Below are 57,671 nucleotides of genomic sequence, written 5' to 3'. Positions count from 1 at the left end.
ACCATGGGAACCATCCGCCGCCCCGCTCGGACGGCCGCGGTGACCAGCCGCCGACTCGACGGGAACGGCCGCGACGTGACGCCGCGCTCCCGCGTCAGAACCGCTGGTCCGGAGTGAGGACCAGCACCGGCGCCGCCTCGTCGGCGGGGACGCGCGGGTACCGCTGCCGGTAGGCGTCGAGAGCAGCCCTGCGCTCGGCGCTGCCCGGTTCGAGGAGCCGGGCCCGGCAGCTGCGGCGCCGGCCGGCCACGGTCACGGTCACCGGCCGGGCGGCGCCCGCGAAGTTGCGCCACCACGTCTTCGTCCCCGCGTGCCCGGCGATGACGACGTAGCGGTCGCCCAGCCGGGCGAACATCACCGGCAGTTCCCGGCGCACGCCCGTCCGGCGTCCGGTGTACGCCAGCAGGAGCACCGACCCGGAGAGCATCCGGTGCGCCGGCGTCCGGAGGAGGCCCCGGACGACCGGGTTCACGAGGCGGGCACGGAGCGTCGCGGGGAGCGTCCGTGGCGTCGGTCGGCCGCCGCCGGTGGCGCCGGCCGGCGGTCGGGCGCTGATGTCGCGGACCTGCACGGCTGCCTCCTCGCGGCACGGGGTCACCCGGGCTCCCGGGCCTGCTCCGACGCTAGGGGGATCATCGGCCGCGTCCCAGGGTCGGGGGATGCCGCGGACAGGGACCTCGGGCCCTGACCGCCGGCTCAGCTCGTCGCCGAGGTCGCGGCACCGCCGGTCGGCGGGCCTCCGGATACGGAGAGGGACCGCGCACGTACCGTCGGGCGCGTGCCCGACCTCTTCACGCCCCTGACGCTGGCCCACGGCCCCGCCGCCCCCAACCGCGTGTGGCTGGCCCCGTTGACCAACACCCAGAGCCACCCCGACGGCCGGCTCTCCGACGAGGAGCTCACCTGGCTGGCGCTGCGGGCCCGCGGCGGGCACGGCCTGACCATGACCGCGGCCGCGCACGTGCAGGTTGGCGGCCAGGGCTTCCCCGGCCAGCTCGGCGTCTTCTCCGACGACCACCTGCCCGGCCTCACCCGGCTCGCCGCCGCCCTCAAGGACCACGGATCGCTGGCCTCCCTGCAGCTGCACCACGCCGGCAACCGGTCTCCGCGCGAGCTGGTCGGTCAGCCGGTCGGGCCCTCGGACGACGACGAGACCGGCGCCCGGGCCATGACCGCCGACGAGATCGGGCAGCTGGTCGAGGACTTCGCGGCCGGAGCCCTCCGTGCCCAGCGCGCCGGCTTCGACGGCATCGAGGTGCACGGCGCGCACGGTTACGTGCTCGCCCAGTTCCTCTCCCCGGAGGTGAACCGGCGCACCGACGGCTACGGCGGCTCGCTGGAGAACCGCGCCCGCCTGCTGTTCGACGTCGTCGCCGCCGTGCGGGACCGCTGCGGTGCGGAGTTCCAGGTCGGCGTCCGCATCTCCCCGGAGCGCTTCGGGCTGCGGCTGGGTGAGGTGCGCGAGGTCGCGGCCGACCTGCTGCTCTCCGACGCCGTCGACTACCTGGACCTCTCGCTGTGGGACGTCGCCAAGCAGCCCGTCGAGGAGGAGTTCCAGGCCCGGCCGCTGATGGACTGGTTCACCGACCTCGACCGCGGCACCACCCGGCTCGGCGTCGCGGGCAAGGTGCGTACCGGCCGGCAGGCGGCCGAGACCCTCGAGCGGGGCGCCGACTTCGTGATGGTCGGGCGGGCGTCGATCCTGCACCACGACTTCCCGGAGAACGTCCGCCGCGACAGCGCCTTCGAGCCGGTGCCGACCCCGGTCAGCCCCGACCACCTCACCGCCGAGGGCCTGTCCCCGGTGTTCGTCGAGTACATGCGCAACTGGCGCGGTTTCGTGGCCGACGCCTCGTGATCTGCCGGGGCTGAGCGCAGCCCCGGGTCGGTGCTGGTGCACCCTGCTGCGACGACGGAGAGAGACGTGAGGGTGCGGTGAGCGACGGCGGCAGCCCGGCGGGTGAACAGCCGGACCCGCGGAGACGTCGGTGGATCCTGGTGGCCTGCCTGGCCGGGATGTTCGCCACCACCTTCCCGGCGACGATCCTCACCATCGCCGTCCAGCCGATCGCGCTGGACCTGGACTCGACGCCCTCGACCGTCCTGTGGGTGACGACGGCGCCGCTCCTGGCCGCTGCCGTCAGCACGCCGGTGCTGGGCCGCCTCGGCGACCTGCGCGGGCACCGCAAGCTGTTCCTCATCGGCATGGTCGTCGCCGCGCTGTTCGCGATCGCGACCGCACTGGCCTGGAACGCCGGCAGCCTGATCACCGCGCGCACCATCTCCCAGCTCGGCTCGGCCGCGACGATCCCGAGCTCGTTCGCCATGCTCTTCCGCGCGCACCCGCCCCAGCAGCGGGTGCGCGTCTCCTCGCTCGCCTCGGCCGTGCTGGCCGGGGCGGCCGTCGTGGGCGTCGTCATCGGCGGCCCGCTGGTGGACCTGGTCGGCTGGCGGATCATCTTCGCCGTCCAGGCGGCCGTCTGCCTCGCGGCGCTGGCGGCGGCCGTGCCGGTGCTCCCGGCCGATCCGCGCGGGCAGGCCCGGGTGCCGCTGGACCTACCCGGCGCCCTCGCGCTGGCGCTGGCCACCCTGGCGCTGACGTTCGGGGTCAACCGGCTCGGCGTGTGGGGGTTGTCTCCGGTGCCGATCGGCTGCCTCGCCGTCGTGCCGTTCGCCGTGTGGGCGCTGGTGCGCATCGAGCGCCGGGCCACCCACCCGCTGCTGCCGCTCCGGGTGCTCTCGACCCGCAACACCCGCGTCGTGACCGCCGCGAGCTTCTTCCTCGGAGCCGGCTGGATGGGCAACTTCGTGCTCACCCCGCTGCTCATGCAGTCGGTGATGGGCCTGTCGGCGGGCCTGACCTCGCTGTTGAGCGTGCCTCGGGCGGTCTTCATCGTGGGTGCCGCGCCGACCGCCTCGCGCTGGGGTCAGCGTTTCGGGGAGCGGCGGATGGTCGTGGTCGCCGCCGCCGCGCTGGGCCTGGTGATGGCGTCGATGACGATCGGGGCGCTCACCACCTCGGTGGTCGCCATCGCGATCGCGCTGCCCCTGTCCGGCTGGGCGTTCGGGCACGCGCAGCCCGGGCTGGTCTCCGCCATGGGGCACGCCGTCGACGAGCAGGACTTCGGACTGGCGACGTCGCTGCAGCAGACCTCGAACCAGATCGGCGCCGTCGTCGGCATCGGCCTGTTCACCGCCCTCGCCGGCGACGCCACGACCGCGGGACCGTTCGCCGTGGTCTACCTGCTGACCGCCACGTGCGCCTTCATCGCCGTTCCCTTCGCCCTGCTGATCCGCGACCGGCACTCCGCGGCGTGAGCGAGGCGAGCAGCGCCGCGCCGCACACCACCAGCGCCACGTAGGTCCCCGGCCCTCCGGGCGGGGGGCCGGTGGTCTCCAGCGGCTTGAGCTGCCCGACGAGCACCCGGAGCAGTGCCTCGCCGACCACGCCGGCCAGCATCAGCGGTATCAGTCCGCGGTAGCGGGCGAGCACCACCCAGACCAGCAGCGCCATCAGCAGCTGGGCGCCGCCCCACTGGCCGAGCAGCGCGACGACGTTGCGCCCGCCCTCGACGTCGACGTCGAGGGTCGCGATCGATCCGGCGCCGCTGTCGGGGGCGAGCACGTGCACCAGGCTGCGCCCGGTGGCCACGACGGCGTAGACCACGAGGACGACGAGCGCCCACCGCGCGCCCCGGTACTCCTCGACGTGCCGGGGCAGCAGCAGTCGCGGGTCGGGGCGCACGGCGGCGGCCGCTACTTCTTGCGGCGGTTGAGCAGCTGCATGTCCGTGAAGCCCTTGTAGCCCCACGGGCCGTTCTCCACCCCGACGCCGCTCCACTTCAGCCCGCCGAACGGCAGGTTCGGCGCCAGCGCCGCGTGCGTGTTCACCCACGCCGAGCCGGCGTCGAGCTGGCGGGCGACGGCCTCGCCGCGCTCGGTGTCGGTGGCCCACACCGAGGCGCCGAGGCCGAAGGTGGTGGCGTTGGCGCGCTCGATGGCGTCGTCCAGGTCGCGGTAGGCGATGACCGGCAGCGCCGGGCCGAACTGCTCCTCGTCGACGATCTCGGTGCCGTCGGAGGCGTCGGTGAGGATCGTCGGGGCGAAGAAGTAGCCCGGCCGGTCGAGGGCCGCGCCGCCGGCCGCGGCCCGAGCTCCGGAGGAGAGCGCGCCGTCGACCAGGCGGGTGACCCGGTCGAACTGGGGCCGGTTCTGGATGGGGCCGAGCTTCGTCGCCTCGTCCATCCCGTCGCCGACGACGACGCTGTTCGCCTCCGCGACGAGCGCCTCGACGACGGCGTCGTGCAGGCTCTCCGGCACGTACACGCGCTTGACCGCGACGCAGGTCTGGCCGTTGTTGGTGAACGCCGCGTCGAACAGCTGCTTGCCGACGACGGCGGGATCGGCGTCGTCCAGCACGATCGCCGGGTCGTTGCCGCCGAGCTCGAGGGTGACCCGCTTCAGGTCCGCCGCCGACGCGATCGCGACCTTCTTGCCGGCGCTGATCGAGCCGGTGAAGCTGACCTTGCGCGGCGTGGGGTGGGCGGTCATCGCCGCGCCCAGGGCGTCCCCGCCGGTGACGATGTTGAGCACGCCCGGCGGAAGCGCCTGGTTGAGCACCTCGACCATCGCCAGCGACGACAGCGGCGTGTAGGGCGAGGGCTTGAGGACGACGGTGTTGCCGGCGCGCAGCGCCGGGGCGATCTTCCAGGACGACAGCAGCAGCGGGAAGTTCCAGGGCGCGATCGCGGCGACGACGCCGATCGGCCGGCGCACCACCTCGACGAAGGCGGCGTCGTCGTCCTGGAGGATCTCGCGCTCCACCTCGAGGTCGGCGTAGTACTGCAGCCACATGCCGACGCCCATCACCTCGAACATGGCCTCGTTCAGCGGCTTGCCCTGCTCCTGGGTGAGCAGGGTGGCGATCTGCGGCACGGACTCGTTGACCGCCTTCGCGGCCAGCCGCAGGGCCTCGCGGCGGGCGTCGTCGTCGCGCTTCCAGGAGCGGAACGCCTGCGCGGCCCCGGCCATGGCGTCGTCCAACTGCGCGGCGGTGGCCTCCGGTGCGCGCGCGAACGGCTCGCCGGTCGACGGGTTGATCACGGCGAAGGAGTCGGGGGAGGACTGCTGCTCCCCGTTGATGGTCATCAGGTGCTCGGTCACGTGGGGGTTCTCCTCGGGAGCGGGGGTGGGGGAGGGGATCAGGACAGGACGTCGGCGGCGTCGAGGTCGAGCGCGTGCCGGGCGTGCCGGTCGGCCATCGCCAGGAACATCTCGTCGCCGCGGTCGGTGCGCTTCACGCTCATGGACGCCAGCACCGCCATCGAGAGGCCGGCCCAGGTGCCGCGCCGGTAGTCCAGCCAGCAGTCGTCCCGGTCGTAGCCGGTCACGCCGGCCGCGACCAGGCCGTCGTGGTAGCCGCGGACGAGCAGGTCCTCGGCCTCCCGCCGGAGCTCGGGCGCCAGGCCCGCCCCGAGGAAGTAGGCGAGGTCGCTGGGCCCGACCCCGGTGCCGCAGGTCTGCCAGTCGACGACGGTGACCTCGCCGGCGGGGCCGATCAACAGGTTGTCCAGCCGGAAGTCGACGTGCGTGATCGTCTGCGGGGTGGAGCCGGCGGGCCGGACGTCCAGCCGGCCGAAGTAGACGTCGCCCGCCTGCTTCACGTGCGGCTGGAGCGAGGCGGCGTACCGCTCCTGGAAGCCCGACCAGAGCAGCGGCAGGACCTCCTTGAGCAGCGCGCCCCGCCCGTCCGGGTCGCCGTGCAGCCAGTCGAGCTCCGCGAGCGACGGGTCGCCCCACAGGGGAGCGTGCAGCTTGACCAGCTCCGCGACGGCCGCGGCGGCGACCTCGGTGCTGCAGCCGAGCAGCTGGTCGCCGGGCTGCGCGGGCGCGAGATCCTCCAGGAGCAGCACGAAGGACGCCGTCGGCACGTCGATGGCGGCGTGGTGCACGCGCGGCGTCCGGACCGGAAGCCGCTGCGCCAGTTCCTGGTAGAAGCGGACCTCCTTCTCGTAGGAGCGGAACGCGATCGCGGTGGCCCGGCTGCCCTCGTCGGCGGCGGGCAGCTTGGCGACCAGGGACGCCGGCCCGGCGTCCGGCGCGTCGTAGGTCAGCCGGATGCGCACGCTGTCGCACATCTGACCCGTGCCGAGCGGCCGCACCTCCGCGGCGACCACGCGCGCCCCGGCGAGGGAACCGGACGCGGTCAGGGCGCCGGTGAGCCACTCCGGCGTCAGGGCTTCGGCCGTGTCGGCGATGGTCAGCACGGCAGGATCCCGTCGACCTCGGTGTCGGGGAAGAAGCGGTGGTGGCGGGCGCCGGTCACCTCGTAGACGGCGGTGCCGCTCCGGCCGTCCCCGGTGCGCACCCGGACGACGTTGAGCCCGCCGCGGTGGAACGGCTCGTAGGGCCGGACGAAGTCCCCCTCGGCCTCGACGTCGATCGTCCGGCCGTCGGCGAGCACGAACCGGCAGCCGCCCGCGATCCCGGCCACCTGCTCGCCGTTCTTCCCGTAGGCCACGACGGCGCCGTCGGCGCCCCGCCAGTCGACGTCGTAGCTGAAGCCGACCACCGGGACCGGGTCGCTGCCGTCGGCGGCGGCCCAGCAGCCGTCGGTGTAGATCGTCGCGCCGTTGGCCAGCTCCCAGTGCCAGACGCCGAGCATCCCGTCCTCGAGCTGGATCTGGAACCAGATCCACAGCGGGCAGCGGCCGTGGTCGCGGACGCCCCAGGAGTGGTCCCGCTGGCCGACCCACCCGTCGATGCTGCGCTCGACGCCGTCGACGGTGTAGGTGCCCGACCAGGTGCCGGACTGCAGGATGTGGCTCTGGTCCCAGACGATGCCGTCGGGAGCGCGCATCGTGCCGCGGCGCAGGCCGTAGGCCTGGGTGCGGGCGGTGAAGACGGCGTCGACCCCGATCGGGCTCACCTCGGGGTCGGCCCAGATCCGGACCTCCCGCCACGGCTTCACGATCTCGACGCGCGCGCCGGGCACCTCGGGGGTCTGCGGGTCGTCGCCCAGCGGCCGCGCGCTGCCGTGCAGCACCTGCTGACCGCCGATCCGGCCCATCTGCAGGCTGTCCATCTTGTCCTGCGCGGGCCGCACGGCCATGGTGAAGAAGACGGCGTCGCCGGCCCCGGAGGGGTGGTGGATGTCGAAGAAGTGGCTCTCCCGCCAGTGCGGATGCGGGGTCGCCACCGCCGGCAGGAGCTCGGGCAGCTGGTGGACCAGCTGCTCGTCGGCGGGGGTGGGTCGGGCCACGGTGCCTCCAAGGGGGTGTGACCCGGAACACTAGCGAGCAATGCTCGCAACCGTCAGCCCCTCTCGAGGCCGTCCAGGAACGTGGTCAGCCCGAAGGCGAAGACGTCGTCGCTGCGGGGTCTCCGGTCGTGCGTGGCGCCCGGGGATTCGGCGGCGGCATCGAAGGCGACGGACCCCAGCACGTAGTCGAGCAGCGCGAGGTAGGCGGCGCGCGCCCGCTCCGGGGGATGCCCGGCGGCGAGCAGGTTGTCCAGCCCGCAGGCCGAGGCCCGCATGGCGTTGGGGCCGAGGATCGGCGAGCCGCTGAGCGCGGGCACGACGTGCGGATGGCTGCGCAGCACCCGGCGGAGCTCGGTGGAGAGCTGCTCGACCCGCTCCCGGCCCGGCAGCTCCGGATCGGGCAGCCGGACCTCGCCGAGCACCGCGTCCACGAGCAGCACCAGCAGCTCGTCCCGGCTGGCGACGTGCCGGTAGAGCGTGGAGCTGCCCGTGCCCAGCCGGGTGGCCAGCGCCCGCACGGTGAGCGCGTCCATCCCCTCGGCGTCGACCAGCGCCAGCGCCTCGGTCAGCACGACCTCCAGCGTCAGGCCGTCGGTGTGCGGCCGGCGGCGGGCGAGGCGTTCCTCGTGCCCGCGCCACCAGGCGGCACTTCCGGGAACGGACGCAGCGGACATCCGCGGAAGGCTACGGCCGGACGGCCCAGGCTGCCCGGCTCAGCCGGCGGGAACCTCCTGGTCGATGCACACGATGTTGCCTTCGCTGTCCTTGAACCAGGCGGCACGGCCCAGGCCCTCGAGGGAGGCGATGTCGCCGTCCCACCGGACGCCGGGCATGTCGTAGACCTCGAACGTCACGCCCTTGGCCTTGAGGTCGCGCACCTCGGCCTCTATGTCGTCCACGTGCCACTGGGCGATGGTGTGCCCCGCCTGCCCGGCGAAGGCCGTCTCGTAGACGTTGAAGGCGGTCCCGCCCTCCGTCTCGTAGGTGAGGGCGACGCCGCCCATCTCGTTGCTCGGCGTCAGGCCGAGCTTGTCGGGGTAGAAGGCCCTCGCCCGGCCGAGGTCCGAGGCCGGGATGTTGGCTTCGACCCTGCTCGTGCTCAGCATGGCTGGCTCCCCATCGGGATCTGCCCCCGTGCGGATGAGACGCCGTCGAGCGTGGCCCTGCACCGCGGGCGCGGCAAGGGGCATACGGCCTTGCGGAAGTCCCAGCTCACCAGCTTTCCGGCACGATCCGCACCCGGGCGTGCCGGCCGTCCGACGGCACGGAGCCACCGGACGAGGCGTCGAGGGTCGTGCTCACGGGACCTCCGGGTGCGGGTGGCGGGTGCCTGGCCCCGGCAGCCCAGACGCGCCGGTCACCTCCGCCGTGAGGTGCGCCACTCGCACCGCACGATCTCCGGGGATGTCACGGTCAGTTCACCGAAATCTCCTGGGGTCGGGCGCCTGCGCTCGCTACTGTCCGGCGGGCCCCCGGCTCCCGGGAGCCGTCGCCCTCCACCACGCGGACGAGCCGGCCGGGCCCCGACGCCGTGCGCCCCGTTGACGCTCCACCGACTCCGCCGAACCAGGAGAACCGCCTGTGACCACCCCCGCCCCGCCGATCGCGCAGGCCTATCCCGAGAAGATCGACGGGGCCGTGCTCAGGATCGCCGGCGTCGTCGTCCTCGGGGCGATCATGTCGATCCTCGACATCACCGTCGTCAGCGTCGCGCTGCCGACCTTCCAGGAGGTCTTCGGCGCGACCTACGCGACGGTCGCCTGGACGATGACGGCGTACACGCTGGCCCTGGCCACCGTCATCCCGCTCACCGGCTGGGCCGCCGACCGCTTCGGGACCAAGCGGCTCTACCTCGCGGCGCTGTTCCTCTTCACCGCCGGCTCCGTGCTCTGCGCGATGGCGACCTCCATCGAGATGCTGATCGCCTTCCGGGTCCTGCAGGGCCTCGGCGGCGGCATGCTGATGCCGCTGGGCATGACGATCCTGACCCGCGCCGCGGGCCCGGACCGCATCGGCCGGCTCATGGCCGTGCTCGGCATCCCGATGCTGCTCGGACCGATCTCGGGCCCGATCCTCGGTGGCTGGCTGATCGACATCGCCTCCTGGCACTGGATCTTCCTGATCAACCTGCCGATCGGCCTCGTCGCGCTGGCGTACTCGTCCCGGGTGCTGCCCAAGGACGAGCCGAGCCCGACCGAGCGGTTCGACTTCCTCGGCATGCTGCTGCTCTCGCCGGGCCTCGCGCTGTTCCTGTTCGGCGTCTCCTCGATCGCCGAGGGCGGCGAGGGTGCCTCCTTCGGCCCGCGGGTGTGGGTGTCGGCCACCATCGGCGTGCTGCTGATCCTGAGCTTCGTGCTGCACGCGCTGCGGACGGAGAAGCCGCTGATCGACCTGCGGCTGTTCCGCAACCGCCGGCTGACGATCGCCACCGTGGCGATGTTCGTCTTCGTCATCGCGTTCATGGGGGCGGGCCTGCTGTTCCCGTCCTACTTCCTGCAGGTGCGCGGTGAGACGACGCTGATGGCCGGTCTGCTGATCGCCCCGCAGGGCCTGGGTGCCATGGTCACGATGCCGATCGCCGGCGTCCTCGCCGACAAGGTGCCGATCGGGCGCACCGTGCCGGTCGCCCTGCTGGTGATGGCGAGCGGGTTCTTCGTCTTCACGCAGGTCGGCGCCGACACCTCCTACTGGGTGCTGTGCGGGGCGCTGTTCGTGATGGGCCTCGGCATGGGCGGCACGATGATGCCGATCATGACCTCGGCGCTGAAGTCGCTGACCAACTCCGAGGTCGCCCGCGGCTCGACGCTGGTCAACATCGTCCAGCAGATCGGTGGCTCCATCGGCACCGCCGTGCTGTCGGTCGTCCTGACCAACCAGCTCACCGCGGCGATGCCCGAGGGCGTCGCGCCGCTGGAGTTCATGGCCGACGGCTTCGGGACGACGTTCACCGTCGCGTTCGTCCTCATCCTGCTGGCCCTGGTCCCGGTCTCGTTCCTGCCGCGGAAGAAGGAGACCTCGCATCTCCTCGACGACGAGGACGGCGCGGTGCCGGCCCCGGTGCTCATGCACTGAGCCCTCCCGCTCGACCCACGGCGACGGCCCTCCCGGAACTCTCGGGAGGGCCGTCGCCGCGTCCGGGACCCCCGGTCAGGGCAGGATCCGTCGCGGGGCGCGACCGCGCCCCACGACGGAGGAGGGTCCGCGATGGCTCAGGTGATCGACGACGTGATCGCCCGCTGGCACCGGTACATGACCGGCGAGCTCCCCGGCGGCCTGGACGGGCTGCTCGCCGACGACGTCGTCTTCTACTCGCCGGTGGTCTACACGCCCCAGCGCGGGAAGGCCGTCACGACGCAGTACCTGCAGGCGGCGGCCGGGACGCTGGCCGGCGGGGACGGCGGCACCTTCCGCTACACGAAGGAGGTGCGCGCCGGCGACACCGCGGTGCTCGAGTTCGAGACCAGCGTGGACGGCAAGTACGTCAACGGCGTCGACATCATCCGGTGCGACGACACCGGCCGGATCGTCGAGTTCCGCGTGATGCTGCGGCCGCTGCAGGCGATCAACGCCGTCCACGAGCAGATGGGCCGCAGCCTGGCCGCGGGCGGCTGACCTGCCGGGCCGGGATCGACCGGAGCGCGGCGGAGAACTGATCGGCCCGAACCGCCCCCACCGGCCGCGCGGACCGGTACAAAGAGCCGTGCAGGTGTGACCGTCGTCATAGTCCGAGGGGGACCGCATGGCCGAGGAAGCAGGGCGGAACGCGCGCCAGGAGCCGCAGGTGGACGTCGTCGTCGTGGGGGCCGGCTTCGCGGGGCTGATGCTGCTGCACCGGCTGCGCGAGGCGGGCTTCTCCGCGCGCGGGTTCGAGCAGGCGAGCGACGTCGGCGGGACCTGGTACTGGAACCGCTATCCGGGCGCCCGGTGCGACATCCCCACGACCGACTACACCTTCGGTTTCGACCCCGAGCTCGAGCGGGAGTGGACCTGGTCGGAGAAGTACGCCACCCAGCCGGAGATCCTCCGCTACCTGCAGTTCGTGGCCGACCGCTACGACCTCCGCCGCGACATCACCTTCGACACGCGGGTCGACCGGGCCGAGTGGGACGACGCCGCGCAGCTCTGGCGGGTGCACACCTCGGGCGGGGAGACCGTGACCTGCCGCTCCTACGTGATGGCGACGGGCTGCCTGTCCGTGCCGAAGGAGCCGGAGATCGAGGGGGCCGGCCGCTTCCGGGGAGACGTCCACCTGACCAGCCGCTGGCCGCACGAGGGCGTGGACTTCACCGGCAAGCGGGTCGCCGTCATCGGCACCGGCTCCTCGGGGATCCAGTCGATCCCGCTGATCGCCCAGCAGGCGGCGGAGCTGACCGTCTTCCAGCGGACGCCGAACTTCTCGATCCCGGCGCACAACGGACCGGCACCGGCGGCGCGGGTCGACCAGCTGCGCGCGGACCGCGACGCCTACCGGGAATCGGCGCGGTGGTCCCGGATGGGCGTCCCCGGCGAGGCCACCGAGCTGAAGGGGGTCACGACGCCGGAGGACGTGCGGCGGCAGCGGCTCGAGAGCGCGTGGGAGGCGGGAGAGCTGCAGGTGATCACGAGCGTCTTCGCCGACCAGGGCACCGATCCGGCGTCGAACGAGATCGTCGCCGAGTTCATCCGCGAGAAGATCCGCGCGGTCGTGACCGATCCGGAGACGGCCGAGGCGCTGTCCCCGCGGGACCACTACTTCGGCACCAAGCGGCCCTGCCTGGACACCGGGTACTTCGCGACGTTCAACCTCCCGCACGTCCGGCTGGTCGATCTGCGGAAGACGCCGATCACCACGATCACCGAGAGCGGCATCGACACCGCGGGGGAGTCGTTCGAGGTCGACGCGATCGTCTACGCCACCGGGTTCGACGCCATGACCGGCGCGCTGGTCGGGGTCGACGTCGCGGGCCGCGAGGGCGTTTCCCTCCAGGAGAAGTGGGCCGACGGCCCGTCGACCTACCTGGGCCTGATGACGGCGGGCTTCCCGAACTTCTTCGCGATCACCGGCCCCGGCAGCCCGTCGGTCCTGTCGAACATGGCCGTCTCGATCGAGCAGCACGTCGACTGGGTGGCCGGCTGCCTGGCCGATCTGCGCGCCCGCGGGATGACGACGATCGAGCCGACCGCGCTGGCCGAGGAGGGGTGGAACCGGCACGTCGCGGACTGCGCGGCGATCACGCTGCACCCCACCGCGAACTCCTGGTACATGGGTGCCAACGTGCCCGGCAAGCCCCGCGTCTTCTACCCCTACATCGGCGGCGTCGACGGCTACCGGGCAGCGGCCGACGAGGTGCGCGAGCGGAACTACCTGGGCTTCCGGCTGACCGGTCCGGACGGCGAGCAGTGCACCGACGGCGTCGTCCGCCGGCTGCAGCCCGACGTGGCCGTGGTGCTGGAGATGATGGCGCAGCTGGGTCTCCCCGCGCTGGAGTCCCTGCCGCCCGCGCAGTTGCGGGAGTTCATGGACACGCTGAACGCCGACCGCCCGCTCGGCCCCGAGGTCGGCGAGGTCCGCGACGGGGTCCTGCCGGGCCCGGCCGGCGACCTGGCCTACCGGCTGTTCCGCCCGGCCTCCCCGGGGCCGCACCCGGTCGTCCTGTACTTCCACGGGGGTGGATGGGTCATCGGCGATCACGGGTCCGACGAGCCGTTGTGCCGGGACCTCTGCGCGCGCAGCGACGTCGTCGTGGTGTCGGTGGACTACCGCCACGGGCCCGAGGCCCGCTACCCGGCGGCCGCCGAGGACGCGTGGGCCGCGCTCCGGTGGGTCGCCGACCACGCGATCGAGCTGGGTGGCATCCCGGACCAGCTGGTCGTGGCCGGGTGGAGCGCCGGCGCCAACCTCGCGGCGGTCGTGGCGCAGCGGGCCCGGGAGGAGGGCGGCCCCGCTCTGCGCGGGCAGCTGCTGCTGACGCCGGTCACCGACTCCGCCATGGCCACGGACTCGTTCCGGGAGAACGCCGAGGGCTACGTGCTGACCGCCGGCGTCATGCAGTACTTCTGGGACCACTACTGCGACCCGGCCGCGCGGACCGAGCCGGCCGCCTCGCCGCTGCGTGGCCGGCTCCACGACCTGCCGCCGGCGATCGTGGTGACCGCCGAGTTCGACCCGCTGCGCGACGAGGGCATCGCCTACGCCGAGGCGCTGCGCGCAGCCGGGGTCCCGGTCGAGCACGTGGCGGCCCGCGGGCACACGCACACCTCGCTGACGATGGTCGACGTCGTGCTCTCCGGCGCTCCGGTACGGGCGGAGATCGGCGCGCGGCTGCGCGCCCTCCTGCCGGAACCCGCGACCGTGTGACGACGGGGGCGCCGCGGGCCGGGTCGGCACGCGGCGCCCCCTCCGGCGTCAGGGGGCCGGCATCGGGTCAGGCGTTCCGCACGGCCGCCGCGTCCTGCAGGCCGAGTTCCTCGACCGAGACCTCCCGCATCTCGACCTTGCGGATCTTGCCCGTCACCGTCATGGGGAACTCGTCGACGACCTTCACGTACCGGGGCACCTTGTAGTGGGCGAGCCGGCCGGCGCAGAACTCGCGCAGCGCGGCCACCGTCAGGGGCTCCGCGCCCTCCCGCAGCCGCACCCAGGCCATGAGCTCCTCCCCGTAGCGCTCGTCCGGGACGCCGATCACCTGGGCGTCGACGACGTCGGGGTGGGTGTAGAGGAACTCCTCGATCTCGCGCGGGTACACGTTCTCGCCGCCCCGGATCACCATGTCCTTGATGCGCCCGACGATGTTGAGGTAGCCGGCGTCGTCCATGACGGCGAGGTCGCCGGTGTGCATCCAGCGTGCGGCGTCGATGACCTCCGCGGTCTTCTCCGGCTCGTGCCAGTACCCGAGCATCACCGAGTAGCCACGGGTGCAGAACTCGCCGGTCTCCCCACGCGGCACGGTCAGCCCGGTCGCCGGGTCGACGACCTTCACCTCGAGGTGCGGGTGCACCCGGCCGACGGTCGCCGTCCGCCGCTCGAGGTCGTCGTCGGCACCGGTCTGGGTGGACACCGGGGAGGTCTCGGTCATGCCGTAGCAGATGGTCACCTCGGTCATGCCCATCTCGCTGACCACCCGTTTCATCACCTCCACCGGGCAGGGGGAGCCGGCCATGATGCCGGTGCGCAGGCTGGACAGGTCGTAGTCGGCGAAGTCGGGCAGGCCCAGCTCGGCGATGAACATGGTGGGGACGCCGTACAGCGAGGTGCAGCGCTCCTCCTGCACGGCCTTCAGCGTGAGGGCGGGGTCGAAGCCGGGCGCCGGGATGACCATCGTCGCCCCGTGGGAGGTCGCCCCGAGGTTGCCCATGCCCATGCCGAAGCAGTGGTAGTACGGCACCGGGATGCAGACGCGGTCGGCCTCGGTGTACCCGCACCCCTCGCCGACGAAGAACCCGTTGTTGAGCAGGTTGTGGTGGGTGAGGGTCGCGCCCTTGGGAAAGCCCGTCGTCCCGGACGTGTACTGGATGTTGATCGGGTCGTCGGCCGACAGCTGGGTCTCCCGCTCGGTCAGCAGCTCGCGGTCGGCGCCCCGGCCGGTCGCCAGGAGCCGCTCCCACTCCGGGTCGCCGAGGAAGACGACCTCGCGCAGGTCCGGGCAGTCGCCGCGGACCTCGGCCACCATCGCCCGGTAGTCGCTGCCCTTGAACGCAGGCGCCGACACGAGCACCGAGATGCCGGCCTGCTCCAGCACGTAGGACAGCTCGTGCGTGCGGTACGCCGGGTTGATGTTGACCAGGATCGCGCCGAGCTTCGCCGTCGCGTACTGGACGAAGACCCACTCGGCGCAGTTGGGCGCCCAGATCCCTACCCGGTCGCCCTTCCGCACCCCGAGCCCGTCCAGGCCGAGCGCGCAGGCATCGACGTCGGCGACCAGTTGCGGATAGGTCCAGCGACGCCCGGTGGCGCACTCCACCAGCGCCTCGTGCTCACCCACCCGGGCGGCTGTCCGGTCGAGGTTGGCGCCGATGGTGTCGCCCAGCAGCGGGACGGTCGAGGTGCCGCTGCTGTACGACGGCTGCGTGGGGACGCTGGTCTGCATCTGGTGTCCATTCCCTGCCGGTCGGCGGTGCTGCTCCCTGCCGGTGTCCATGTAAGCCCCGAGTCGTTCCTGCGGCCAGACCCCCGAGCTGCCACGGGGCGGTCGACCGGATCCGGCGCGGTCAGTCCGCCGGAGCGGACCGCCGGCCCCACCGGAAGTAGGCCAGCGGGCCGAAGAAGTTCACGGCGACGACGGCGGCCCATCCGGCCTTGGGGCCGTTGACCGCAGCTGCCGGCCGTCGGGCCAGGTCGGTCCACGCCGTGGCCGCGAGGGACAGCTGCACCGCTCCCAGCGTCAGGACCGCGGTCTGCTGGGCCGGGGTCAGCTCCCGCCAGCGTCGTCGTGCCATGTCAGTGCCTCCGTTCGCGTGCGGCGCGCAGTCGCCGCGCCAGCCCCGCGTAGAGCATCGCCTGCGGGACGTTGACCAGCCAGTACGGGGAGCCGACGGCCGGACTGATGCCGATGACCCAGCCGGTCGCCAGCCACAGCCCGGCCTCCTGGTGCCGGCGACCGAGGAGCAGCACGGCCACCGCTGCCTCGGCCACTGCGGTGGCCCCGACGACGGGCGCCGCCACGGGCACGAGCCGAGCAAGCACCACCCGGTACGGCGGGAGCCAGGTGGTGTCCCGGAACCACTCCATCAATTGCGTGGACCGCGGCAGCGTGCCGACCGCGTTCCCGACGGCACAGGCGGCGAAGAAGAGCCCCACGCCCGTGGCCGCCAGCTCCGGCGCGGTGCGGCCGGGCCCTCGGGCCCAGGGGGACGGCGGAGTCACGCGACCCGGATCAGGGACTGCGGGTGGTCGTCCCAGCTCAGGGCCGACCGCACGTCGGCCCTGGTAAGGGGTGCGTCGAGCACGTGCGGGACCACCGTGGCCCGCCACCCGGCGCGTGCCAGTTCGAGGAGGACGCGCTCGGACGCTTCCCCCGACCGGAGCCAGGCGAGCTCGTCGTCGGCGTCCGTGACCAGGAGCAGGAAGCTGCCCGGGGCGTCGTCGTCGGCTTCCGTCAGGGAGTCGCGTGCAGGGCCGGGATCCTGCCCGCGGATGGCCAGGGCTTCGCGCTCGAGCTGCGCGACCGTGCCGTCCTGCTCGGGCGGGACCGGCACGAGGACCGCGCCCTCGGCTGCCGCTGCCCGCCCCAATTGCTCCAGCAGGGTCGGCGGCAGCCGCCGGAGCGCGAGGGGGCGCCGACGCACCGGACCCTGCGCCGCTGTCCCGGCGAGCTGCGCGAGGCCCGGCTCCGGCGCTCCCGGCACGGGTCGGAGGACGGCGAGCAGCCCGGGGTCGTCGGGACGAGGGAGCCGTTCGACCTGGACGGCCCAGGCCCGGGCGGCGAAGGCGACCCGGACGCCGAGCACCACGGCGCCGGCGCCCTGCACGACGCGCCGCCAGGGGCGATCCGGCTCGGGCACGTGCCGGGAGCCCACCGCGCGCACGTCGAGACGGTCCGGGTGCAGCACGAGCGCACAGCCCGGGACGTCGCAGAACGCCGACGTCAGGGTCGCCTCGGTGGCGGCGGCCTCCAGGGCCTGCATCCGCTCGTCCAGCGCCGGCACGGGTCCGTCGTCCGGCGGATCCGCGACCGGTACCTGGCCGCGCGCCGCTCCGTGCGCTAGCGACTCCACGCCGGCCGCCCGTCGCCGGAGCCGGACGCGGCGCCGTGAGCCGCCTCCAGCAGGACCCGTCGCTCCGCGGCGGCGAGCGCGTGCCGGGTCGCGGGTACGGCAGCCGGCTCCACGGAGACCGAGGTGATCCCTGCGCGCACGAGGTGTTCCACGAACGCGGGGCGACGGGAGGGGGCCTGCCCGCACAGGGACGACGGGATGCCCATCCGCCGGGCCGTGGCGATGACGGAGTCGATGACGGCGAGCACCGCGGGGTCGGCCTCGTCGAACAACTCGGCCAGGTCGGCGGAGTCGCGGTCCACCCCGAGCACCAGCTGGGTGAGGTCGTTGCTACCGATCGAGACGCCGTCCACTCCCAGCCCGATGTACTCCGGCAGCCAGTAGGCCACCGACGGGACCTCCGCCATCACCCAGCGACGCAGCCCGCGCTGCCGGCCGAGCGGTGAGGCGTCGACGAGGGTCAGGCACGCCTCGAGCTCCCACTTCGTCCGCACGAACGGGATCATGAGCGCCACACCGGGGAACTCCTCCCGCACCCGGGCGAGCGCCGCGAGCTCGAGGTTGAAGAACGACGGGTCGTGGACGTACCGGTAGCAGCCCCGGTAGCCGATCATCGGGTTGTCCTCCACCGGCTCGTACTCCTGGCCGCCGGTGAGGCCGCGGAACTCGTTGCTGCGCAGGTCGGCGGTGCGGTAGGTCACCGGCCGGGGCGCGAAGGCCCCCGCGATCGCGCCGATCGAGGCGGCCAGGTCGGCGACGACCCGCTCGGACTCCCCGGCCGCGATCAGCGCCGAGGGGTGCTGCCCCCTCAGCGCCCGGGTCAGGAGCAGCTCGGCGCGGAGCAGGCCGACACCGTCGACGGGCAGCTCGGCGACCGCGGTGGCCTGGGCGGCGTCGGCCAGGTTGACGTGGACGCCGGTCCCGGTCAGCTCCACCACTGCCGGCGACGCAGCGGCCGGCGCGGTCGTGGCGCTCGCACGGGGGGCGGGTGCGGTCCCACCGTGCTGCCCGGCCCAGATCCGGCCGGTGTTCCCGTCCACGGTCACGACGTCGCCGTCGGTCAGGGTGCGGGTGCCGCTGCGCGTGCCGACGACGGCCGGGACGCCCAGCTCGCGGGCCACGATCGCCGCGTGACAGGTGACCCCTCCGGTGTCGGTGATCAGTGCCGCGGCCCGGCGGACCGCCGGCATCCAGTCGGGGTTGGTCAGCGGAGCCACCAGCACCTCGCCGTCGACGAGCTGGACGCCGTCGGCGGGGGAGAGCAGGATCCGCACCCGCCCGGTGGCCTGGCCGGGCGAGGCGGCCAGCCCGTGCAGCAGCGGCTCCGACTGCTCCCCGGCGAGGCCGCTCCCGGCCGGTGCGGAGCTCTCGGCGGGAGCCAGCGTGGTGATCGGTCGCGTCTGGACCAGGGACAGGACGCCCTCGGTGAGGACCCACTCGACGTCCTGCGGGCAGCCGTAGTGCTCCTGGACCCGCAGCACCAGGGCGGCGATCCGCTCGGCCTCCTCCCGGCTCAGGACGGGCCCGGCCTCGCCCTCGCCGACGGGCAGCACCCGATCGCCCCCTCCGGGGGCGGCGACGATCTTCGCGCTCTGGGCACCGCGGTGCACCTCCAGCAGCCGGGGCCCGTCGGCATCGAGGACGTAGGTGTCAGGTTCGGTCCGGCCGCTCACGACCACCTCGCCCTGCCCCCAGGCCGCCTCCACCATCAGCCGGTCGCGACGGCCGGTCACCGGATCGGCGGTGAACGCGACGCCGGCCTTGTCGGCCGGCGCCATCAGCTGGACCACCACCGCGATGTCGGGCAGGTCCGACGAGCCGTGCTCCGCCCGGTAGGCCACGACCCGTGGTGTGAAGGCGGACGCCCAGCACTCCATGACCGCGTCGAGGAGTGCCTCGGCGCCCCGGACGTTGGTGAACGTGGCATTCATGCCGGCGTAGGAGGTGTCGGCGCTGTCCTCGCCGACGGCAGAGGAACGCACCGCGACCGAGGCGTCCGGCCCCAGCCGGGCGTACTCGTCGCGGATCCCGCGGGCCACCTCCTCCGGCATGCCCGCCTCCCGGATGCTCGCCTGCAGCCGGGAGCAGGCCGCGGCCAGGAGGTCCTCCGTGGCGCCCGACGCGCGCTCCCGAGCCGCCTCCAGGGCCGCGTCGTTCAGGTCGACGACGGCGGCGCGCGTGGCGACGAGCGCGCGCCGGAACGATGCGGCGAGCACGACGAAGCCGCCCGGTACCGGGAACCCGGCCCCCACCATCTCGCCGAGGTTGGCGCCCTTGCCTCCGGCCCGGTCGACGTCGGCCGATCGGAGGGCGTCCAGCCGCGCCACGAGTTCGGAGGCTGTCGTCGTCGGGGCGTCGTGCGTCGGCGGCCGCGGGCTCGGCGGCTGCGAAGAGGAAGTGGTCGTGTCCGTCATCGGGGGTCCTCGGCGCTCGGCGATCGGCAATCCGGTCAGGACGAGCGTCGCGGGGCGGCGGACCCTCGCGGGGGAGGAGTTGGTCCCCACTTCCGGGGTCGGATGGCCGTCGGCGCGCGACCCTCGGCGGCGCTGCCGGCGCCCGGACAGCTGCCCGGCTAGTCCGGGCGACGACGCCGCAGCGGGATCTCCAGGCTGCCCCGGGGGTCCAGCCGGAACGCCTTGTCGCGGACCCGGAGGGGCAGCACGGTCGCCCTGCTCGCGGTTCCGCCGACGGTCAGCGTCTGGTGGTCGATGGCCACCTCGATCTCGGTGTGCCGGCGGTAGCGCAGCCGGAACCGCATGCGGCGGAGCGCGTCGGGCAGGTAGGGGTCGAACCCGAGGACGTCCTCGCGCGTCTCCAGGCCGGTGAAGCCGCGCTCCAGCAGGTCGACGGTGCCCGCCATCGCGCCCAGGTGGATGCCCTCCCCGGTCGTTCCGCCCTGGACGTCCGCGATGTCGCTCTCCAGGGCCTCGAGGAAGTACTCCCACGCCCGCCGCCGGTCCGATCGGGCCAGCACCCACGAGTGCACGACCTTCGACAGCGTCGACCCGTGGGAGGTGCGGTCGAGGTAGTACGCGACCGTGCGGGGGATGGTCCGCCGGTCGTGCGGATAGCCGAGCCGGTCGAGGACGGCGTACAGCTCGTCGGCGGTGAAGAGGTGGAACAGCATGAGGACGTCGGCCTGCTTGGAGAGCTTGTACCGGTTGGTCGAGTCGCCCTCGGCCTCCAGGATGCGGTCGAGCCGGCTGATGTCGCCGTACTTCTCGCGGTACCCGGCCCAGTCGAACTCCTCCAGCGTCTCGTAGCCCCGGAACTGCAGCAGGACGCCGTCCTCGGTCCAGGGCAGCCGCAGCTTGCGGCTCACGTGCTGCCACCTCTCGAGGTCTGCCCGGCGGATGTCCAGGGTGTCGAGGAGCTCGTGGCGTCGTCCGGGGGGGAGCACCTCGAGGCACTCGAGCGCTCGGGCCAGCGTCCAGGCCGCCAGCACGTTCGTGTACGCGTTGTCGTCCAGACCCGGTTCGTCTCGGTCGGGCAGGGCGTCGTGGTACTCGTCGGGCCCCATCACCCCGCAGATGTCGAACCGGTCGCCGACCGCGTCGTAGGTGGCCACGTCCGCCCAGAACGCGGCGATCGACAGCAGCAGCTCGGCACCGTGCTCGGTGAGGAAGTCGGTGTCGCCGGTCGCCTCGTAGTAGCGCCACGTGTTGTAGGCGATCGCGAGGCCGATGTGCCGCTGCAGGTGGGAGTTGTCCGGCAGCCAGCGGCCCGACCGCAGGTTCAGGTGGAGGACCTGGGTCTCCTCACGGCCCGTGGACCCGCTCTGCCACGGGAACATCGCGCCCCGGTGCCCCGTGGCCCGCGCCGCGGCGCGCGCCTGCGGAAGGCGCCGCCACCGGTACAGGAGCATGGACCGTGCCACCTCGGGCAGGCGCAGGTTCAGGAAGGGCAGCACGAACAGCTCGTCCCAGAAGACGTGCCCCCGGTAGGCCTCGCCGTGCAGGCCGCGAGCCGGGATGCCCACGTCGAGATCCAGGCTGTGCGGGGACACGGTCTGCAGCAGGTGGAACACGTGCAGCCGGAGCACGAGCGTCGCCCGCACCGACCCCTCGATCTCCACGTCGCAGCGGAACCACAGGTGGTCCCAGGCGAGCTCGTGCCGCGCCACCACGTCCGCGAAGGTGCCGGCGCGGCCGATCTCGTCGAGCGCGGCCTCACCGGGCTCGCCGATGCCGGGATCACGCGAGGTGCAGAGGGCGGCCAGCTTCTCCACGGTGACGGGCCGGCCGGCCTCCATCGCGAGTTCCAGGTCGACGGCGGCGAGACCGGGCTCCGCGACCGCGGCGGCGACCACCGGCAGCTCCGTTCCCCCGGAGAGCACGCGGTGCCGTGCCGCCATGCCGATCCGGACCTTCGACTGCCTGGTCTCCGCCGTGAGGGTGAGGACCTCCGCGCCGGCGCCGGGATCGACCGCCGTCAGGTGCCTGCCGTCCAGCCCCCGGTACCGCGCCACCCCGTCGTTGGTCACCCGGCCGTCCAGGGCGGAACGGACCGTCAGCGGGCCGGTCCAGTTCTCGGCGAGGAGCGTGCAGTCCAGCGCCGCCATGTGGGGGTCGGCCATGGACACCAGCCGCCGTTGGGCGACACGGGTCCGGCGTCCCTCCCCGTCCTGGATGCCGAACCGCCGGGTCAGGACCCCACGCCGCAGATCGAGCTCCTGGACGTAGTCGGTCACCGCCACGGCGGAGAGGTCGAGCCACGGCCCGTCGGCGACGCGGAAGGTGAACGACTGCCAGTCGGGCAGGTTGACGATGCTCTCGTTCTCCACCCGGTGCCCGTCGATCTCGTCGGCCAAGCGGTCGAAGACACCGGCGGCGTACGTGCCGGGGTAGGAACCGTGTCCGGCCCGCCGTTCGGGGGCCGCCGCGCGGGTGACGAACCGGCCGTTCCCCAGGGCGCAGAGCGTCTCGCGGAGCGGCTCCGCGGCGGGGTCCCACCCGTCGTAGCGGAGCAGCCAGCCGGTCATCGGATCCCGCCGTCCCGCTCGGAGTCCGCCGCATCCCCGCTCGCCCCGACGCGCATGCTGCTCCTGTCTCCGTCGAACCGGATCAGCGTCCCCGGCTGCGGGACGCCGCGGTCGGGTAGCCCGTCCTCCGGGGCAGGGACCTAGGGCCCTGCATGCGGACGGCGGGCGCGGCACGGACCTTCGACCCCGGGTGGTGCGGACGACCGGCGGTGCCACCGGACCGTGCCCCTGGCGTGGAGTGGACGTCCCACGACCCCTGGAGGCGGACATGTTGGCCCTCGTCTACGACGGCCCGGGCAAGCGAGCATGGGATCACGTCCCGGACCCCGAGGTGATCGATCCGGAGGACGCCGTCGTCACCGTGGACGCCTTCACCATCTGCGGCACCGACCTGCACATCCTGCGAGGGGACGTCCCCGAGGTGCAGCCCGGCCGGGTGCTCGGGCACGAGGCCGTGGGCACGGTGACCGCCGTGGGGGAGAACGTGCGGACCGTGCGGGCCGGGGACCGGGTGCTCGTGTCGTGCATCAGTGCCTGCGGCCGGTGCCGGTTCTGCCGGGAGGGCCGCTACGGCCAGTGCCTGGGCGGAGGAGGCTGGCTGCTCGGGCACCTCATCGACGGCGTGCAGGCCGAGGCGGTGCGCATCCCCTTCGCCGACGGCTCGGTGCACAAGCTGCCCGAGGGCGTGTCCGACGAGACGGCGCTGATGCTCGCCGACATCCTGCCCACCTCCTACGAGGTGGGCGCCCTCAACGGTGGCGTCCGGCCGGGCGACACCGTGGTCATCGTCGGCGCCGGCCCCATCGGCCTGGCGGCCGTGCTGTCCGCCGGCCTGTACAGCCCGCTGCGGACGATCGTCGTGGACCCGGTCGAGAGCCGGCGGGATGCGGCCGTCGCCGTCGGCGCCGACCGGGTGCTGTCGCCGGACGACGACGTCGCCGGGACGGTCCGGCAGCTGACCGGAGGTCTCGGCGCGGACGTCGCCATCGAGGCGGTGGGCGTCCCGGCCACCTTCGACCTCGCCGTCGGGGTGGTCCGCCCGGGCGGGCGGGTGGCCAACGTCGGGGTGCACGGCCGGCCGACGACGCTGCACCTCGAGGACCTCTGGAGCAGGGACGTCACCATCACGACCGGCCTGGTGGACACGTTCTCGACCCCGATGCTCCTGTCCCTGCTGCAGGCGGGGCGCGTCGACGTGAGCCGGATGGTGACCCACCGGTTCGGCTTCGACGAGGTGCCGCAGGCCTACGACCTGTTCGAGGACCCGGTGCGCTCGGGTGCGCTCAAGGTCGCCGTCCTCCGTGGATGACGCCCGCGCCGGGCCGGCGACCTCGGCCGATCCGCCCGGTCCGCGGCGCGCGCGACGGTCAGGGGCCGTGCGCCGGGGAGGCGGGACCGTCCGCCGCGGCGAGCAGCTCGGCCATTCCCTCCTCGACGCCCCGGGCGAGGCTCCACACGTCCGCGGCGCCGTCGTGGTCGCCCGTGATGCCGACGGTGACCTGCCCGCAGTAGCTGAAGATCGCCACGCCCAGGCGGAGCCGCGAGGCGATCGGCACGTACGGGACCATCTCGACCAGGCGCCGGCCGAGCGCATAGAGCGGCGTCCGCGGTCCGGGCACGTTGGTGGTCACCGTGACGACGGAGCGCTGGGGGAGGTGCGCGGCCAGCCGCACGGTGGCCGCCACCGCGGCGAACGGCCCGTACCGGGCGAGCTCCACCACGGCCGCGCCCGCCTCCGCCTCGTGTTCGGCCTTGACCGTCGCCACCTGCTGCCGCACTGCGGCCAGCCGTTCCCCGGGGTCCGCGAGGTGGACCGGCAGCTCGGCCAGGAGCAGGGAGACCTGGTTGTCCCGGACCGACTCGGTGCCCGGTGCCCGCACCGAGACGGGGATGAGCGTCCGCACCGCATGCGCCGTGGGCACCTCCCCGCGTTCGAGGAGCAGGCGGCGCAGGCCCGCGGTCACGGCGGCCAGCGCCACGTCGTTGAACGTTCCGCCCAGGGTCCGGCGGACCCTGGAGATGTCGGCGACGGAGGTGCGGGCGAAGGCGAACCGGCGCTCCGGCGACGGAGCACCCGACAGCGAGGACCGCGTGGCAGGGACGAGTGCCGTGACCAGGGCGCCCAGCCCGCCGACGGTGTCCCGGGTGCGGCGGGCCAGGACGGCAGGGGACCGGACGGCACGAGCCAGCGCCCGGGCGGAAGTGAGCGGCAGCCGTGCGGCATCCAGCGCCGCGGCGGTGACGAGCCGCAGATCCGACGGCTCGGCGGACGGCTGCCAGTCGTCGGCGGCAGGGGCGCGCGGTTCCGGCGTCTCGTCGAGCGCGATGCGGAACAGGTCGGTGCCGGAGATGCCGTCGACCATGCAGTGGTGCACCTTCGAGATGAGCGCCCAGCGGTCCTCTGCCAGCCCCTCCACCAGCCAGTACTCCCACAGGGGGCGGTCGCGGTCGAGTCGGGCGGACATCACCCGGCCCATGAGGACGGCGAGCTCCCGGTCGCCGCCCGGGGCCGGCAGCGCCGTGCTGCGCAGGTGGTCGTCCAGATCGAAGTGGGGGTCGTCCACCCAGACGGGCGGGCCGAGGTCGAAGGGCACCTCGCGGGCCTTCTGCCGGTACCGGGGGATCAGCGGGATGCGCCCGGCCAGGGTGGCCCGGAACTCTTCGGCGGTCGGCGCCGGGCCCTCGAAGACGGCGATGGACGCGATCGCCAGGGAGACATGGGGCTCCTCGTCCTCCGCCTGGAGGAAGGCGGCGTCCAGCGGGTTCATGCGGTCCATCTGCCTGCAGCTCCCACTCGAGGGTCGTGCCGGTGGCGATCACGCCACTGTGCGCACCCCCGCAGCGCGGGCACGTCGGCCGGAAGACAGGTCCTCGCGGGACTTCCGTCCCGCGGGGGCACGGGCGGACGTACGTCCGCCCCGACGGGGCCGTTGGTCCCTCCTGTCCGGGCTCCTGGTCGTCGAGGGTGAGCGGCACGGGGCCGGCCCGTGCCGGTCGCACCGTGCGGCCGCCGTCGGCCGGTACGGAGGAGCGCGTGGTCGAGGGGGCTCCAGCGAGGGCCGGGACGCCGACGCGCGCACTCCTGGCCGACGGCTCGCCGGCGCTGCTGTACCGGCTCGGCCCGACGGACCTCCCCGACGCCCTCGCGCTGCACGACCGCCTGACGGATCGGGACCGCTACCTGCGGTTCAGCTCGCTGCACCCCGCCGATCTGGAGATCTACCTCGAGCGCACCCTCGGCGGGGCGCACGGCGCGGTCTGCCTCGGCGCCCGGGTGCGCGACCGGCTCGTGGGCGCGGTCCAGATGGTGCCCGTGGACGCGGACACCGCCGAGGTGGCGGCGGTGGTCGACCCGGCGTGGCACGCCCACGGCGTGGGCACGGTCCTGCTGGAGGAGCTGGCCGCCGTGGCCGTGCGGTCGGGCATCCAGCGCCTCGTGGCCGACGTGCTCGCCGAGAACGGGCCGATGACCGACGTGCTCGCCGATCTGGGCCTGCCCGTGGAGTACTCGCGGACGGGCCCCGAGACGCGCATCGAGGTCGTGCTGCACGGCGACGAGCGTTACGCGGCGGCGAGCGAGGACCGGCACCGGAAGGCGGCGGCTGCCGGCCTCCGGCCGATCCTCCGGCCCGGCACGGTCGCCGTCGTGGGAGCCGGCCGGAGGGAGGGTTCCCTCGGGCGCGCGGTGCTGCGCAGCCTGCACGCCGCCGCGTTCTCCGGTGCGGTGGTCGCGGTGAACCCGCACGGGGGGCAGGTGGAGGGCGTGCCCTGCTGGCCCTCGATCGCCGACGTGCCCTGCACCGTCGACCTGGCGGTCCTGACGGTGCCCGCCGAGGCGGTCGCCTCGACGCTCGAGGAGTGCGGCGAGCAGGGCGTCCGGGCGGTCGTCCTCATGACGTCCGGTCTCGGTGGGATCCCCGGACTGAGCGCGCGGGTGCGGGAGCTGGCGGACCGCTACGCGATGCGCGTGGTCGGGCCCAACACCGCCGGCGTCATCGGACCGGGGAAGACCAGCCGGTTGGACACCACGTTCACCGACGAGCCGGCCCCCGCCGGCGACATCGGGCTGGTGGCCCAGTCGGGTGGCATCGCGATCGCCACGGTCAGCGAGTGGCGGCGCCTCGGGCTGGGCCTGTCGGCCATGGTGGCCGTCGGCGACGCGCTCGACGTCGGGGCCCGCGACCTCCTGGCCTGGTTCGACGAGGATCCGGACACCTCCCTCGTCGTCCTGTACGCCGAGTCCGAACCGGATCTGCGCGGCCTGATCCGTACGGCGACGCACCTCGCGGCCCGGGTGCCGGTGCTCGTGCTGCAGACCGGCACCTCGTCGGCGGGCCAGCGCGCGGCGGCGTCGCACACCGCCTGCCCGGCGACCCCGCGTGCGCTCCGGGAGGCGGCGTACGCCTCGGGGGGAGTCCAGGTCCTGCCCGACCTCCCGGACATGGCGACCGCCATCGGTCTGCTGCAGGGCCAGCCGCTGCCCGAGGGCCGGTCGGTCGCGATCCTGACCAACGTCGGCGGGGGAGGCGTGCTGGCGGCGGATGCCTGCGCGGCGGCCGGCCTGGTGGTCGACCCCTTCCCCGACGAGCTGCAGGAGCGGCTGCGGGCCGTGCTGCCGCCGCCGGCGAGCGTCGGCAACCCGGTCGATGCCGGTGCCGCGGTCGGCGCCGACGCCTTCGCCGCGGCGCTCGGCATGCTGCTGGACAGCCCGCACGTCGGCGCCGTCCTGACCGTCACCGCCCCGACCGCGGTGAGCGACCCGGCCCTCGCCATCCCGGGCGCCGCCGCGGCCGCGGCGGCGCGGGGGACCGGCACCGCCCTCATCGACGTGCAACTCGTCCGGCCCACCACGGTGGAGCGGATCGAGCTGCCCGGTGCGCCCCCGGGCCGGTTCCTCGTGTCGGTCAACGAGCCCGGCCTGGCTGCGCGCGCCCTCGGGGTCGCGGTGCAGCGACGAGCCTGGCTGTCCCGGGATCCCGGGCCTCCCACGGTGCCCGACGGCATCGACATCCACCGCGCGCACGAGGCGGTGACCGCCGGGCTGGCCCGGATGCCCTCCGGCGGATGGATGCGGCCGCTCGAGGTCGATGCGCTCTGCCGCGCGGCGGGCATCCCGGCGGTGCCGGTCCGGTGGGTCACCACCGGCGCGGAGGCGGCCGACGTCGTCCGCAGGGCCAGGGGACCGATGGCGCTCAAGGGGGTCGTCGACGGCGTCGTCCACAAGGGCGACGCGGGCCTGCTCCGGCTGCCGGTGACCGATGCCCGCAGGGCCGGCCGGACGGTCGACGAGTGGGCCGACCGGGCCGGGCCGCGGTGGATCGGCGCCGTCCTCCAGCCGATGATCACGCCGGGGGACGAGTTCTTCGTGGGGGCGGTCCGTGACCCCTCGGCCGGGCCGGTGGTCGCGCTGGGCCCCGGTGGGCGGGCCACCGACGCCCTCGGGCACCGGGTGCACCGCCTGGCGCCGCCGACGGATGCCGACGTGGACGACATGATGGCGGCGACCGAGCTGTTCGCCACCGGCCACGGGCGGTCCCTGGACCTGGCGGGGGTCCGCGACTGCATCCGGCGGGTGGGGTGGCTCGCCGACGCGCTGCCCGAGATCGCGGAGATCGAGGTGAACCCGCTGGTCGTGGGCCCGCAGAGCAGTGCGGCACTCGACGTGCGCGCCAGGCTCGTGCCCGTTGCCGGGTGATCGAGCGCGCTAGCCCACCGGTTCGTCGAGGTCGTCCACGGTGTCGGCGAGCGGCCGCCGGCCGGTCAGCGGCACGGGGGTCGCGCTCATGGGAGCCCAGCCCAGCCTCAGCAGGATCTGCGGCGCGGCGGCCCCGCCGAGCACCGACGACCGGAGCTCGGCGAGGGTCGTGGGTGTCTCCAGCGGCTGGCTGACCGGGTCGGTGGCCAGACCGAAGCGGGTGGCGGTCAGCAGCACGGCGCTGAGTGCCTCACCCGCGCGGAGCTGGTCGACCGGGCCGTCGTGGGTGGTGCTCAGCAGGGTGAGCACCGTGCCGTCGGACTCGTCCGTTCCCAGGGGATTCTGCTGCTGCCGGGCACCGGCGAAGTGCCGGACGGGCACGGTCCCTTCGGATTCCTTCGGCACGTTGGCGGCGGGCACCCCGTCCTCCGCGCCACGGGTACGACCGGTCCACCGGGCGATCTCCCGCGCCAGGTCCGGGGTGAGCGCCTGCTGGACGGCGGCGCGTTCCACGAGCCGGGCGACAGCGTTCCGGTGCGATTCCCGATCCAGGACCGTCAGGTGGGCGCCCTGGTGGTCGGCGACGGTGATCAGCGCGTCCAGCATCTGCTCGGGCACCGGCCAGGACGAGAACACACGGCGATCGCTGCGCCGGACCTCGATCGCGCGGGCGAGGGCCAGGTCCTCGGCCAGCGGGATGCCCGCGTGGGTCTCGACGGTCGCCAGGTGCTCGGGCTGGGCCGGATTCGGCAGCCGGTGGACCGTCGTGGCCAGGCCGGTCGCCAGCAGCGCGACCCGCAGATGATGCAGGGCGGCGCCGCAGCTGAGCCGGAGATCCCGTCCCTCCGGGTCGGTGGCGGGCAGGCCGCGAGCCGCGTCGGCGAACAGGTGGATCGACGACGGCCCGATGCGCCAGCGCCACGGTTGGGAGTTGTGCACCGAGGGCGCGCGGTTGGCCAGGCTGATCGCGGTCTGCGCCGTGGTCCGGTCCAGGGGGGCGGTCAGCACGATGGCTCCTCGATCCGGAACGGGGGGTGGTCGGCCAGGGTCATGGGTGCCGCAGCTCGGCCGCGTCCCGCAGCCGGGCGAGCTCCGCCCCGACGTCCGATGCCCAGCGGTCGATGGCCGGCCAGTCCCGGTGGTCCCCGTTCCGGCCGCCGACGAGCCGCCAGAAGACCCGGCCCCAGAGGGCGAGGCCGGCCGTCTGCACGACGCCGGCGAACATGCGGTGGTCCCGGCCGCGGAACCGGGCCGGGAACTGCTGCTCCACCCGGGCGATCTCCAGCCGGGTCATGCGCCGGGTCACCGGTCCCCGGGGCTCGAGGCCACCGACGCTGAAGAACCACGTCGGTTCGGCGCCGCTCAACCGGGTCAGGAAGTCGACCGCCGACGGCAGCCAGGCCATGTCGTGCACGGCGCTGCCGAGGAGGATGGCGTCGTAGGCGGCGGGGTCGAGGTCCGGCCCGACCGGACGGCAGTCCACCTCGCACCCGAAGCTGTTGATCCGGGCGGCGATCCGGTCGGCCACCCCTGCGGTGGACCCGTGCGCGGAGGCGTAGCCGACCAGTACGTGGGTGCTGGCGTCCATGGGGGTCAGCGTGCCGCCGGGCCGGGCGGCCGGTGAGGGTCCGAGTGCCTTCGCGCGCGGGCCGGACGTCGCTGCGTGGGTCCGGGGCGGCCCGGGACCGACGCACTCCGGACACGGGACCTTGGGCCCTGCTCCGCCGGCGGGTGGCGCCGCTTAGCCTGACGGGGTGGTGCCCTTCCCCGCGGCTCCACGGGCGCCGCGTCCTGCGCGGTCTGGACGCAGGACGGTTCCTCGGTGACCTCGGAGCAGCAGAACCCGACCACGGTGTTCCTCCTCGACGACCACGAAGTGGTCCGGCGGGGAGTGGCCGACGTCCTGGAGAGCGACCCCGGGATCACCGTGGTCGGCGAGGGGAAGAACGCGGCGGAGGCACTGGCCCGGGTGCCGGCGCTGCAGCCCGACGTCGCGATCCTCGACGTCCGGCTGCCCGACGGTGACGGCGTGAGCGTCTGCCGCGAACTGCGGTCCCGCCTGCCGGAGCTCAAGGTCATCATGCTGACCAGCTACAGCGACGACGAGGCGCTCTTCGAGGCGATCATGGCCGGGGCCTCGGGCTACCTGCTCAAGCAGATCCTCGGTCAGGACCTGGTCTCTGCCGTCCGCACCGTGGCGGCTGGTGGCTCGCTGCTGGACCCGGCCGCGACCACGGCGGTGCTGGAGCGCATGCGGCGGTCGGCCGAGCCGGCCGGCCCCCTGGCCAAGCTCAGCGAGCAGGAGCGGACGGTGCTGGAGCTGATCGGCGAGGGCCTGACGAACCGGCAGATCGGCGAACGGATGTTCCTGGCGGAGAAGACCGTCAAGAACTACGTGTCCCACCTGCTGGCCAAGCTGGGACTGGAGCGGCGTACCCAGGCGGCCGTCCTGGCCACCGAGCTGCGCGGCCCGGCCCCCGCTTCGCGCCGCGCCTGAGCCGAGCCGCGGGTCGGTTCAGCGCAGCGGCGCGAACCACCGCAGCCGGGTGCCGCCCTCGGGCAGCGGCTCGACCGACGCGCCGCCACCGCGACGCACAGCGCGCTGCTCCAGGTTGCGCAGTCCGCTCCGTGCGGCGCGCTTGTCGATGCCCCGCCCGTCGTCGACCACCTCGACCACCACCTCGTCGCTCACGTCCAGGGTGACCGTGACGTGGCGGGCCCCGGAGTGCCGGGCCGCGTTGCTGACCGCCTCCCGGACGACCGCCTCGACGTCGAGGGCGAGCTCGCCGGTGACCAGGCTGTCGACGGCGCCGGACATCCGGACGGTGGGTTGCAGGTCGTCCCCGGTGATCTCGGTGACGACGTCGAGCACCCGGCGGCGGAGGCTGTCGGGATGCTCCGAGGCGTCGGTGGTGTGCAGGTCGAAGATCGTCGTGCGGATGTCGCGCACCGTCTCGTCGAGCTGGACCACGACGCCTTCGACCCGCCGCTGCACCTCTGCGTCGCTGACCCGGGGGAGCACGGACTGCAGAGCCAGTCCGGCGGCGAAGACCCGCTGGATGACGAGGTCGTGCAGGTCCCGGGCGATGCGGTCGCGGTCCTCGTAGACGTCGAGCTGGCGGGCCAGCCGCTGGCGGGCCGCGTTGTCCAGTGCCGCCGATGCCTGGGCGGCGAACGCCGTCACCAGGAGTGCCACGCTCTCGTCGAAGGGCTCGGCGCCGGCGGAGCGGGCCACGATCACGACGGCGTCCTCGGTGTGGGACATGTGCAGGGGGATGCCGAGGCAGGGGCCCCAGGGGATGTGCGCGTTGGGGCCTTCGTAGGGCAGCCCGCTCATGTCGACGGCGACCACCCCGTCGGCCGCCTCCAGAGCCTCCAGCACCGGGTTCCCGGGAGCCGTGAGCCGGGAACCGGTCAGGTCCTGCATGTCCGCACCCAGGTGTGCCACGACGGTGTACGCGCCGTCGGCCGGATCTGGTCCCCGGGCCAGCAAAGTGGCATCGGCGCCCGTCAGACCCGCCACCTGCTCGGCGATCAGACACAGTGCCTCCTCCGCCGAAGCCGCTCCCAGCAGGGCGGCCCGCACGTCCGAGACAGCCGCCAGCCAGCGGCGGCGGACCTCGCTCTCCTCGTACAGACGGGCGTTGTCGATCGCGATCCCGGCCGCGCCGGCCAGGGCGGTCAGGACGGCCTCGTCCTCGGCGGTGAAGTCACCGTGGGACTTCTCGGTCATGTAGAGGTTGCCGAAGACCTCGCCCCGCACCAGCACCGGAACCCCGAGGAAGCTGTGCATCTCGGGGTGGCCCGGGGGGAAGCCGACCGACGACGGGTGGCGACCGAGGTCGGAGATCCGCAGGGGGTAGGGCTCGGTGATCAGCTGACCCAGGACCCCCTTCCCCTCGGGCAGCGATCCCAGCCGTCGCGCCGTCTCCTCGTCGATGCCGACGTGGATGAAGGCAGCGAGCCCGCCGGTGCGCCCGAGCACCCCCAGGGCGCCGTACCGGGCATCCACCAGTTCGGTCGCGGCCAGGACGATCCGGCGCAGCGTCGTGTCGAGGTCCAGACCGCTGGACACGCTGAGGAAGGCGTCGAGCAGGTTCTGCACCCGGGCCTGGGTGCGGGCGACGACCGAGAGGCGGTCCTGCACCTCGTCGAGCAGTTCGGTCAGCCGCATGCCCGACAGCAGGTCCGTGCTGACGGCCTCGCTCCCCGTCTCCTCGTCGGAGGGCACCATCGCTGCTCAGCTCCTCGGGCACTCGGAGGTGACGCCTCACCTACGAGCCTGTCACTCCTCGGCGCCGGGGCATAGGGGCGCGTCGCCCGCGGACGTTGGATCTTGGTCACTCGATCGGCTCAGGTCTGCGCGGGGACGCCGGAGCTGTCCGCGGCGAGCGAGCGCGCGAGCTCCTCACCCCAGGACCGGACCGCGGCCCAGTCGCGGAAGTCGCCCAGCGGGGCCCGCATGGCGGTGACCACCGACCGCTCCCCGAAGCTGAGCCGTTCCTCGTCCAGCCGGCCGGGGAAGAGGGCGTGCCCGCGGGCGCCGGTCAGCCCCATCAGCGGGGCGACGTCGTGCGGGACGTCCGGGGGGAACGGCGGCTCGCCGATCGGGCCGCTGGAGAACAGCCAGGTGGGGCGCGTGCGGAGCACACCGGCATGCATCGCCACGTACTGGCGGGCGCCGTCGAGCCACCGTCCGGCGTACACGGCGCTGCCGACCACCACGGCGTCGAAGGGCGCAGGATCCGGACGCTGCTCCACGGGCACGGCCACCGCGGCGAGGTCCACGGCGCGGCCGGCGTCGCAGTTCCCGAGCGTCCGGGCCAGTGCGGCGCCGATCTCGGCGGTGGCTCCGTGCCGGCTGGCCGTGACGACCAGGACCCGGAACCGTCCGGCACTCATCGACCGGGCCGGGGCAGGGGGACGATCACGACCGGGCACGTCGCCCGGTGCAGCACGGCGTGCGTCGTCGACCCCAGGGCCGGGCGCCGCCGATGCCCCACGACGACGAGCTGGGCGGTCAGCCCGGCGGAGAGCAGCGCGCGCGCAGGCCGGTCGCGGACGACCACTTCGCGGACGGCCACGTCGGGCGCCTTCTCCCGCCAGCCCGCCAGGGTCTCGCTCAGTGCGACCTGCTCCTCCGCGGCGAGGCCGGCCCAGTCGACCAGCGGCCCCATCGACCGGAACGCCGTCTCCAGCACCGCGTCCTGCCAGGCGTGCACGGCCACCAGGTCGGTGCCGCGCTGGGCGGCCGCGGCGAAGGCGAACTCCAGCACGTCGGCATCCCCACGGCTGGTCTCCACCCCGACGACCACCGACTGCCGGCCGGTCACCCGCGCCGCTGTCTCCTCCGGCAGGACGACGACCGGGCAGTGGCTGTGCGCGACGAGCCCGCTCGCCGTCGAGCCCACGAGCAGCCCGGTGACGCCCCCGATGCCGCGGCTGCCGACGACCACCAGCTGGGCGTCCGCGGACGCCACCTGGAGGACGGTGACGGGATCGCCCTTCTCGACCACCGTGCGGATCTCGAGGTCGTCACCGGCCACGGCGTCCGCCGCCCACTGCGCCACGGTCTCGGCGCCGGCGCGCAGCCGGCCTGCGGGATCGAGGTCGGTGGGCGGGATGGCGAGGCTGTCGAGGGGCCAGGACACGGCGTGCACGATCCGCAGGGGCACGCGCCGCCGCCGGGCCTCGTCGGCGGCGAAGCGGGCGGCGCGCAGCGACGCCTCCGACGCGTCGACGCCGACGACGACGGGCAGGCGGGGATCTTCGTCCATGGTGGTCCTCTCCGGGGCCCGGGTCAGGCCGGCGCGTCGACGTCGAGGCCGCGCGGATCCTGGCCGCCGCCGGTCGAGTCGGCGCCGTGGAGGATGCGGACGCCGATCACGCCGCCCACGGTGTGGGCCAGGGTCCGCAGGGCGCGGTCCTCCACGTCGGCGGAGACGTCGGGGGCGCCGCGGGTACGACGGATCGTGGCCATTCCCTCGGTGACGGCGACGTCCCAGGAGTCGAGATCGCCGGTGTACTCCTCGACGAGCCGCAGCAGGTCGTCCCGGAGCGCCTCGTCGGGGCGCACGAGGGCGCGCAGGACGTCGCGTCGGCTGACGATGCCGGCCAGTCGCCCGTGCTCCAGCACCGGGACGCTGCGCAGCCGGTCGTCGACGAACAGCCGGGCGATGTCGGACACGTCGGCCGTCGCGTCCACCGTCCGGACGCCCACGGTCATCACCCCCCGGACGAGCAGCGGAGGCGGCACGTCGTGGTCCGACCGGTCGCGGCGGACGTGCAGGCGCGGATCGGGGGGCAGCCGTTCGGCCAGCACGTCGGCCTCGGCGACGATGCCCACCAGCTGGTCGTCGCCGTCCACGACCGGGATCGCGGCGAAGCCGCGATCGGCCATGATCTCGGCGGCGTACTTCGCGGACGTGTCGGGTCCGACCGTGACCACCTCGCGTGACATGACGTCTCTGGCCTGCACGGGCACTCCTCGGGATGTCGGGGGGCCGACGTTAGGTCGCTCGACGCGCCGCCCCCAGGGTCTGCGGGCGGGGGGTGTCGGGACCTCCGTCCCTGTGGACGGCCGGCCGCGCCCCACCAGGGTCGGGGGGACGCCGGCGGACCCGCCGCGCAGGAACGAGGAGCAGCCATGAGCCAGTCCGACCGCACGGCGCCGACGGAGGCCGGTGACCGGCCCACGGTGGTCGTGGGTGTGGACGGTTCGAGCGCGTCCCGGGACGTCCTCGTCCACGCACTCCTGGCCGCGGCCCGCAGGGGCGCCGACCTCGACGTGGTGTCCAGCGTCACCGCGGAGCTGTACTACCTCGGCGGCGCACCGATGGTGGTCCCCGATCTGGGCGCGATCCGGGACGAGGCACGCGAGCAGGTGCGGACCCTGGTCGACGAGGTCGGCGCCGATGCCCAGATCTCGTCCGTTCCCGGGGTGAGCGAGGTCCGGATCCGGCTCGTCGTCACCGAGCGTCCGCCCGCCCCCGACCTCGTCGACCGGTCCGTGGACGCGATGCTGCTCGTCGTCGGCAGCCGGGGACGGGGCGCCGGGCGCAGCGCGCTGCTCGGCTCGGTGGCGCTGCACTGCGCCACGCATGCCGCCTGTCCGGTGGTCGTCGTCCACCCCTCTCCGGTGGCTGCGACCCGGCCGCCGCGGGTGGTCGTCGGCGTGGACGGCTCGCCGGCGTCGCGCCTCGCTCTGGCCGCGGCGGTCGAGGAGGCCGCCCGCCTGGACGGCGGGGTGGAGGTGGTCACCAGCTACCAGACGACCGACTACTGGACCGATCTGTCCTCGGTGGTGGTTCCTGCCGTGGAGGAGGTCCGCGAGCGGCTGGAGGAGCGCGCCCGGCAGCTCGTCGACGAGGTGCTGGCGGAGGATCGTCGCGGCGCCGTGCCCCCCATCGGCATCGAGGTCCACGAGGGGCCGGCGGACGACGTGCTGGTCCAGCGGTCGCAGGGAGCTGCCCTGCTGGTCGTGGGCAGCCGCGGCCGAGGGGCGTTCCGTGCCCTGCTGCTCGGTTCGGTCGCCCTCCGGTGCGCCATGCACGCGGACTGCCCGGTGATGGTGGTCCGACCGGCCGGGGTCCGGGACGCGGCCGACCGGTCCGAGCCGGCGATGGCCGGCATGTGAGCTCGAGCGCGGTTCCCCAGCGGGCCGACCTCCGTCCTGCCGGTCGGCCGATCCGCGGTGCGGTGCGGCGGATCGGCACCGCCGCCGCCGACGTCGTCGTGGGCGGCGCACTCGTCCTCGGCGCCGTGGTCGCGTCCCCGGTGCTCCGGCGCCGCTACAACCGGTGGGGCGTGGACGAGGAAGAGGTCACCGCAGACCTGCCCGGGGACGAGCTGGTCGCTGCCCCGGATCTGGGGTACACGCGCGGCATCACCGTCGACGCGCCGGTGGACGTCGTCTGGCCCTGGGTGGCGCAGATGGGCCAGGGCCGGGGTGGCTTCTACAGCTACGACGGGCTGGAGAACCTCTGCCGCTGCGACATCCACAGCGCCGACCACGTGCTGCCGGAGCACCAGGACGTCGCGGTGGGGGACGTCGTCCGGCTCGCCCCGGGCCGCGCCCCCTCCTTCCGCGTGCACGCCGTGCGGCCTCCGGTCGCCCTGGTGCTGGTCAGCGCCGGGCCGGACGCCCCGGACGAGCAGGCCCGGGCGGGCGCCGGAACCCCGGTGGTCACCTGGCAGTGGATCCTCCGGCCGTCGGGCGGCGGCCGGCGCACCAGGCTCCTCGTGCGGCAGCGGCTCAGCCGCCCGCCGGCGCAGCGCCTGATGTGGCGGCTGGTCGAGCCGGTCGGATTCGTGATGGAGCGGCGGATGCTCCGGGGCATCAAGGCGCGCGCCGAGGGCCGTGCTCCGGGTGGTCAGGTCGCCGGTGGTCAGGTCTCCTGATCGACGATCCAGATCGTGCCGCCGCGCCCGTCGGACACCGGATGGCGGGTCCCGCCGCCGGGCCGCGCGGGTGGCTCGCTGTCCGAGCCCGGTCGCGGCGGTTGCCAGCTGCCCGTGACGGCCTCCGACCGGGGCCGTCGGAGCACCGGACCGGTGGGCTCCGCCCGGCCGATCCGCAGGAGCATCTGGGGATGGGCGTCCCAGGCCAGCGCCGCCCGCAACTGGGTGCGGGTGATCGGCACCTCGACGGCCTGGCTCAGCGGGCTGGCGACCCACCCGAGGCGGGTCAGCTCGAGCAGCACCCGCTGCAGGGCCTCGCCCGCCCGCAGCCAGGCCCCGGGGTCATCGCTCCGCGTGGCCAGGAGCACCAGGGTCTGGTCGGCGCCGGAGCGGGTGTCGGCCGGGAGGGCGCCGTTCCCCTGCGTGTCGAAGTCCCGCAGGGGGATGTCGTTACCCGGGCTCCCGTCGGTGCGCGGGACCACGCTGCTCGGCACCCCGTCGCCGGCGGACGTCGCCCGTGTCGTCCAGTGCCGGAGCTCCGCCCGGTAGGCCGGCGAGGCGTTCTGCACGCCGTCGGCCTGCTGGGTGAGCCTGGCCACCAGTCGGCGGTGGGGTTCGCTGGTGACGGGCACGAGGCTGGTGTCCTCCGCCGCGGCCGCAGCGATCAGGAGTCGCAGCACGTCCTCCGGCAGCGGCTCCGGTGCGAACTGCCTGCGGTTGGTCCGGCGCTCCGGTACGGCCGGGGCGAGCGCGGCGAGCACCCGGTCGGCCCGGCCGGCCACCGGGCGGACGACGGCGAGCAGATCGCGGTCCACCGGGTCGGGCAGGCGGTCCACCTCCACCGCCCAGTCCTCGGCGGCCAGCGCCACCCGCGCCGTCAGCAGCGCGGCACCCACGCTCTGGACCATCTCCCGCCCCTGCGGATCCAGAGCGGTGAGCTGGCGGCTGCGGTCGACCCGGATCTCCATGCGGTCGAGGTGCATGCCGATGCTCCACGGCTGCGTGTTGTGCACCGAGGGCGCCAGGACGGCGAGGTCCGCGGCGTGCTCCAGTGCCCGAACGCACGGGTCGGGGGGAGTGGCCGGCCCACCGGTGCGCGGTGGCGGAGCGTTGTGCGACATCGAGATGCTCCTCGCTAGGACCGATACCGCCGAGCCTCCGCCCCGGGGCACTGATCGGCTGGGGTCGCCGGTCACGTCCGGCCCGGACGAATGTCCTTGCTCTCCGGTGCCGACGTGACGTGCCCGGCGCGAGCGGCCGCGAGCCACTTGTGCAGTCCGTCGACGGCGAGCACCGCCGGCACGGCGCACGCGGCCAGGAGGAGCCCGAGCAGCGGCGGCGGACCCATGCCGAGCAGATCGGCGACGGGTGGCACGAGCAGCATCGCGGCCAGGACTCCGAGCTCGATCCCCACGGCCCACAGCAGCAGGGGGTTGCTCCGCCACGCCTGCCGCCACGCCGGCCGGGTGCCGCTCCGGCAGGCGAACGCGTTGGCCATCTGTCCGAGCACGACGGCCGCGAAGGCGGCGCCGGAGGCCGCGGCCAGGGTGTCGGCGTCCGGGGTGTCGCCGTAGGCCCACCCGCCGCTCGTCAGCACGACCAGGAAGGCGGTCATGGCCACGGTGGCCTCCACGGGCCCGAGGACGCCGAGCGCACGGCGGAGCAGCCGCCCGTCGACCAGCCGGCGGCGGGGAGGCGGTCCGTCGAGGACGCGGGGAGAGGCCGGCTCGGCGCCCAGAGCGAGCGCGGGGAGGAGGTCGGTCGCGATGTCGATGGCGAGCACCTGCAACACACCCAGAGCCAGCGGGATCCCACCGCCGGTGGCCGAGAAGACGAGGAACGGGGCGAGCTCGGCGACGTTGTCGGTGAGGTGGTAGGTGAGGAACCGCCGGATGTTGGTGCAGGTCGCGCGGCCCTGCCGTACGGCGACGACGATCGTCGCGAAGTGGTCGTCGAGCAGCACCAGGTCCGCAGCCTGGCGGGCGACGTCGGTGCCGCTGGCCCCCATCGCCACGCCGATGTCGGCCGCCCGCAGGGCCGGGCCGTCGTTGACGCCGTCCCCGGTCATCGCGACCACGTGCCCCCGGGCCTGCAGCGCCTGGGCGATGCGCAGCTTGTCCTCGGGGGCGACCCGGCAGACGACGATGCCGTCCCGGTCCAGCAGCTCCCCGAGCCCCTCGGATGTGGCGGGCAGGTCGGCGCCTTCGACCACGAGGCCGCCCTCGAGCCACAGCCCCACCTCTTCGGCGATGGCCCGACCGGTCGCGCCCGAGTCACCGGTGATCATCCCGACGGAGATCCCGGCCCGGCGGCAGTCGGCGAGCGCTTCGCGGACGCCCGGGCGGGGCGGATCCTCGAGCCCGACGATCCCCAGCAGCTCGAGCTCCCGCTCCGCCTCGTCGGCGTCGCACCCGTCCGGGAGGGAGGCGGTCCGGCGGGCGACGGCCAGGACGCGGAGACCGCGGGCGGCCATGCCGGCAGCGGCCGCCGCGGCCCCCGCGGCATCGGTGCACCGGGCCAGGACGCTGTCGGGGGCGCCCTTGACGCACAGCGCGCCGTCGGCCCAGACCGACATCCGGCGGCGGCGCGGGTCGAACGCGAAGCGACGAGACCCGGCGGGTGTCCCGGTGTGCGTACCCGGGATGCCCAGCCGCTGGGCCAGCGCGTCCAGCGCCGCCTCCATGGGGTCGCCGGTCGCCTGCCAGCCGCCGTCGGAGCGGGTGATGCGGCCGGTCGAGCAGACGGCTGCGGTGCGCGCGACGTCGCGGGCCCGGTCCACCGCCTCGGCGCTTCCGTCGAAGGTCGCGACCGGTTCGTAGCCGACACCGTGCACGGACACCACGCCCGCCGGGGACCACACCTCGACCACCGCCATGCGGTTCTGGGTCAGGGTCCCGGTCTTGTCCGTGCAGATGAACGTCGTCGACCCGAGGGTCTCGACCGATTCCAGCCGCCGGACGAGGGCGTTCCCGCGTGCCAGGAGCTGCGCGCCCCGGGCCAGCGACAGCGTGACCGTCGGGAGCAGGCCCTCCGGGACCAGCGCGACGGTCACGCCGACGGCGAAGAGGAAGCCCTCACTCGCCGGGAGGCCCAGCAGGAAGCCCGCTCCGAAGCAGGCCAGCCCCACGCCGACGGCGAGCACGGTGACGGTGCGCACCACGCGGTGGAGCTCCCGGGACAGCGGTGTCTTCGCCCGTTCCACGGTCCCGGCCATCAGGGCGATCGAGGCCAGCCGGGTGTCCGCACCGATGGCCACCACCGTGGCGGCGCCCTCGCCCTCGACGACGAAGCAACCGGCGAAGGCGGTGTCGCCCCTGTCCTTGGCCACCGGCTCGCTCTCGCCGGTCAGCGTCGCCTCGTCCACGCGCAGTCCGTGGACGTCGACGAGCTCGAGATCGGCGGCCAGCAGGTCGCCCGGCTCCAGCAGCGCCAGGTCGCCCACGACCAGGTCGACGGCATCGATCTCCTGCCGCAACCCGTCGCGCACCACCGTCACCCGGTGCGGGACCAGGCTGCGCAGGGCCTCGGCGGCCCGGTCCGCCCGGTACTCCTGGACGAAGGCGAACACCCCGTTGAGCAACACGACCACGACGATCGCGATGCCGAGCTGAGGCAGCCCACCGATGACGGCGAGGCCGGCGGCGGCCCAGAGCAGCAGTGCGAAGAAGTGCACCAGCTGGGCGACGAGGAGGCGCGCCGGCGACGGCGGGCGGTGCTCGGGCAGCCGGTTGCCTCCGGGCACCCGCCGGGAAGCGGCCTCCGCCGAGCTGAGCCCCGGCCGGATCGTCGTGGTCACCTGTGCCGAGGCGCCATCGAGCCGGGCACGAGGCCTTCGTCCCGGACGAGGCGGGCCGCCGGCGGCGGGCGGAGGCCGGATGCGGACGGGCTCGCCATCTGGAACTCCTGATCCGCGCACGGGCTGCGGCCGCGGAGGGCCGATCGTCGTCCAGCCTGGTCCGACCGCGCAGAGCGGCAGAGGTGCGGAGGTCCCGGCCGGCGCACCGGGTGGTCCCGGCCCGGACACGACCTTCGGCCCTGCCTCCGCGGACCGGTCCATGAGCAGTCTGTGGGCTCGCATGCACCGGCACGGCGGACGACGGGGAGCGGCACATGAGCAGAGGACGACGAGCGGAACCGGTGCGGATCCGGGCCGGGGCGGCGGGGCGGGTCGCCGTCGGCTCGATGGCGATCGGCACCGTGGCGCTCGGATCGCTGGCGATCGGGTCGATGGCCATCGGAGCGCTCGCCGTCGGCCGGATCGGAATCGGTCGCGCCGAGATCAAGCACCTGCGGATCGCCCATCTGGAGGTGGGGCAGCTGACGGTGACCAGTGCGGACGGACCGGCGGCGCCGGTCATCTCACCGGATGCGCCCTGACCGACCCGTCGGGCGCACCGGCCGGAACGCCCACGGCCAGGTTCAGCAGGGCACCCACCGCCGCCCCGGCGGCCGCCCCGCCGATCATGTCGAGCGGGGCGTGACCGCCGAGGTACACCCGGGCCACCGAGTTGAGCACGGCCAGCGCGACGACGACGACCAGCCACCGCCGGCGCAGGTAGGGCGCGAGCAGGACGACGATCCCGAACGCGATGACCGCGTGACCCGAGGGGAACGCGGGCCCGGCGGACGGCACGTCGCGCAGGATCGCGTCCGGGATCGTGGTGCCCGGCCGCTCCCGGTGGACCAGCTCCTTGAGGACCGCGTGCTCGACGAGCAGCTTGAGCGGGACCAGCAGGGCCAGGGCCAGCGCGAGCCGCCACCGCCGCAGTGCGAGGGCGACGACGGCGACCACGAGCGGCATGCCGAGCACACCGAGGGTCTGGAACACCCACAGCGGCTGCTCGACGTCGTCCGGCCATCCGTTCACGACCGCGAAGACGCGTCGCTCCAGGTCCCCGACCGTTCCGGGGGCGACCGCCCGGGCGCAGAGGCCGGCGAGGCCTGCGGCGACCAGGAGCGTGGCGGCGTCCGCCCATCGCCGCCGGTGCGCCCGGCTCACGTCGCGGCACCGGCGGCCGCAGGCTCCCGGTCCTGTCCCGCGCCCCGTCGCCAGAGCAGCCAGGCGCCGAGGCCGAGCGGGACGGGGAGGAACCACGTGAGGAGGCGGAAGAGCAGCACCGCACCGCCGGCGGCGGCGGCGCCGACCCCGACGGCCGTGAGGCCGGCGACGTAGCTGAGCTCGGCGACGCCGAGCGCGCCGGGCGTGATCGGCACGATCGTCACGAGCCGGGTGACGGCGAACACCGCGAGGACGACGACCCAGTGCACGTCGGCGCCCTGCCCGTCCACGGTGCGCAGGCAGGTCAGCAGCACCAGGAACAGCGCCACGTGGCTGAAGACTGCGGCGCCGGCCAGCGCCACCCAGCGGGTACGGAGCAGTTCCAGGGAGTCGGTCCGGAAGCGGTCGGTGCGCCCGACCCAGCCGGAGGGCCCGGACCGGCCCCGTCGCCGCGCGATCCGTCCGGCCACGCGCTCGGCGGCCCCCGCCAGCACCGCACCGGCCCGGCGGTGCGTCAGCACGGCCGTCAGCGCGGCGACGGCGACCAGCAGGAGCACGCTGCCGAGGACGGCGGCGACCGCGAGCCCCGGATGGGGGTCGCGGACCAGGAGCAGGCCGAGCAGGGCCAGCGCCGGCATGGCCAGCTTCACCAGGCTGTTCGAGATGCCGGTGACCGCGACCGCACGGGTGATCACCCCGGGGGAGAACCCGAAGGAGTGGTACATGGCCGCGGTCGTGCCGACGCCGAAGGCGAAACCGGCCGGGACGGTGTTGGAGATCGCCGTGGACGACTGGTCGACCATCAGCGCCCGCCACCAGCCGAGCCCGGGAACGGCCGCCGCCCACAGCAGTGCGTAGGACCCCAGGTTCACGGCACCCACGACGGCGACGAGGGCGGTCTCCGCCCAGGTGAGGGCGCGCACCAGGTCCCAGGCCTGCCCGTAGTCGGCGATACGGGGGAGGATCCCGCCGAAGATCGCCGCCACCACACCGACCGTGAGCGCAAGTCGCGCCGCGGATCCCCGGAGAACCCCCCGCGGACTCCCACCCGGGCGGGACAGCACCGCCGCTGGGGTCACGTCAGATGACGGTGCTCGAACCGGGCCGAGAGGAGCGATCCGAGCCCGGCGGGGATCCAGAAGGTGAGCAACCGGAAGGCGAGGACGCCGGCGCATGCGCTGGCCAGGGGGGCCCCCAGAGCCAGCAGCGCGAGCAGGAGGGCGACGTCCGCGGCACCGGGCATGCCGGTGACGGGCAGCACCGACCAGAGCATGTGCAGCGCGCCGTAGACCGTCATCGTCGCCAGCAACGGCACGTTCCCGCCGACGGCGTGCAACGCCGCCGCCAGTGCCGCCGCCTCCAGTGCCACGCCCAGCGAGGCCCAGCCCAGCTGCGGCCAGAAGTTCCGGCCGGCGGTCGCGGCGCCGCGACCGGTGAGGGCCTCGCGCAGCGTGCGGGTCACCTGCCCGGGGGGCTCGGCGTCACCCACCGGAACGGCCGCGGCCCCGTGCCGGCGTGCCAGTTCCTGCCCGACCAGGACGAGACCCCAGGCGGCCAACCCGAGGAGCACGGCCGGGACGAGGGCCTCGGGCGTCCGCCAGCCGGTGAGCCGTCCCTCGACGACGGCGAGGACCAGGGTGCCGAGCGCGACCAGGACGGCGGCCACGATGGCGCCCGCCACGAAGCGGTCCGTCGCCCGGCGCGCCTCGCCGGGGACGACGCCGGCCCGCTCGAGGAACCGCGCCGCCGAGCGCCGCCACCCGGTGCGCCCGTGCAGCAGCGTGGCGCCGTCGGCGGCCAGGGTCGCGCCGAAGGTCCGGCCCAGGGCCAGCCGCCGCTGGACGGTGAGCAGTGCCGCCGCGGCCATCGCGGCGCGGGCCAGCACGGCGAGCGCGAACGCGCCGCCCAGCCAGCGCCATCCGCCCACCTCGACGGACTCCACGACGTCGGTCGCGCCGGCCAGCAGCGGCACGCCGATGAGCACGAGCGCCACCCCGGCTGCCACGGCCAGCCGGGCCGTGAGCCCGGGCGGACCGAACTCGGGCCGGCCGGGGTCGGGCAGCTGCAGCCGCCGGCGGATCTCGCGCCGCAGGGCGCGCAGGCGGCCGGGCCGCGCCCGCATCCCGTTCCGGGTGGCCGACGAGAGGGTGAGCGGCGCCAGCCCGGGGAGGGCCGCGCTGACGGCGTCGGCGCCGAGCCCGTCCAGCGCGGAGGCCACGACCAGTTCCGCGTCGACGTGCAGCGCCAGTGACGCCATGAGTTCGGCGGTGTCCCCGTCCAGGCTCTGGGCGTCCGCACCGGTCTGCGCGTTGCCGAAGTCCACGATCCAGGGCTCGCCGGCGCGGTCGACCAGCACGCTCGAGGCCACGAGGTCGTGGTGCGCGATCCGTGCGGCGCGCAGCCGGGCGACCTGGTGCCAGACCTCCGCCAGGAGGGCCGGTGTGACCTCCTGGGACGGCAGGTCGTCCAGCGGGCGCCCGTTCACGTGCTGCTGCACCACGACGCCACCCCTGTCGGTGCCGCGGGCCAGCACCACGGCAGGCACGCGCACGCCGCGCTCGCGGGCGGTCATCGCGGCCACGGCCTCGTGCTCCGCCTGCTGCCCCAGCGGTGCGACGGCGTCGGCGTCCTTCACGTCGCGCACGGCGATGAAGCGGTACAGCCGGTACACCCAGTCCCGCTCGAAGCGGTCGGGGTCCAGCGCCTTCACGTACAGCTGCCGGCCGTCGTCGTCGAGGGCGACGAAGGGGTGCGAGCTGCGGGCGATCACGTCGGCGGGGCGCAGGTCCCGGACGGGCAGGCCGAAGCGGTGCAGCAGCGCCGCCACGCGGGCGAGTTCCGGCTCCCAGCGCGGCACCCCCAGGACGTAGTGCACCAGCGATCCGATGGCCCAGCCCACCGCCGCTCCACCGATGATGTCCAGCGGCAGGTGCGCCCCCACGTAGACCCGGGCGAGGGCCACGGTCCAGGCCAGCGCCCAGGCTGCTCGTCGGCCGCGGCGGGTGAGGTAGGGCACCGCGGCGGTCGCCAGCGCCGCCGCCACCGCGGCGTGCCCGGAGATGAAGCCGATGCCGCTGACGTTGCCGTCGAGCAGGTTGGCGTCGACCAGACCGGCCGGACGCTCCCGCCCGACGACGCTCTTGACGAAGTCGGCGGCGAAATAGGCCAGCAGGCCGGAGACCAGCATGTCCCGGGCCATGCGGAAGCGCCGCGTCAGCGCGGCCACGCCGGCGACCACCGGCACGGCGACCACGTTGCCGAGCTGCATCACCGCCCAGACGACGGGGAAGACGATCTCGGGGAGGTTGTTGACGATCCGGAACAGGTCGCCCTCGAGGACGGGGAGCTCGCCCCGCTGGGCGATGAGGAACCCGAGCCCGAAGATCGCCAGGCCGAGCACGACGCGCACCAGGTCGACGGGATGCCGTTGGGTCGTCGTCGTCCGGCGGGGCGCCGGCGTCTCCTGCGGGGACGTGGCCAGGGGCGTCGCCTCTCGGGTTGTCACCTGGTCAGTCCACGTGCTGACGACGCGGAGGGGCAGGGTCTTCCGCCCTGCCCCTGGGAGGCCGCCGGTCCTGTTGCGGGGACGTCGCCCGGCGGTGTGGGGTGACCCGGGTGCGGGCTCACGAGGACGGGACGGGCAGGCGCGTCCGGTAGGACACCAGCACCTCGTTCCGCCAGTTGCGTCCGGTCAGCTCGACGTCGACGGCGTCGCCGCCGGTGTCGGTCACCGTCACCGTGCCGAACTGGCCCGCCCCCGGGAACGCCCCCTCGCTGTAGGGGCCGCCCTTCAGCGTTCCGGGGGAGTCCATGGCGGCGGCGTGCAGGAGCGGGAAGCCGCCCCGGCCGCCGGTGCTGTAGTCGGTGTTCGTGCCGTCGTCGGCGGCGACCATGTGGGCGTCACCGCTGACCATGACCAGGTTCTCCACGCCCGCGTCGGCGAGGGTGTCCGCGATCCGCCGGCGCTCGTCGGCGTATCCGCCCCAGTCGTCGCGCCCCGGCTCGTCGGGCGCCACCCACGGATCGGGGTTCACCCACAGCACGAGGGCGTGGTCGCGGCTCGCGGTGACCAGTTCGTCCTGCAGCCAGACCAGTTGCCGTTCGCCGAGCATCGTGGTGTCGGTCTTCTCCGAGCGGGTGTCGGTCATGACGACGCGCACGCGGCCCATCGTGAACGCGTGGTAGATCGCACCGCCGTCCCCTTCCACGAGCTCGTGGTGCGGTACGTAGGTGCGGTAGGCCGCACGGGCGGCGTCCCGGCTGGGGGAGGAGGAGTCGGCGTTCTCCGGGCCGTAGTCGTGGTCGCTCCAGACGTAGGACACCGGCACGGCGCGGTACAGCGCGGCCTGGGCCGGCGAGGTGAGCGCGTCCTCGTAGCGGTCGCCGAACAACGTGGGCTCGTCCCGGGCGATGTTGGCGTAGTGCAGGTCGCCCATGTGGATGAACAGCGCCGGGTCGACCGCCCGGATGGCGTCGAACACCGCGCCGCTCGAGCCGGTGCGGGCGCACGAGGCCACGGCGATGGTGAAGGACGCCGGGCCCTCCGGCGGGGTGCTGAACGTCCCTGCTCCGCGGCTGCGGTCGGGCTCACCGTCCACCTCGACGGCGTACCGGTAGTCGGTGCCGGGCTCGAGCCCGTCGACGTCCAGCCGGACGACGTCGTCGGGACCCGGCGGGACGACGTCGGAGCGGACGGTCCCGTCGCCGCCGGTCACGGCGAGGCGCACCTCGTCCGCGTCGCCGTCGATCTTGGCGACGACCTCGGCCGAGCGCGCGGTCACCGCGCCGCTCCACGTCCAGGCCACCGCGTCGACCGCCAGCGGCAGCGTTGCCGAGCGCGGGTGGAGCGGGCCGAACAGCCGGTCGTAGATCTCGGCCGAGGCGCCGAAGGTGCCCGCGAGCAGTAGCGCCGTGGCCATCGCCAGCGTGACCACCGCGCGCATCGTGCGGCGGTGCTGCCACACCAGCCAGAAGCCGACCGCCGGCACGAGGAAGAGGCCCGCGATCAGGAGGCTGACCCACGGTTGGTAGGTGATGGACGCGAAGACCGCGAGCCCGGTACCGGCGAGGGCGGCGAGCGCCGCTCCCACCGCTTCCCAGCGGAGCGCGACCAGCAGGGCGACCGCCGCCAGTCCCAGCAGCGCCAGCTGGAGCTGCCTGGACAGCGCCGGTCCCATGGCCACGCCCTCCGGGCTGGCCGGGAGCCCCTCGACGAGAGCGAGGGCGGCGAACAGGACGACCGCGCCGGCGAGCCACAGGCGGGCTCCGCGGCGGACCGTCCGCTCGCGCGCGGCGGGGACCTGGAGCAGGCCGGGGCCGGCGCGCACGTCGCCGGGCAGCTCCCACGGGCAGGCGGCGCAGCGCCGGTGCCACGGCCGGTGCTCCAGCGCCCACCAGGTGCCGAGCACGAGGGCGAGCCCGAGGAGCACGCCGGCGACGACGTCCGACGGCCAGGACAGGCGGCTCCGGACGATCTCGAACGACGCGGCGAGCACGCCGGCGGAGGTCAGGCCCAGCGCGACCAGGGCGGCCGTGCGCCGCCGGGTGGCGACGTACACCGCGAGCGGGAGGAACCCGGCGAACAGGGTGGCCTGGAGAGCGGGCGCGCTCGGCAGGGAGCCGGTCAATCCGGCCATCGGGCCGTCCGGTGGGAAGGCCCGCTCCAGCCGGTCGGCGAAGAGAGCGTGGGCGATCAGCGCGCCGACCACCACGCCGAGCTGCCCCAGCGCGAAGGTGGGGCAGCGCCGTCCCACGACACCGACGACGACGGCCAGACCCACCGCCAGCGGCACTCCGCCGAGGAGCTCCCAGGGCACGACGGAGGCGACCGGGTCGGTGATCTCGTCGTCGAGCTCGGCGAGCAGCTGCGGCGCGCCTGCGGTGGTGAAGACGAACTGCACGGCCGCCGCCGCCGTCAGCAGGGCCGCCCACCCGACCAGCAGGCTGCCGCGCCGCTGCCCCTCCACGGGTGCCTGCCCCAGCGGGGTGACGGCGAGGAGTGGGCGCGCCCAGCGGGGGAGGTCGGGCCAGGTCGCCGCGGTGAGCAGCGATAGCGCGGAGACGACGGCGAGGGCGGCGACCAGGGCCAGCAGGAGTGCGTACATCCACGCCAGTCCCGCGAACATGCCCTCGTCGGGGGCGTAGTTCTTCGTGGCCCCACGGGCGCCGTAGACGGCCAGGCCGCCGGCGGACAGGCCGAGGAACAGGTAGTGCAGGCGGGGCCGGAGCCCGGAGAGCAGGGCGGCGTCAGGCGGGGTCCCGGTCCGGACGAAGGCGGCGCTGGCCCGCGCCTGGAGCACCGTCCGGCGGTCCCGGCCACGGCGGTGCCTGCCGTGGAAGGCGTCGCGGACGAGGGTGAACGCCGAGATCAGCAGCCCGGCACCCATGATGGCCGGCACGAAGATCTGGGCGCGGTCGATGTCGGCGTCGGCCCACCAGTCCTCCTTGACGCGGCGTCTGCTGCCGGTGCGCGTCACGGCTGGTCCTCCTCCGGGAGCACGAGGACCACCCCGGAGTCGCCGTCCACCGTCACCCGCCGGCCGTCGAGTGCGGCGGTCGCGCCGGGGAGGTTGAGCACGGCGGGCAGGCCGAGCTCGCGGGCCACGATCGCCGCGTGGGACAGCGGGCCGCCCCGCTCCACCACGATGGCGCCGGCCCGCAGGAAGACCGGCGACCACCCGGCGTCGGTCGCCGCCGCGACCAGCACGTCCCCGGGTGCGAGCAGGTCGGGGGACGGCTCGGTCAGCACGCGCGCCCGGCCGGTGTGCCGGCCCGGGCTCGCCGCCCACCCCTCGAGGCGGTCGCCCCGCGGCGCCTCCACCGGCGCCGCGGACGGCGTGCCGGTGAAGCGCACCGGCAGCGGGGGGTCCTGCAGGTGCTGTCGCATCCAGCGGCGGCGTCGCGCGAGCTCGGCCGGGGGCGGAGCAGCGCCGCGGAGCGCCGCACGCAGCTCGGCAGTGCGCAGCAGGTCGACGTCGTCCGGGCTGTCGAGCACGGAGGACTCCGTGAGCCGGCGCCCCACCTCCAGGTGCACGCGCCGTACCTCGCCGCCGACGGCGAGCACGGCGGCCTTGACGTTCTCGCGCCGGGCCAGCCCCTCGGAGGCGTCCCCGATGAGCCGGCGGAGCACGTGCAGCCGGACGTCGACGAGCTGCCCCGTCAGGATCCGGACCCGGCGCCACGAGCGCTGGGTGGTCAGCTCCCGCTCGAGGTCGTGCTGGGCCGCCTCCCGCTCGGGGCCCCGCGGCACCTGGGGAGGCATCGCGACCGAGTCGCTCTCGCTCCAGGTGGGGCCGGCGAAGACCGACCGGGACGTGGCCGGTGAGCGGTCGCGCCGGGCCCCGGCGCCCACGGTCACCCGCTGAGCGGCGGAGGCGGCCGCGTCCTCGCCCAGGTGGCCGGCCAGCGTGCGCTCCAGTTCGCGGTACGCCGCCACGGCCGCGGACGCGACGGACAGCTCCACCGTCATCCCGCGCGCGCCCAGGTCGACGAGCCGCTGCCGGTAGGCGAGCAGGTCGGCGTCGGTCAGGTCCACCAGATCCGGGGGGTCCGTCAGCACCTCGTCCGTGGTCGCGAGGACCACGGCGGCCTCGGCCACGGCGCGCCGGCGCGCGGAGGCGCCGCGGAGGGCATAGCGCGCGGTGCGCCACCACGGTGCCGGGGTGCCCTCATCGGCGTCGGCCATGGCGGCGCCGAAGTACTGGCGCTCCAGCTCGGCCTCGGACCCGCCGGGGACGGCCCCCGCGGCTGCCTTCAGCAGATCCAGGTCCAGGGCTGCGCGGCCGTGCACCCGGCGGACGAACTCGTGCGGACCGGAACGGTCGCCCGGGAGTCCCCACAGCCGGCCCAGCACGGTCCGGAGCGCCTCCTCCACCAGGAAGGAGCCCAGCTCCCAGACCAGCGGGGGAAGGAACCCGGGGAGGGTCTCGCCGATCCCCGCCGTGGTCAGCTCGGCGTCGTCGCCGACCGTGTCGCTGCCGTCGTCGGTCCTCGTCGGCCCGGTGGTGATCGGCCGGGCCTGCACCACCCAGGTCCGGTCGCCGTCCCAGGCCCACTCCACGTCCTGCGGGACGCCACCCCCGACCGTGCGCTCCACCCGCAGGGCCAGCTCCGCGGCCTCCTGCACCTCCGGCGGGACGTCGGGCCCGGCCGAGGAGCCGTCTCGCGGCAGGAGCCACACGGCCGGAGTGCGTGCGCCGGACACGAGCGCCTCGCCGAGCTCCGGCACGGCTTCCACCCGCGCCCGGTCCCCGGCGCCCCCGGGATCGACCGTGAAGACGACGCCGGCCGTCCGAGCGGGGACCATGCGCATGATCGCCGCGGGCATGGCGATGTCGTCGCTGGTGATGCCCCAGGCCCGCCGGTAGGCGACCGGTGCCGGGTGCCAGAGCGACGCCCACGTCAGCCGGACGGCATGGAGGACCTCGTCCGGGGCGACGTCCAGGGAGGAGCGGTACTGCCCGGCGAAGGAGGCCCCCGCCATGTCCTCGACCGTGGCCGACGAGCGGACGGCGACCGGGGCACCGCCGCCGACCGAGCGAGCGGCGTCGATCAGCGCCTGCGTCACGGCGGCATCGACGGGAACGGCCAGGAAGGCCTCGTCCACCTCGGGGGAGGGGACGACGGCCCCGTCCCGCACCCGGGTCAGCAGGCCGGCGAGGTCGGGGTGGGCGGCCACGCCGCGGTAGGCCGTGGCCGTGACGACGGCGGTCGGGGGTACGGGGAAGCCCGCCTGGACCAGCCGGTCGAGGGATCCCGCCTTGCCTCCCAGCTCGGCCGCCGCGGCCGGAGTGCCGGGGCGGAGGAGGACCACGGGTCCGGCGACGGTCAGCGTGGTCACGCCACGTCCTCGGGGACGCCGGTCAGGGCCGACCGGTAGGCGGCGACGCACCGGTCGGCCAGCCGTTCCACGGGTTCCCCGGTGGCGGCCGACCGGGCGCTCAGCCAGGCCGCCAGGTCCGGTCGCAGCTGGACCACGTGCCGGTCCCGCACGGCGCTGGCCAGCGCCGCAGCGAGCAGGAGCAGGGTCGCGGCCAGCACGACGACGAGGTCGGACGTGCCGTCCCGGAGGACGTCGACGAGGCCGACCGCGGCCGGCAGCAGCGCGACCGCGAGCAGGACGGCGGTGCGGGACACGGGAACCACCTGGGGGAGAGGAGCATCGACTGCCCGGACGCTAGGCGGGCCCGGTCCCGCCCGACGGGGGCCGAGCGGACCGAGGAGCGGGGACCTTCGGCCCCTGTCGAGCGGCGGTGACAGGCCGGGACCGGCGCGTCGGGCAACGGCCGGACGGGTCTGCTCGGGACCTCCGTCCCGCCAGTCAGGGCCGGTCGGCCAGGGACCACCGGGAGTTCCTGGGGCATGATCACCCGGGGCCGGTGCCACCGGGAACCATCACCGGGAGGGACGACGTGGACACCCCACCGCGCGGCACGCTGGTCCGCGCCGAGGACGTTCGGCGTCCGCCCTGGACCGACGGGGCGCCCCGGCGCCGCCCGTCGGGGCAGGAGCCGGTCCCGTCGCCCCGGGATCCGGGCAGGCTGGCGCTGTGGGCCACGGCCCTGGTCGCGTCGATGTCGGCGCTGGTGCTCCTCCGGGTGGTGACCGAGCAGGACGGGCCGGTCCAGGCCCTGGACGGGGCGGTCCAGGACCTCCTGCGTCGCGGGGACCTGCCGACCGTCGCCGCCGACCTCGACGCGATCGGGTCCGCGGTGGGCTACCGCGCGCTGTGGGTGCCGGCCGCGCTGATCCTGGTCTGGTTCGCCCGGTGGCGGCACCTGGTCGTGTACCTGGGCACCGTGTCGGTCGTGGCCGCGACGGCGCAGGTCGTCGGGGGTGACGGTGCCTTCGTGCGGGCCGTCCGGCGCTCGGTGACCGGCTCGGACGACGCCGTCGTCGTCCCCGCCTGGCCGGTCATCGTCATGTCGACGGTGGTCGCGGCGACGGTCATCGCCCTCGCGCCGGCGGGCCGGTGGCGCCGGATCGCCTGTGCGGTGGGTGTGGCGGCCGTCGCCGCCATGGCCGCCGCCCGCGTGACGCTCGGACTGGACAGCGCCACGGCCACCGTGGCCAGTGCCGGGCTGGGGTGCAGCGCCGCGGCACTGGCGTTCACCCTGTTCGCCCCCGAGCGGGAGTTCCCCGTCGTCTACCACCGGGAGGTGAAGGCACATCTCCGGCTGGACGCGGCACGCAAGGGCCGGATCATGGCGGCCGTGCGGAACCAGCTCGGCATCCCGCTCAGCGACATCGACCCCTACCGGCTGGACGGGTCGGCCGGGTCCACTCCCTGCCGCCTGGTCGTCGCCGACCGATCACCGCTCCTGCTGTTCGGAAAGCTGTACGCGACCACGCACCTGCGCTCGGACCGCTGGTACAAGTACGTGCGCGTCCTGCGCTACGGGCGACTGGAGGACGAGGCGCCGTTCTCCTCGGTCCGCCGGCTCGTCGAGCACGAGGACTACATGCTCCGCCTGCTGCGGGACTCCGGCGTGCGGGTGCCCGAGCCCGGGGGAGTGGTCGAGGTGGTGCCGGGGCGGGAATACCTGCTGGTCACCGAGCTGGTGCCGGACGCCGTGGAGATCCTCGAGTCGCCGGTTCCCGACGAGGTGATCCACGACGCCCTGCTGCAGATCCGCCACCTGTGGCAGGCGGGTGCCGCGCACCGCGACGTCAAACCGTCCAACGTCCTGGTGCAGGGGTCCAAGGTCGTCCTGATCGACGTCTCCTTCGGTGAGCTGCGGCCCTCCCGGTGGCGGCAGGCCGTCGACCTGGCCAACATGATGCTGATCCTGGCGCTCCCGGCCGGGCCCGAGCGGGTGCTCGGGCACGCGCGGCAGTTGTTCAGCACCGACGAACTGGCCGAGGCGTTCGCCGCGACCAGTTCGCTCACCGTGCCGCGCCAGCTGCGGCGCATGCTGGATGCCCGGCAGCCGGACCTGGTGACCGAGTTCCGCCGCCTGCTGCCGGCGCGGCCGAGGATCAGCGTGCAGCGCTGGAGCCTCGTGCGCGTGCTGCTCGCCTGGGCCGCCGTCGTCGGCGCGCTCCTCGTGGTCCTGGTCGTGGGGCTCAACCTGCGTGCCGGCGGCCTCCTGTGACCACCACGGCGGGGTCGCGCGACCAGGGGATGGCGCGCGAGGCGGCCGCCACCCTGCCGGAGCGGCCCCGTACGCCGCAGGGGGGTCTCGACGCCGCCGCCGTGGCCGCGCGGGTGGCGGCGGAGCAGACGAACACCGCGTCGGTCCGCACCAGCCGGACGCTGCCCGACATCGTGCGGGCGAACGTCTTCACGTTCTTCAACGGGCTCCTGGTGGCGCTGTGGGTCGTGGCCGCGCTGACCGGCCGGTGGCAGAACGCCACCTTCGGCGGTGTGGTGGTGGCCAACGCCGCCATCGGGATCGTGCAGGAGCTGCGCGCCAAACGGACGCTCGACCGGCTCGCGGTGCTCAACGCGCCCCGCGCCCGGGTCGTCCGCGACGGTGTCGAGCACGACCTGCCCGTCACCGAGGTGGTGCTGGACGACCTGCTCCGGCTGACGGCGGGCGATCAGGTGCCGGCGGACGGCCTCGTGATCGGCTCCGCGGGGCTGGCGGTCGACGAGTCGCTGCTCACCGGGGAGGCGGACGCCGTCGCCAAGGAGGCAGGGGAGGCGGTGTGGTCCGGCTCGATCGTGGTCGCGGGACAGGCCACGGTCCAGGCGGCCGCCGTGGGGGACGCGGCCTACGCGACCCGGCTGGCGACCGAGGCCCGTCGCTTCACGATCACCTTCTCCGAGCTCGTCGCGAGCACCAACCGGCTGCTGCGCTGGATCGCGATCGTGCTGCTGGTCGTCGGCCCGATCGTGCTGTGGAGCCAGTTCCGCACGGTGGAGAACGAGGGATGGCGCGACGCGGTGACCGGGACGGTGGCCGCGCTGGTCGGCATGATCCCGGAGGGGCTGGTCCTGCTCACGACGCTGGCCTTCATGGTCGCGACGGTCAGCCTCGCCCGCCGCAAGGTCCTGGTGCAGGAACTGCCCGCCGTCGAGGGCCTGGCCCGGGTGGATGTCGTCTGCCTGGACAAGACCGGCACCCTCACCTACGGGGACGTCCGCTTCGACCGGCTGGTGCCCGTCGACGACGGCGCGCCGGCCACCACCTCCGACGAGGAGATCGGCACGGCCCTGGGACTGCTCGCCGGTTCCGACGCGGCCAACGCCACCGCGGCGGCCCTGGCGGCGGCCTTCCCGCCGCCGGCGGGCGAGGGGCCGGTGGACGGCATCCCGTTCTCGTCGGCCCGCAAGTGGTCGGCCGTCCGCACCGCGGGCGGTGCCACCTGGGTGCTGGGTGCTCCGGAGATGGTGCTGCCCGCGCCCGCGCCGGGTGCGGCCGAGGCAGCGCGTGCACGGTCCGACGCGCTGGCCGCGGAGGGCCGCCGCGTCCTCCTGCTGGCCCGGTCGGCGGACGTGCCGGCCGTCGTCGACGGCGAGCCCGTCCTGCCGGCGGAGCTCGTCCCGGTGACCCTGGTCGTCCTCGCCGAGCGCATCCGGGAGGACGCCGGCGAGGTCCTCGCGTACTTCACCGACCAGCAGGTGGCGCTCAAGGTGATCTCCGGCGACAACCCGCGGACGGTCGGCGTCGTCGCCGCGAGCGTCGGCGTCCCGGGGGTCAGCGGCGCGGCGGACGCCGTCGACGCGCGGACCCTGCCCGAGGACCTCGACGCGCTCGCGGACGCCATGGAGGCGCACAGCGTGTTCGGCCGGGTCACGCCGCACCAGAAACGGGCCATGGTGCGCGCGCTGCAGAGCCGCGGCCACGTGGTCGCGATGACCGGGGACGGGGTCAACGACGCGCTGGCGCTGAAGGACGCGGACATCGGGGTGGCCATGGGCAACGGGTCACCCGCCACGCGCGCGGTCGCCCAGCTGGTCCTCCTCGACGGGCGGTTCGCGCACCTGCCGGTCGCCGTCGCCGAGGGACGCCGCGTGATCGCCAACATCGAGCGGGCGGCCAACCTGTTCCTCGTCAAGAACGTCTACTCGGTGGTGCTGGCGCTGATCACCGTCGTCAGCGTGAGCGCCTATCCGCTGGAGCCGATCCAGCTCACGCTCATCTCGGTCGTGACCATCGGGGTGCCCGGCTTCTTCCTCGCGCTGGGGCCCAACAAGCGGCGGTACGTGCCCGGCTTCCTGGGCCGGGTGCTGAGCTTCTCCGTACCCGCGGGCGTGATCACCGGCGCCGCGGCGTACGGCGGCTACGCGGCGGCGCGCGTGCTCGACCCCGGGGACGGCGTCGCCGGGGCACGGACGACGGCGACCGTCGTGGTGCTGATCGCGGCGCTGTGGACGCTGGTGATCCTCGCCCGGCCCCTGGTGGCGTGGAAGGTCGCCCTGATCGGCGCCATGGTGGGCATCGTCGTCCTCGTGCTCCTGGTGCCGGCCCTGGGGCGGGGCATCTTCCTGCTGGAGGTGACGCCCCGGGCGATGCTGCTCGCGCTGCCGGTCGGGGCTGCGGCGGCGCTCCTCGTCGAGCTCGCCGAGCGGCTCACCTCCGCCGTGGCCGACCGGCGTCGCCCGCCCGGTCGGGGCCGGACGGGCGGGGGCGTCACCCCTTGCTGATGGCGATCTTCGTCGGGGACGGCGGCGCCGGCGGCTCGGGCACGGGGATGCGGACCTCGAGGATGCCGTCCTTGTAGCTGGCCGTGACGTCGTCCGCCGAGACGCCCTCGGGGATCGGCAGGCTCCGGGTGAACCGCCCGTAGCGCAGTTCGTGCCGCGTGTAGCCCTTGTCCTCGGTGTCCTCCTCGACCCGGCGCTCGGCGTCGATGCGGAGCATCCCGTCGGTGACGGTCAGCTCGACGTCCTTGTCCGGGTCGATGCCCGCCAGCTCCGCCCGGATGACCTGGGTGTCGCCGTCGCGGTACTCGTCGACGCCGATGACGTCCTCGCCCCGCGTCTCCCAGGGCAAGCCCGGGGCACGGTTCATCGGCAGGGTCCGCATCCACTCGTCGAACATCCGGTCCAGCCGGGCGAAGGGTGATGCCGGGATCCCGCTCTTGTCACGTCGCTGCACGTTGCTGCTCATGGGTCCTCCTCGTGGTGGGTGGACGTCCACCGTCGCCCCGGCGCGGCGTCCCGCGAAGAGCGGTTGGTCCCCGGTGCGGGTGCTGTGCGACCCGGGACCGCGCGGACGGTCGAAGGCTCACGCGGGCCCGACGACGGCCACGGGGCACCGTGCGTAGTGGGCGACCGCGTGGCAGACGCTGCCCATCGGCGCACCGGATCGCGCCCGGCCGTGCCGGCCGACCACCAGCAGCGCGGCCCCGGCGGCATGGTCCAGGAGGGCGCGGGCGGGGTGGTCCGCGGCCGTCGCCGTGTGCACGCGGACGTCCCGGTGCCGGCGTTCGGCCTCGCCGATGCGGGCGGAGAGGAAGGCCGCGGCGCGTTCGGCGAGCTCGTCGCGGTCCAGGTCGACGAGCCCGGACAGGGCGGCCAGGGGGATGTCGGACCAGGTGTGGACGGCGACGACGTCGTGGCCGCGCGCAGCCGCGAGTTCGAAGCCGAACGCGACCGCCCGCTCCGAGGCGGGCGACCCGTCGACCCCGATGACCACCGGTCCCGGTGCTCGTGTCGGCCGGTCGCGGACGACCACGACCGGGGCTCCCGCGGTGCGGAGCAGTTCGTCGGCGCTCGAGCCCAGCAGCACCTGAGGGGTGTCGGTCTGCCCCGAGGCGCCCAGGACGAGGAGGGCGGCGTCCGCGGCGGCCTTCCGGAGCACCTCGACGGCGTTCCCGAGGACGACCTCGCCCTCGACGTCGGTGCCCGGCGTCTCGCGGCGGCACCGGTCGACGGCGAGCGCCATGGTGGTCGTGGCGGCCCGCGCCATGCGGTCCACATCGAGCGCGGACGCAGGCAGGTCCAGGTCCGCGAGCTCGTGGCGCGGCCAGTGCAGGGCGTGGAGCAGGCGCAGCGGTCGCTCGGCTCCGGCGACCTCCCGGGCCGCCCAGTGCGCCGCCTCGCGGGCCGGCACCGACCCGTCGAACGCCACCACCACGGCGCCCGGCGGCAGGTCGAGCGGGGAGTCCCCGATCGAGGGAGCGCCGGACGGCGGAGTGGACGTGCTGTTGCCTGCGTGCTCCATGCCCGCAGCCTCCCCGTCCGGCCGCGCGACGAGCAGGGGCCGGAAGTCCCCAACGGGGTGGCCGAGGGCCCGGTCGCCGGCGTCCGGGCCGGACGTCCCGTCAGTCGGGGTGGACGACGTCCAGCACGACCCGGGTGGGGTTCTCGAGCAGGTAGGCCCGGAACGGGGTCTTCTCCGTCGTCCCCACGAATGCCACCGACGTGCCCTCGAAGGTGGTGTCCCAGACGACCTCGGTGACCACCTGGGTCCCCTGGCCGGGCAGCGCCGCCGAGCCGTCGTACTCCTCGATGCCCGTCTCGGTCGGGTACCCGACGCCGGTGATCGTGACCTGGAGGATCGCGTCGCCCTCGACCTGGACGGGGGCCCCGCTGCCCTGGCTGGCCGCCTCGTCGACGTACCGGATGTCCCAGCCGGGCAGCCCGGCGCCCTCCACCTCGAAGACGACCCGGTCGAAGCCGTCGTGCGCTCCGGTCCTGATCGTCGTCACGGTGACGAAGGAGTCCGCGGACGCCTGCCCGGTGTCCGGCTCGGTGTTCGCCGGGAACGGCGGGGCGTCGGTGCTGTCGTCGCCCTCGGTCGACGGCGTGCTGCTCCCGGCGGCGCCGGACGAGGTCGCGGCCGACGAGCTCGTGGGCGCGCTGCTCGACGCACTGCTCGTGGTCCCCGCGTCGGAGTCGCCGTCGTCACCGCCGCACGCGGAGAGCAGGGCGGCCACCACGAGGGCGGGAAGGGCGGCGACGACGGTCATGCGCATGCTCGGAGGATGCCGGGTGTGCGCCTCGGCCGCCGGAGCACAACGACCGGATCGGGACGGCGGAAGGTCCCGGCCGCAGGCTGGCCGCGCGTGGGGACGTCGTCCCCTGCCGCCGGGTACTTACGGCCGTCGTACGGCGGCGATCGGCGCTGTTCCCATGGCGGTGTGCACGAGGACCGACACAGGGAGCGGTAATGAGATCAGAGGGCGGGCTCGACGGCCGGGTGGCGCTGGTGACGGGAGGTGCGCGGGGGATCGGCGCCGCCGTCGTGGCCGCGTTCGTCGCCGACGGCGCGAAGGTCGTCGTGGCGGACGTGCTGGACCCCGAGGGCAAGCAGCTGGCCCACGACCTGGGGAGCGCTGCGAGCTACGTCCACCTCGACGTGAGCGACCCGGAGCAGTGGCGGACCGCCATGGACGAGGCGGAACGGACGTTCGGACCGGTGACGGTACTGGTGAACAACGCCGGGATCGTGGAGTTCGCCTCGATCGAGGCGTCGACCGACGACTCCTTCCGGCGGGTCCTCGACATCGACCTCGTCGGCGCGTTCTACGGCATGCGCGCCGTCCTGCCGGCCATGCGCGGAGCGGGCGGTGGCGTGGTCGTGAACGTCTCCTCCACCGCGGGGCTGACCGGCTATGCCGGGATCGCCGGCTACGTGGCGGCCAAGTGGGGCCTGCGTGGCCTGACGAAGGCCGCCGCCCTGGAGTTCGCGGTGGACGGCATCCGGGTGTGCTCGGTGCACCCCGGCCCGATCCGCACGCCCATGACCGA

General features: G+C 74.6%; 46 protein-coding genes (2 of these 46 cut by a window edge). 14 read left to right on the top strand and 32 right to left on the bottom strand.

Going from position 1 to position 57,671, the window contains the following annotated elements; all coding sequences use genetic code 11:
* Nucleotides 1–98, bottom strand: the start of a protein-coding gene (locus CRP29_RS11480) for a 2-oxo acid dehydrogenase subunit E2 (protein ID WP_281256802.1). The gene continues 712 nt to the left of window position 1, outside the view; the window shows 98 of its 810 coding nt (coding positions 1–98); it begins with the start codon at nt 96–98; its stop codon lies beyond the left edge, outside the window.
* Nucleotides 95–571, bottom strand: coding sequence for a nitroreductase family deazaflavin-dependent oxidoreductase (locus CRP29_RS23255; protein ID WP_097195172.1), 477 nt, complete (start codon nt 569–571; stop codon nt 95–97). The genes CRP29_RS11480 and CRP29_RS23255 overlap by 4 nt, the downstream gene beginning before the upstream one ends.
* A gap of 207 nt (nt 572–778) precedes the next feature.
* Between CRP29_RS23255 and CRP29_RS11470 the strand changes: the two genes are divergently transcribed.
* Together CRP29_RS11470 and CRP29_RS11465 are read left to right on the top strand one after the other, a co-directional pair.
* Nucleotides 779–1,858, top strand: a complete 1,080-nt coding sequence (locus tag CRP29_RS11470) for an NADH:flavin oxidoreductase (protein ID WP_097195171.1) — start codon at nt 779–781, stop codon at nt 1,856–1,858.
* A 77-nt stretch (nt 1,859–1,935) separates the two neighbouring features.
* Nucleotides 1,936–3,318: an MFS transporter gene (locus tag CRP29_RS11465; RefSeq protein ID WP_141437109.1), complete on the top strand. Its 1,383-nt coding sequence runs from the start codon at nt 1,936–1,938 to the stop codon at nt 3,316–3,318.
* Here the strand turns inward: CRP29_RS11465 and CRP29_RS11460 are convergent.
* From CRP29_RS11460 to CRP29_RS11435, 6 genes are read right to left on the bottom strand one after another with little or no spacing between them, the layout of a single operon-like run.
* On the bottom strand, nt 3,266–3,745 hold the full coding sequence (locus CRP29_RS11460; RefSeq protein WP_097195169.1) for a hypothetical protein: 480 nt from the start codon (nt 3,743–3,745) through the stop codon (nt 3,266–3,268). The two genes, CRP29_RS11465 and CRP29_RS11460, sit on opposite strands and share 53 nt — an antisense overlap.
* 11 nt (nt 3,746–3,756) lie before the next feature.
* Nucleotides 3,757–5,163 (bottom strand): aldehyde dehydrogenase family protein, encoded by a 1,407-nt coding sequence (locus tag CRP29_RS11455; RefSeq protein WP_217991555.1) that lies wholly within the window; start codon nt 5,161–5,163, stop codon nt 3,757–3,759.
* A 38-nt stretch (nt 5,164–5,201) separates the two neighbouring features.
* Nucleotides 5,202–6,266, bottom strand: a complete 1,065-nt coding sequence (locus CRP29_RS11450) for an aminoglycoside phosphotransferase family protein (protein ID WP_097195168.1) — start codon at nt 6,264–6,266, stop codon at nt 5,202–5,204.
* A complete protein-coding gene (locus CRP29_RS22415) occupies nt 6,260–7,261 on the bottom strand; it encodes a hypothetical protein (RefSeq protein WP_097195167.1) in 1,002 nt (333 codons plus the stop codon). The genes CRP29_RS11450 and CRP29_RS22415 overlap by 7 nt, the downstream gene beginning before the upstream one ends.
* A 53-nt stretch (nt 7,262–7,314) precedes the next feature.
* Entirely contained in the window at nt 7,315–7,935 is a 621-nt protein-coding gene (locus tag CRP29_RS11440) for a TetR/AcrR family transcriptional regulator (protein ID WP_097195166.1), read from the bottom strand.
* Nucleotides 7,936–7,974: 39 nt separating this feature from the next.
* Nucleotides 7,975–8,367, bottom strand: coding sequence for a VOC family protein (locus CRP29_RS11435; protein WP_097195165.1), 393 nt, complete (start codon nt 8,365–8,367; stop codon nt 7,975–7,977).
* Between the two features lie 475 nt (nt 8,368–8,842).
* Here CRP29_RS11435 and CRP29_RS11430 point away from each other — a divergent pair, with 475 nt between their 5' ends.
* From CRP29_RS11430 to CRP29_RS11420, 3 genes are all read left to right on the top strand, one after another.
* A complete protein-coding gene (locus CRP29_RS11430; protein ID WP_097195164.1) occupies nt 8,843–10,333 on the top strand; it encodes a DHA2 family efflux MFS transporter permease subunit in 1,491 nt (496 codons plus the stop codon).
* A gap of 132 nt (nt 10,334–10,465) precedes the next feature.
* Nucleotides 10,466–10,873, top strand: a complete 408-nt coding sequence (locus CRP29_RS11425) for a nuclear transport factor 2 family protein (RefSeq protein WP_097195163.1) — start codon at nt 10,466–10,468, stop codon at nt 10,871–10,873.
* A 127-nt stretch (nt 10,874–11,000) separates the two neighbouring features.
* Complete coding sequence (locus CRP29_RS11420; protein WP_097195162.1) at nt 11,001–13,598, top strand: flavin-containing monooxygenase; 2,598 nt, start codon at nt 11,001–11,003, stop codon at nt 13,596–13,598.
* Nucleotides 13,599–13,665: 67 nt separating this feature from the next.
* Here CRP29_RS11420 and CRP29_RS11415 read toward each other — a convergent pair whose 3' ends face one another.
* From CRP29_RS11415 to CRP29_RS11390, 6 genes are all read right to left on the bottom strand, one after another.
* Entirely contained in the window at nt 13,666–15,327 is a 1,662-nt protein-coding gene (locus tag CRP29_RS11415) for an AMP-binding protein (protein WP_097195161.1), read from the bottom strand.
* A gap of 121 nt (nt 15,328–15,448) precedes the next feature.
* The gene (locus CRP29_RS11410; protein ID WP_097195160.1) at nt 15,449–15,676 is read right to left on the bottom strand and encodes a PLDc N-terminal domain-containing protein; all 228 of its coding nucleotides are present in this window, start codon (nt 15,674–15,676) and stop codon (nt 15,449–15,451) included.
* A 1-nt stretch (nt 15,677) separates the two neighbouring features.
* Nucleotides 15,678–16,103: a hypothetical protein gene (locus CRP29_RS11405; protein ID WP_097195159.1), complete on the bottom strand. Its 426-nt coding sequence runs from the start codon at nt 16,101–16,103 to the stop codon at nt 15,678–15,680.
* The gene (locus CRP29_RS11400; protein WP_097195158.1) at nt 16,100–16,885 is read right to left on the bottom strand and encodes a hypothetical protein; all 786 of its coding nucleotides are present in this window, start codon (nt 16,883–16,885) and stop codon (nt 16,100–16,102) included. The genes CRP29_RS11405 and CRP29_RS11400 overlap by 4 nt, the downstream gene beginning before the upstream one ends.
* A 56-nt stretch (nt 16,886–16,941) precedes the next feature.
* Nucleotides 16,942–19,281 carry a phosphoenolpyruvate synthase gene (ppsA, locus tag CRP29_RS11395; RefSeq protein WP_217991554.1) on the bottom strand — a complete coding sequence of 780 codons (2,340 nt, stop codon included), beginning with the start codon at nt 19,279–19,281 and terminating at the stop codon, nt 16,942–16,944.
* 245 nt (nt 19,282–19,526) lie between these two features.
* The gene (locus CRP29_RS11390; protein WP_097195156.1) at nt 19,527–21,935 is read right to left on the bottom strand and encodes a glycoside hydrolase family 65 protein; all 2,409 of its coding nucleotides are present in this window, start codon (nt 21,933–21,935) and stop codon (nt 19,527–19,529) included.
* A gap of 268 nt (nt 21,936–22,203) precedes the next feature.
* Between CRP29_RS11390 and CRP29_RS11385 the strand changes: the two genes are divergently transcribed.
* On the top strand, nt 22,204–23,244 hold the full coding sequence (locus CRP29_RS11385; RefSeq protein WP_097195155.1) for an alcohol dehydrogenase catalytic domain-containing protein: 1,041 nt from the start codon (nt 22,204–22,206) through the stop codon (nt 23,242–23,244).
* Nucleotides 23,245–23,302: 58 nt separating this feature from the next.
* On the opposite strand, the gene CRP29_RS11380 is transcribed toward CRP29_RS11385, so the two are convergent.
* On the bottom strand, nt 23,303–24,712 hold the full coding sequence (locus CRP29_RS11380; protein WP_097195154.1) for a WS/DGAT/MGAT family O-acyltransferase: 1,410 nt from the start codon (nt 24,710–24,712) through the stop codon (nt 23,303–23,305).
* A gap of 257 nt (nt 24,713–24,969) precedes the next feature.
* On the opposite strand from CRP29_RS11380, the gene CRP29_RS11375 reads away from it, so the two are divergent.
* Nucleotides 24,970–27,630, top strand: a complete 2,661-nt coding sequence (locus CRP29_RS11375) for a GNAT family N-acetyltransferase (RefSeq protein ID WP_176522929.1) — start codon at nt 24,970–24,972, stop codon at nt 27,628–27,630.
* A 9-nt stretch (nt 27,631–27,639) separates the two neighbouring features.
* On the opposite strand, the gene CRP29_RS11370 is transcribed toward CRP29_RS11375, so the two are convergent.
* Together CRP29_RS11370 and CRP29_RS11365 are read right to left on the bottom strand one after the other, a co-directional pair.
* The gene (locus CRP29_RS11370; protein ID WP_217991553.1) at nt 27,640–28,638 is read right to left on the bottom strand and encodes an Acg family FMN-binding oxidoreductase; all 999 of its coding nucleotides are present in this window, start codon (nt 28,636–28,638) and stop codon (nt 27,640–27,642) included.
* Between the two features lie 40 nt (nt 28,639–28,678).
* Nucleotides 28,679–29,218, bottom strand: a complete 540-nt coding sequence (locus tag CRP29_RS11365) for a flavodoxin domain-containing protein (RefSeq protein ID WP_097195152.1) — start codon at nt 29,216–29,218, stop codon at nt 28,679–28,681.
* A gap of 234 nt (nt 29,219–29,452) precedes the next feature.
* On the opposite strand from CRP29_RS11365, the gene CRP29_RS11360 reads away from it, so the two are divergent.
* Nucleotides 29,453–30,127, top strand: a complete 675-nt coding sequence (locus CRP29_RS11360; RefSeq protein ID WP_097195151.1) for a response regulator — start codon at nt 29,453–29,455, stop codon at nt 30,125–30,127.
* Between the two features lie 18 nt (nt 30,128–30,145).
* Here the strand turns inward: CRP29_RS11360 and CRP29_RS11355 are convergent, their stop codons facing one another.
* From CRP29_RS11355 to CRP29_RS11340, 4 genes are all read right to left on the bottom strand, one after another.
* The gene (locus CRP29_RS11355) at nt 30,146–31,864 is read right to left on the bottom strand and encodes a GAF domain-containing sensor histidine kinase (protein ID WP_097195150.1); all 1,719 of its coding nucleotides are present in this window, start codon (nt 31,862–31,864) and stop codon (nt 30,146–30,148) included.
* A 119-nt stretch (nt 31,865–31,983) separates the two neighbouring features.
* The gene (locus CRP29_RS11350) at nt 31,984–32,532 is read right to left on the bottom strand and encodes a flavodoxin domain-containing protein (RefSeq protein ID WP_097195149.1); all 549 of its coding nucleotides are present in this window, start codon (nt 32,530–32,532) and stop codon (nt 31,984–31,986) included.
* Nucleotides 32,529–33,407, bottom strand: a complete 879-nt coding sequence (locus CRP29_RS11345) for a universal stress protein (RefSeq protein WP_097195148.1) — start codon at nt 33,405–33,407, stop codon at nt 32,529–32,531. The genes CRP29_RS11350 and CRP29_RS11345 overlap by 4 nt, the downstream gene beginning before the upstream one ends.
* 23 nt (nt 33,408–33,430) lie before the next feature.
* A complete protein-coding gene (locus CRP29_RS11340) occupies nt 33,431–34,108 on the bottom strand; it encodes a CBS domain-containing protein (RefSeq protein WP_141437108.1) in 678 nt (225 codons plus the stop codon).
* Nucleotides 34,109–34,276: 168 nt separating this feature from the next.
* Here CRP29_RS11340 and CRP29_RS11335 point away from each other — a divergent pair, with 168 nt between their 5' ends.
* Together CRP29_RS11335 and CRP29_RS11330 are read left to right on the top strand one after the other, a co-directional pair.
* On the top strand, nt 34,277–35,266 hold the full coding sequence (locus CRP29_RS11335; RefSeq protein WP_097195146.1) for a universal stress protein: 990 nt from the start codon (nt 34,277–34,279) through the stop codon (nt 35,264–35,266).
* Nucleotides 35,263–36,030 carry a hypothetical protein gene (locus tag CRP29_RS11330; RefSeq protein ID WP_217991552.1) on the top strand — a complete coding sequence of 256 codons (768 nt, stop codon included), beginning with the start codon at nt 35,263–35,265 and terminating at the stop codon, nt 36,028–36,030. Before CRP29_RS11335 ends, CRP29_RS11330 begins: the two co-directional genes overlap by 4 nt.
* Here CRP29_RS11330 and CRP29_RS11325 read toward each other — a convergent pair.
* Both CRP29_RS11325 and CRP29_RS11320 read right to left on the bottom strand, forming a co-directional pair.
* Nucleotides 36,018–37,151: an Acg family FMN-binding oxidoreductase gene (locus CRP29_RS11325; protein WP_097195145.1), complete on the bottom strand. Its 1,134-nt coding sequence runs from the start codon at nt 37,149–37,151 to the stop codon at nt 36,018–36,020. The two genes, CRP29_RS11330 and CRP29_RS11325, sit on opposite strands and share 13 nt — an antisense overlap.
* 71 nt (nt 37,152–37,222) lie before the next feature.
* A complete protein-coding gene (locus CRP29_RS11320; protein WP_097195144.1) occupies nt 37,223–40,087 on the bottom strand; it encodes a cation-translocating P-type ATPase in 2,865 nt (954 codons plus the stop codon).
* Nucleotides 40,088–40,140: 53 nt separating this feature from the next.
* On the opposite strand from CRP29_RS11320, the gene CRP29_RS11315 reads away from it, so the two are divergent.
* Nucleotides 40,141–40,407, top strand: coding sequence for a hypothetical protein (locus CRP29_RS11315; protein WP_097195143.1), 267 nt, complete (start codon nt 40,141–40,143; stop codon nt 40,405–40,407).
* Here CRP29_RS11315 and CRP29_RS11310 read toward each other — a convergent pair.
* From CRP29_RS11310 to CRP29_RS11285, 6 genes are all read right to left on the bottom strand, one after another.
* The gene (locus CRP29_RS11310; protein ID WP_097195142.1) at nt 40,385–41,029 is read right to left on the bottom strand and encodes a phosphatase PAP2 family protein; all 645 of its coding nucleotides are present in this window, start codon (nt 41,027–41,029) and stop codon (nt 40,385–40,387) included. The two genes, CRP29_RS11315 and CRP29_RS11310, sit on opposite strands and share 23 nt — an antisense overlap.
* On the bottom strand, nt 41,026–42,015 hold the full coding sequence (locus tag CRP29_RS11305; protein ID WP_176522928.1) for a lysylphosphatidylglycerol synthase transmembrane domain-containing protein: 990 nt from the start codon (nt 42,013–42,015) through the stop codon (nt 41,026–41,028). Before CRP29_RS11305 ends, CRP29_RS11310 begins: the two co-directional genes overlap by 4 nt.
* A gap of 89 nt (nt 42,016–42,104) precedes the next feature.
* On the bottom strand, nt 42,105–44,534 hold the full coding sequence (locus tag CRP29_RS11300; protein ID WP_141437107.1) for a phosphatase PAP2 family protein: 2,430 nt from the start codon (nt 44,532–44,534) through the stop codon (nt 42,105–42,107).
* Nucleotides 44,535–44,652: 118 nt separating this feature from the next.
* Nucleotides 44,653–47,505 carry an alkaline phosphatase D family protein gene (locus tag CRP29_RS11295; RefSeq protein ID WP_097195140.1) on the bottom strand — a complete coding sequence of 951 codons (2,853 nt, stop codon included), beginning with the start codon at nt 47,503–47,505 and terminating at the stop codon, nt 44,653–44,655.
* Nucleotides 47,502–49,868 carry a PEP/pyruvate-binding domain-containing protein gene (locus CRP29_RS11290; RefSeq protein ID WP_141437106.1) on the bottom strand — a complete coding sequence of 789 codons (2,367 nt, stop codon included), beginning with the start codon at nt 49,866–49,868 and terminating at the stop codon, nt 47,502–47,504. The genes CRP29_RS11295 and CRP29_RS11290 overlap by 4 nt, the downstream gene beginning before the upstream one ends.
* The gene (locus CRP29_RS11285) at nt 49,865–50,164 is read right to left on the bottom strand and encodes a hypothetical protein (RefSeq protein WP_097195138.1); all 300 of its coding nucleotides are present in this window, start codon (nt 50,162–50,164) and stop codon (nt 49,865–49,867) included. The genes CRP29_RS11290 and CRP29_RS11285 overlap by 4 nt, the downstream gene beginning before the upstream one ends.
* A gap of 275 nt (nt 50,165–50,439) precedes the next feature.
* Here CRP29_RS11285 and CRP29_RS11280 point away from each other — a divergent pair, with 275 nt between their 5' ends.
* Together CRP29_RS11280 and CRP29_RS11275 are read left to right on the top strand one after the other, a co-directional pair.
* Entirely contained in the window at nt 50,440–52,122 is a 1,683-nt protein-coding gene (locus CRP29_RS11280; RefSeq protein ID WP_097195137.1) for an RIO1 family regulatory kinase/ATPase domain-containing protein, read from the top strand.
* Nucleotides 52,119–54,620: an HAD-IC family P-type ATPase gene (locus tag CRP29_RS11275; protein WP_217991550.1), complete on the top strand. Its 2,502-nt coding sequence runs from the start codon at nt 52,119–52,121 to the stop codon at nt 54,618–54,620. The genes CRP29_RS11280 and CRP29_RS11275 overlap by 4 nt, the downstream gene beginning before the upstream one ends.
* Here CRP29_RS11275 and CRP29_RS11270 read toward each other — a convergent pair.
* The 3 genes from CRP29_RS11270 to CRP29_RS11260 form a co-directional block, all read right to left on the bottom strand.
* Nucleotides 54,607–55,086, bottom strand: coding sequence for an Hsp20/alpha crystallin family protein (locus tag CRP29_RS11270; RefSeq protein WP_217991549.1), 480 nt, complete (start codon nt 55,084–55,086; stop codon nt 54,607–54,609). The two genes, CRP29_RS11275 and CRP29_RS11270, sit on opposite strands and share 14 nt — an antisense overlap.
* A 117-nt stretch (nt 55,087–55,203) precedes the next feature.
* Nucleotides 55,204–56,142, bottom strand: coding sequence for a universal stress protein (locus tag CRP29_RS11265; protein ID WP_097195136.1), 939 nt, complete (start codon nt 56,140–56,142; stop codon nt 55,204–55,206).
* Between the two features lie 100 nt (nt 56,143–56,242).
* Nucleotides 56,243–56,896: an AMIN-like domain-containing (lipo)protein gene (locus CRP29_RS11260; protein WP_217991548.1), complete on the bottom strand. Its 654-nt coding sequence runs from the start codon at nt 56,894–56,896 to the stop codon at nt 56,243–56,245.
* Nucleotides 56,897–57,090: 194 nt separating this feature from the next.
* Here CRP29_RS11260 and CRP29_RS11255 point away from each other — a divergent pair, with 194 nt between their 5' ends.
* A protein-coding gene (locus CRP29_RS11255) for an SDR family oxidoreductase (RefSeq protein ID WP_097195135.1) crosses the window boundary here: on the top strand, nt 57,091–57,671 show its 5' portion. The gene runs 199 nt beyond the window's last position; the window shows 581 of its 780 coding nt (coding positions 1–581); its start codon is at nt 57,091–57,093; its stop codon lies beyond the right edge, outside the window.

Origin of the sequence: Blastococcus aggregatus, from assembly GCF_900221005.1 — a bacterium.
In the GTDB taxonomy this organism is placed as follows: Bacteria; Actinomycetota; Actinomycetes; order Mycobacteriales; family Geodermatophilaceae; genus Blastococcus; species Blastococcus aggregatus.
Note: the sequence above shows the minus strand (reverse complement) of the source record. Positions and strands in the feature narration are given on the sequence as shown.

Coding starts and splice junctions, on each gene's coding strand:
- CRP29_RS11320 (WP_097195144.1), bottom strand. CDS start 40,087: ATGGACCGGTCCGCGGAGGCAGGGCCGAAGGTCGTGTCCGGGCCGGGA.
- CRP29_RS11440 (WP_097195166.1), bottom strand. CDS start 7,935: ATGTCCGCTGCGTCCGTTCCCGGAAGTGCCGCCTGGTGGCGCGGGCAC.
- CRP29_RS11350 (WP_097195149.1), bottom strand. CDS start 32,532: ATGAGTGCCGGACGGTTCCGGGTCCTGGTCGTCACGGCCAGCCGGCAC.
- CRP29_RS11335 (WP_097195146.1), top strand. CDS start 34,277: ATGAGCCAGTCCGACCGCACGGCGCCGACGGAGGCCGGTGACCGGCCC.
- CRP29_RS11425 (WP_097195163.1), top strand. CDS start 10,466: ATGGCTCAGGTGATCGACGACGTGATCGCCCGCTGGCACCGGTACATG.
- CRP29_RS11260 (WP_217991548.1), bottom strand. CDS start 56,896: ATGCGCATGACCGTCGTCGCCGCCCTTCCCGCCCTCGTGGTGGCCGCC.
- CRP29_RS11420 (WP_097195162.1), top strand. CDS start 11,001: ATGGCCGAGGAAGCAGGGCGGAACGCGCGCCAGGAGCCGCAGGTGGAC.
- CRP29_RS11265 (WP_097195136.1), bottom strand. CDS start 56,142: ATGGAGCACGCAGGCAACAGCACGTCCACTCCGCCGTCCGGCGCTCCC.
- CRP29_RS11380 (WP_097195154.1), bottom strand. CDS start 24,712: ATGGACCGCATGAACCCGCTGGACGCCGCCTTCCTCCAGGCGGAGGAC.
- CRP29_RS11415 (WP_097195161.1), bottom strand. CDS start 15,327: ATGCAGACCAGCGTCCCCACGCAGCCGTCGTACAGCAGCGGCACCTCG.
- CRP29_RS11345 (WP_097195148.1), bottom strand. CDS start 33,407: ATGGACGAAGATCCCCGCCTGCCCGTCGTCGTCGGCGTCGACGCGTCG.
- CRP29_RS11355 (WP_097195150.1), bottom strand. CDS start 31,864: ATGGTGCCCTCCGACGAGGAGACGGGGAGCGAGGCCGTCAGCACGGAC.
- CRP29_RS11270 (WP_217991549.1), bottom strand. CDS start 55,086: ATGAGCAGCAACGTGCAGCGACGTGACAAGAGCGGGATCCCGGCATCA.
- CRP29_RS11410 (WP_097195160.1), bottom strand. CDS start 15,676: ATGGCACGACGACGCTGGCGGGAGCTGACCCCGGCCCAGCAGACCGCG.
- CRP29_RS11325 (WP_097195145.1), bottom strand. CDS start 37,151: ATGTCGCACAACGCTCCGCCACCGCGCACCGGTGGGCCGGCCACTCCC.
- CRP29_RS11315 (WP_097195143.1), top strand. CDS start 40,141: ATGAGCAGAGGACGACGAGCGGAACCGGTGCGGATCCGGGCCGGGGCG.
- CRP29_RS11365 (WP_097195152.1), bottom strand. CDS start 29,218: ATGGACGCCAGCACCCACGTACTGGTCGGCTACGCCTCCGCGCACGGG.
- CRP29_RS11390 (WP_097195156.1), bottom strand. CDS start 21,935: ATGACCGGCTGGCTGCTCCGCTACGACGGGTGGGACCCCGCCGCGGAG.
- CRP29_RS11435 (WP_097195165.1), bottom strand. CDS start 8,367: ATGCTGAGCACGAGCAGGGTCGAAGCCAACATCCCGGCCTCGGACCTC.
- CRP29_RS11385 (WP_097195155.1), top strand. CDS start 22,204: ATGTTGGCCCTCGTCTACGACGGCCCGGGCAAGCGAGCATGGGATCAC.